49 protein-coding genes, 1 tRNA gene and 1 riboswitch are annotated in these 57,671 nt (G+C 53.8%); of the genes, 30 read left to right on the top strand and 20 right to left on the bottom strand.

The genetic code is table 11. The features are described from left to right. Nucleotides 1-107: 107 nt before the first annotated feature. The 4 genes from JE47_RS0100250 (at nt 108) to rimI (ending at nt 3,676) form a co-directional block, all read left to right on the top strand. Nucleotides 108-893 (top strand): DUF4058 family protein, encoded by a 786-nt coding sequence (locus JE47_RS0100250; protein ID WP_031457836.1) that lies wholly within the window; start codon nt 108-110, stop codon nt 891-893. 121 nt (nt 894-1,014) lie between these two features. After that, a complete protein-coding gene (locus JE47_RS0100245; RefSeq protein WP_031457835.1) occupies nt 1,015-1,800 on the top strand; it encodes a DUF4058 family protein in 786 nt (261 codons plus the stop codon). A gap of 283 nt (nt 1,801-2,083) precedes the next feature. Continuing rightward, nucleotides 2,084-2,911 carry a hypothetical protein gene (locus JE47_RS0100240; RefSeq protein ID WP_031457834.1) on the top strand — a complete coding sequence of 276 codons (828 nt, stop codon included), beginning with the start codon at nt 2,084-2,086 and terminating at the stop codon, nt 2,909-2,911. 123 nt (nt 2,912-3,034) lie between these two features. Beyond that, a complete protein-coding gene (gene rimI / locus JE47_RS0100235) occupies nt 3,035-3,676 on the top strand; it encodes a ribosomal protein S18-alanine N-acetyltransferase (RefSeq protein ID WP_031457833.1) in 642 nt (213 codons plus the stop codon). Here rimI and JE47_RS0100230 read toward each other — a convergent pair. Together JE47_RS0100230 and JE47_RS0100225 are read right to left on the bottom strand one after the other, a co-directional pair. Continuing rightward, a complete protein-coding gene (locus JE47_RS0100230; RefSeq protein ID WP_031457832.1) occupies nt 3,631-4,695 on the bottom strand; it encodes an SPL family radical SAM protein in 1,065 nt (354 codons plus the stop codon). The two genes, rimI and JE47_RS0100230, sit on opposite strands and share 46 nt — an antisense overlap. A gap of 8 nt (nt 4,696-4,703) precedes the next feature. Beyond that, nucleotides 4,704-5,495 (bottom strand): inositol monophosphatase family protein, encoded by a 792-nt coding sequence (locus tag JE47_RS0100225; protein WP_031457831.1) that lies wholly within the window; start codon nt 5,493-5,495, stop codon nt 4,704-4,706. A gap of 582 nt (nt 5,496-6,077) precedes the next feature. Between JE47_RS0100225 and JE47_RS20890 the strand changes: the two genes are divergently transcribed. From JE47_RS20890 to JE47_RS0100205, 5 genes are all read left to right on the top strand, one after another. Further along, on the top strand, nt 6,078-7,145 hold the full coding sequence (locus tag JE47_RS20890; RefSeq protein WP_051871033.1) for an STAS domain-containing protein: 1,068 nt from the start codon (nt 6,078-6,080) through the stop codon (nt 7,143-7,145). 391 nt (nt 7,146-7,536) lie between these two features. Continuing rightward, nucleotides 7,537-7,668 (top strand): hypothetical protein, encoded by a 132-nt coding sequence (locus JE47_RS22395; RefSeq protein ID WP_269077973.1) that lies wholly within the window; start codon nt 7,537-7,539, stop codon nt 7,666-7,668. 60 nt (nt 7,669-7,728) lie between these two features. After that, on the top strand, nt 7,729-8,694 hold the full coding sequence (locus JE47_RS0100215; RefSeq protein WP_031457829.1) for a glycosyltransferase family 2 protein: 966 nt from the start codon (nt 7,729-7,731) through the stop codon (nt 8,692-8,694). Between the two features lie 314 nt (nt 8,695-9,008). Beyond that, entirely contained in the window at nt 9,009-10,820 is a 1,812-nt protein-coding gene (locus tag JE47_RS0100210) for an NYN domain-containing protein (protein ID WP_031457828.1), read from the top strand. Beyond that, a complete protein-coding gene (locus tag JE47_RS0100205; RefSeq protein ID WP_031457827.1) occupies nt 10,813-11,466 on the top strand; it encodes a phosphoribosylanthranilate isomerase in 654 nt (217 codons plus the stop codon). The genes JE47_RS0100210 and JE47_RS0100205 overlap by 8 nt, the downstream gene beginning before the upstream one ends. 120 nt (nt 11,467-11,586) lie before the next feature. On the opposite strand, the gene JE47_RS0100200 is transcribed toward JE47_RS0100205, so the two are convergent. From JE47_RS0100200 to JE47_RS0100160, 9 genes are all read right to left on the bottom strand, one after another. Next, on the bottom strand, nt 11,587-11,946 hold the full coding sequence (locus tag JE47_RS0100200) for a YraN family protein (protein WP_031457826.1): 360 nt from the start codon (nt 11,944-11,946) through the stop codon (nt 11,587-11,589). Further along, nucleotides 11,933-12,439 carry an HNH endonuclease gene (locus tag JE47_RS0100195; RefSeq protein ID WP_031457825.1) on the bottom strand — a complete coding sequence of 169 codons (507 nt, stop codon included), beginning with the start codon at nt 12,437-12,439 and terminating at the stop codon, nt 11,933-11,935. The genes JE47_RS0100200 and JE47_RS0100195 overlap by 14 nt, the downstream gene beginning before the upstream one ends. Nucleotides 12,440-12,761: 322 nt before the next feature. Then, nucleotides 12,762-14,396, bottom strand: a complete 1,635-nt coding sequence (locus JE47_RS0100190; RefSeq protein ID WP_236631084.1) for a spermidine synthase — start codon at nt 14,394-14,396, stop codon at nt 12,762-12,764. 220 nt (nt 14,397-14,616) lie between these two features. After that, nucleotides 14,617-14,874 (bottom strand): YggT family protein, encoded by a 258-nt coding sequence (locus tag JE47_RS0100185; protein WP_028457079.1) that lies wholly within the window; start codon nt 14,872-14,874, stop codon nt 14,617-14,619. A 1-nt stretch (nt 14,875) separates the two neighbouring features. Continuing rightward, entirely contained in the window at nt 14,876-16,183 is a 1,308-nt protein-coding gene (gene hisD, locus JE47_RS0100180; RefSeq protein WP_031457823.1) for a histidinol dehydrogenase, read from the bottom strand. Between the two features lie 81 nt (nt 16,184-16,264). Further along, nucleotides 16,265-17,467, bottom strand: coding sequence for a S1C family serine protease (locus JE47_RS0100175; RefSeq protein ID WP_031457822.1), 1,203 nt, complete (start codon nt 17,465-17,467; stop codon nt 16,265-16,267). A 523-nt stretch (nt 17,468-17,990) separates the two neighbouring features. Then, on the bottom strand, nt 17,991-18,530 hold the full coding sequence (locus JE47_RS0100170) for a DUF2085 domain-containing protein (protein WP_031457821.1): 540 nt from the start codon (nt 18,528-18,530) through the stop codon (nt 17,991-17,993). Nucleotides 18,531-18,626: 96 nt separating this feature from the next. Further along, a complete protein-coding gene (locus JE47_RS0100165; protein WP_031457820.1) occupies nt 18,627-19,640 on the bottom strand; it encodes a phytoene/squalene synthase family protein in 1,014 nt (337 codons plus the stop codon). 127 nt (nt 19,641-19,767) lie between these two features. Further along, entirely contained in the window at nt 19,768-20,637 is an 870-nt protein-coding gene (locus tag JE47_RS0100160; protein WP_236631083.1) for a MerR family transcriptional regulator, read from the bottom strand. A 312-nt stretch (nt 20,638-20,949) separates the two neighbouring features. Here JE47_RS0100160 and JE47_RS0100155 point away from each other — a divergent pair, with 312 nt between their 5' ends. Next, a complete protein-coding gene (locus JE47_RS0100155; protein WP_031457818.1) occupies nt 20,950-21,924 on the top strand; it encodes a GDP-mannose 4,6-dehydratase in 975 nt (324 codons plus the stop codon). Nucleotides 21,925-22,041: 117 nt separating this feature from the next. After that, a complete protein-coding gene (locus JE47_RS0100150) occupies nt 22,042-23,154 on the top strand; it encodes a sugar phosphate nucleotidyltransferase (RefSeq protein WP_031457817.1) in 1,113 nt (370 codons plus the stop codon). Nucleotides 23,155-23,262: 108 nt separating this feature from the next. On the opposite strand, the gene mscL is transcribed toward JE47_RS0100150, so the two are convergent. Next, complete coding sequence (mscL, locus tag JE47_RS0100145; protein ID WP_031457816.1) at nt 23,263-23,679, bottom strand: large conductance mechanosensitive channel protein MscL; 417 nt, start codon at nt 23,677-23,679, stop codon at nt 23,263-23,265. A 496-nt stretch (nt 23,680-24,175) separates the two neighbouring features. Between mscL and JE47_RS0100140 the strand changes: the two genes are divergently transcribed. After that, nucleotides 24,176-24,505, top strand: a complete 330-nt coding sequence (locus JE47_RS0100140) for a hypothetical protein (RefSeq protein ID WP_031457815.1) — start codon at nt 24,176-24,178, stop codon at nt 24,503-24,505. 24 nt (nt 24,506-24,529) lie between these two features. Next, a complete protein-coding gene (locus JE47_RS0100135; protein WP_031457814.1) occupies nt 24,530-24,982 on the top strand; it encodes a universal stress protein in 453 nt (150 codons plus the stop codon). Nucleotides 24,983-25,137: 155 nt separating this feature from the next. Here JE47_RS0100135 and JE47_RS0100130 read toward each other — a convergent pair. From JE47_RS0100130 to JE47_RS0100120, 3 genes are all read right to left on the bottom strand, one after another. Then, nucleotides 25,138-25,212, bottom strand: a tRNA-Lys gene (locus JE47_RS0100130). Nucleotides 25,213-25,339: 127 nt separating this feature from the next. Then, nucleotides 25,340-26,077, bottom strand: a complete 738-nt coding sequence (locus JE47_RS0100125) for a PIG-L deacetylase family protein (RefSeq protein WP_031457813.1) — start codon at nt 26,075-26,077, stop codon at nt 25,340-25,342. A 95-nt stretch (nt 26,078-26,172) separates the two neighbouring features. Continuing rightward, nucleotides 26,173-26,784 carry a 2Fe-2S iron-sulfur cluster-binding protein gene (locus JE47_RS0100120; protein WP_031457812.1) on the bottom strand — a complete coding sequence of 204 codons (612 nt, stop codon included), beginning with the start codon at nt 26,782-26,784 and terminating at the stop codon, nt 26,173-26,175. A 182-nt stretch (nt 26,785-26,966) separates the two neighbouring features. Between JE47_RS0100120 and JE47_RS0100115 the strand changes: the two genes are divergently transcribed. The 3 genes from JE47_RS0100115 to ribA are packed head-to-tail and all read left to right on the top strand — an operon-like array spanning nt 26,967 to nt 29,709. Next, nucleotides 26,967-27,863, top strand: a complete 897-nt coding sequence (locus JE47_RS0100115; RefSeq protein WP_051871032.1) for a 1-acyl-sn-glycerol-3-phosphate acyltransferase — start codon at nt 26,967-26,969, stop codon at nt 27,861-27,863. A 23-nt stretch (nt 27,864-27,886) separates the two neighbouring features. After that, a complete protein-coding gene (locus tag JE47_RS0100110; RefSeq protein ID WP_035418739.1) occupies nt 27,887-29,098 on the top strand; it encodes a tetracycline resistance MFS efflux pump in 1,212 nt (403 codons plus the stop codon). 2 nt (nt 29,099-29,100) lie between these two features. Further along, nucleotides 29,101-29,709 carry a GTP cyclohydrolase II gene (gene ribA, locus JE47_RS0100105; protein ID WP_031457809.1) on the top strand — a complete coding sequence of 203 codons (609 nt, stop codon included), beginning with the start codon at nt 29,101-29,103 and terminating at the stop codon, nt 29,707-29,709. A gap of 61 nt (nt 29,710-29,770) precedes the next feature. Here the strand turns inward: ribA and JE47_RS0100100 are convergent, their stop codons facing one another. From JE47_RS0100100 to infC, 4 genes are all read right to left on the bottom strand, one after another. Then, nucleotides 29,771-30,520 (bottom strand): TrmH family RNA methyltransferase, encoded by a 750-nt coding sequence (locus JE47_RS0100100; protein ID WP_236631082.1) that lies wholly within the window; start codon nt 30,518-30,520, stop codon nt 29,771-29,773. Nucleotides 30,521-30,570: 50 nt separating this feature from the next. Next, on the bottom strand, nt 30,571-30,930 hold the full coding sequence (gene rplT / locus JE47_RS0100095) for a 50S ribosomal protein L20 (protein ID WP_031457807.1): 360 nt from the start codon (nt 30,928-30,930) through the stop codon (nt 30,571-30,573). A 123-nt stretch (nt 30,931-31,053) separates the two neighbouring features. After that, nucleotides 31,054-31,260: a large ribosomal subunit protein bL35 gene (locus JE47_RS0100090; protein ID WP_031457806.1), complete on the bottom strand. Its 207-nt coding sequence runs from the start codon at nt 31,258-31,260 to the stop codon at nt 31,054-31,056. Nucleotides 31,261-31,315: 55 nt separating this feature from the next. Next, nucleotides 31,316-32,056, bottom strand: a complete 741-nt coding sequence (gene infC / locus JE47_RS22465) for a translation initiation factor IF-3 (RefSeq protein ID WP_411278387.1) — start codon at nt 32,054-32,056, stop codon at nt 31,316-31,318. A 625-nt stretch (nt 32,057-32,681) separates the two neighbouring features. Further along, nucleotides 32,682-32,805: riboswitch (TPP riboswitch) on the top strand. 98 nt (nt 32,806-32,903) lie between these two features. On the opposite strand from infC, the gene thiM reads away from it, so the two are divergent. The 3 genes from thiM to thiD all read left to right on the top strand — a co-directional run bounded on the left by thiM (nt 32,904) and on the right by thiD (nt 35,262). Further along, nucleotides 32,904-33,713, top strand: coding sequence for a hydroxyethylthiazole kinase (thiM, locus tag JE47_RS0100075; protein WP_031457803.1), 810 nt, complete (start codon nt 32,904-32,906; stop codon nt 33,711-33,713). A 98-nt stretch (nt 33,714-33,811) separates the two neighbouring features. Then, nucleotides 33,812-34,462, top strand: a complete 651-nt coding sequence (gene thiE, locus JE47_RS0100070) for a thiamine phosphate synthase (protein WP_031457802.1) — start codon at nt 33,812-33,814, stop codon at nt 34,460-34,462. Further along, complete coding sequence (gene thiD, locus JE47_RS0100065) at nt 34,459-35,262, top strand: bifunctional hydroxymethylpyrimidine kinase/phosphomethylpyrimidine kinase (RefSeq protein ID WP_031457801.1); 804 nt, start codon at nt 34,459-34,461, stop codon at nt 35,260-35,262. Before thiE ends, thiD begins: the two co-directional genes overlap by 4 nt. A gap of 87 nt (nt 35,263-35,349) precedes the next feature. Here thiD and JE47_RS0100060 read toward each other — a convergent pair whose 3' ends face one another. After that, nucleotides 35,350-35,898, bottom strand: coding sequence for a hypothetical protein (locus tag JE47_RS0100060; protein ID WP_031457800.1), 549 nt, complete (start codon nt 35,896-35,898; stop codon nt 35,350-35,352). Nucleotides 35,899-36,152: 254 nt separating this feature from the next. Between JE47_RS0100060 and JE47_RS0100055 the strand changes: the two genes are divergently transcribed. The 11 genes from JE47_RS0100055 to JE47_RS0100005 all read left to right on the top strand — a co-directional run bounded on the left by JE47_RS0100055 (nt 36,153) and on the right by JE47_RS0100005 (nt 57,512). After that, nucleotides 36,153-37,094, top strand: coding sequence for a hydroxymethylglutaryl-CoA lyase (locus tag JE47_RS0100055; RefSeq protein ID WP_031457799.1), 942 nt, complete (start codon nt 36,153-36,155; stop codon nt 37,092-37,094). Between the two features lie 40 nt (nt 37,095-37,134). Beyond that, on the top strand, nt 37,135-37,926 hold the full coding sequence (locus JE47_RS0100050; protein ID WP_031457798.1) for an SDR family NAD(P)-dependent oxidoreductase: 792 nt from the start codon (nt 37,135-37,137) through the stop codon (nt 37,924-37,926). A gap of 21 nt (nt 37,927-37,947) precedes the next feature. Next, the gene (locus JE47_RS0100045) at nt 37,948-41,091 is read left to right on the top strand and encodes a S41 family peptidase (protein WP_031457797.1); all 3,144 of its coding nucleotides are present in this window, start codon (nt 37,948-37,950) and stop codon (nt 41,089-41,091) included. Nucleotides 41,092-41,294: 203 nt separating this feature from the next. After that, on the top strand, nt 41,295-42,065 hold the full coding sequence (locus JE47_RS0100040; protein WP_031457796.1) for a hydroxypyruvate isomerase family protein: 771 nt from the start codon (nt 41,295-41,297) through the stop codon (nt 42,063-42,065). Between the two features lie 213 nt (nt 42,066-42,278). After that, a complete protein-coding gene (gene pheS, locus JE47_RS0100035) occupies nt 42,279-43,328 on the top strand; it encodes a phenylalanine--tRNA ligase subunit alpha (RefSeq protein ID WP_031457795.1) in 1,050 nt (349 codons plus the stop codon). Nucleotides 43,329-43,331: 3 nt separating this feature from the next. Further along, nucleotides 43,332-44,204 carry a hypothetical protein gene (locus JE47_RS0100030; RefSeq protein ID WP_031457794.1) on the top strand — a complete coding sequence of 291 codons (873 nt, stop codon included), beginning with the start codon at nt 43,332-43,334 and terminating at the stop codon, nt 44,202-44,204. Beyond that, nucleotides 44,201-45,127, top strand: a complete 927-nt coding sequence (locus JE47_RS0100025) for a DMT family transporter (RefSeq protein ID WP_031457793.1) — start codon at nt 44,201-44,203, stop codon at nt 45,125-45,127. The genes JE47_RS0100030 and JE47_RS0100025 overlap by 4 nt, the downstream gene beginning before the upstream one ends. Nucleotides 45,128-46,006: 879 nt before the next feature. Further along, nucleotides 46,007-47,002, top strand: a complete 996-nt coding sequence (locus JE47_RS0100020) for a sugar phosphate isomerase/epimerase family protein (RefSeq protein WP_031457792.1) — start codon at nt 46,007-46,009, stop codon at nt 47,000-47,002. A gap of 138 nt (nt 47,003-47,140) precedes the next feature. Then, on the top strand, nt 47,141-50,890 hold the full coding sequence (locus JE47_RS0100015) for a right-handed parallel beta-helix repeat-containing protein (RefSeq protein ID WP_031457791.1): 3,750 nt from the start codon (nt 47,141-47,143) through the stop codon (nt 50,888-50,890). An 11-nt stretch (nt 50,891-50,901) separates the two neighbouring features. Continuing rightward, a complete protein-coding gene (locus JE47_RS0100010) occupies nt 50,902-56,070 on the top strand; it encodes a beta strand repeat-containing protein (protein ID WP_031457790.1) in 5,169 nt (1,722 codons plus the stop codon). A 311-nt stretch (nt 56,071-56,381) separates the two neighbouring features. Continuing rightward, nucleotides 56,382-57,512: a hypothetical protein gene (locus tag JE47_RS0100005; protein WP_031457789.1), complete on the top strand. Its 1,131-nt coding sequence runs from the start codon at nt 56,382-56,384 to the stop codon at nt 57,510-57,512. The last annotated feature ends 159 nt before the right edge of the window (nt 57,513-57,671 follow it).

The raw sequence follows: 57,671 nt of genomic DNA, 5'->3' as shown, positions 1-57,671 counted from the left end.
GATTACTGAAGAGAGGATGTTCGGAGCGGAGATACTCTCAGCGAAGGGGGCATCCTCTATCTTAATCGTATGGTATCATGCTGATAATTACTCTCTTGGAGGCCATTATGGAACTGCCTTTCCCCGGTATGGATCCCTACCTCGAACTGCCTGCACTGTGGCCTGATGTACACGCAGCATTGATTGCTGCAATGCGTGATGCCCTTCAGGAACAGCTCGGACCAAACTATGTCGCGCTCATCACCCCCTACCTCGCACTCGAAAGTATTGAAATTGCACCCATCCGCCAGGTGTTCGTGCCCGATGTCGGCGTGTTTCGCGACGAGCCTACCGATACCGGCACACCAACCGCTACCATCACCCCTGCCCCACTCACCATTCCGGTCTCGATCACCGTGCCCACACGATATGCCCGGATTGAAATCCGCTCGGTGCTCCAGCAAACCCTGATTACCGCCATTGAATTGCTCTCCCCCGCTAACAAACGCCCCGGCCCTGACGGGGCTGATGCCTACGAAAAGAAGCGGCAGGAACTCTTCACCAGTAATGTCCACCTGTTGGAAATTGACCTCTTGCGCGCCGGGGTTCGCCCTCAACTCGCCCGTCCCCTCCCCCCTGCGGCCTACTACGCCTTCCTCAGCCGTGCCTATCGCCGTCCTCTGGTCGAGGTCTGGCCGATTGCCCTTAGTGACCCATTGCCGGTCTTGCCGGTACCACTCGCTTATCCCGACTCGGATGTCGCCCTTGACCTCGGCACGATCCTGCGCCAGGTCTATCGGCGCGCCCATTACGAGCGCGTGATCGACTACCGCGCCGATCCCCCTCCGCCTCCCCTTTCACCAGACGAAATGGCCTGGCTTGACCAGCAACTTCGCACACAGGGACTGCGGTGAGGAGAGATTTACCTTCAACAACGCACAATTATGTCACATAATCAAAATCAGAGGCATAGCAAATGTCACGCAGTTTGTACGATAGGGAGACTCTCACGCTTGTACCACAACGGAGGCCATTATGGAACTGCCTTTCCCCGGTATGGATCCCTACCTCGAACTACCCGCACTATGGCCTGATGTACACGCACGCATCATCAGTGCAATGTGTGATGCTATCCAGGAACAGCTCGGACCAAACTATGTTGCACTCATCACCCCCTACATCGCCCTCGAAAGTATCGAAATTGCCCCCACCCGCCAGGTGTTCGTGCCCGATGTCGGCGTGTTTCGCGACGAGTCTACCGATACCGGCACATCGACCGCTACAATCACCCCGGCCCCACTCACCATTCCAGTCTCGATCACCGTGCCCACCCGGTATGCCCGGATTGAAATCCGCTCGGTGCTTCAGCAAACCCTGATTACCGCCATTGAATTGCTCTCCCCCGCTAACAAACGCCCCGGCCCTGACGGGGCTGATGCCTACGAAAAGAAGCGGCAGGAACTCTTCACCAGCAATGTCCACCTGTTGGAAATTGACCTCTTGCGCGCTGGGGTTCGCCCTCAGCTTGCCCGTCCCCTCCCCCCTGCCGCCTACTACGCCTTCCTCAGCCGTGCCTATCGCCGTCCTCTGGTCGAGGTCTGGCCGATTGCCCTTAGTGACCCATTGCCGGTCTTGCCGGTACCACTCGTTTACCCTGACCCGGATGTCGCCCTTGACCTCGGTACAATCCTGCGCCAGGTCTATCGGCGCGCCCATTACGAGCGCGTGATCGACTACCGCGCCGATCCTCCTCCGCCTCCCCTTTCACCGGACGAAATGGCCTGGCTTGACCAGCAACTTCGCACACAGGGACTGCGGTGAGGAGGATAGGAGTTTTTAAAATTCTTTCCCCACCCGATAATGGTGAGGTAACAGAGCCGGGAGAGCGGTGAGCGAGATGGGTAGACTCTCGATCCATCTTCACTTTGGGGAATGAAAGAGAGGTATGTCCGGCAGTACGGACACTGAAAACACTGAAAAGCCCTAGATGTTCCAGGTTGAACACCCTGCTACCATCTGCTATAATCCTGAGCAGAATTGGCAGTTGATTCAGTATGCCCTGTATGCAAAACGTTGCATCCTGCCACAAAGAGAGGATATTCGCATGTTGCGCGCATCCTGGCGAGCCACGTTGCTCCTGATGATATTAACGTTGAGCCTGCTGGTATTGGCTACTTGCACTAATCGTAGTTCCGCTTTTACGACACCGTTGTATGTTCAACAACTAACGACTTCGCCAGATGAATATGCAGGCCGCGACGTAACTGTTGACGGCGCATATGTTTGGCGACCAGGCGACCCTTCACTATCGGTATTGGCTGTTGGTGTCAGTACACTCGATAACGGCCTTGATGCTCAACCCATTGGCGAGCCAATCTGGCTGGAAGGATTTCCCGCCGAAGTAACCGAACATTTGCATCGGCCAGGTGATTCGGTGTACGGATTTGTTCGGGTACGTGGTCGATTCGAGGCAAACGGTAACTACGGTCCAGGCGGAGCCTACCGGTACCTGCTTACAGTCAGTAGTGCCGAACCTATCGAGCGAATCCGACGAGTCGAACAACGACTTACCGACCGTCCACTCGGTCCAGATAAGGTCTCGTTCTTCGAGCTGCTCCGCAATCCAGAACAGTATCAAGGACAACGCATTACAACGCAGGCCTATTACTTCTGGAACTCGGTGATTTATGTATTGGCTGAAGGTATTTCAACCGAAGAAGATGGTTCCAGCCCGCAACCGATTGGCGGCGCAATTTGGGTCGAGCAATTCCCGCCTGAGCAATCGGCGGCTTTGACCATCGGGCCTAATAACAGCTTTGTTTGGGGCCTGGTTGAAGTAACCGGTACTTTCCAGACCGGCGGCGGGTTCGGACGTGACGGTGCATACAAGAGTATTTTCTTCGTCGAATCGGCCCGCCCTGTACAGCCATAGCACTGGTGAGCGGAATTTGTGCAGGAACGTTGTTGAAACAGGCTGCGCACCGGCTTATCAAAGGGGAAACCGGTGCGTTATTCACGCAACGGGGCAAAGAAAGTGTATTATTTCATCGAGCCAATGCGTGAAGAAGATATTCCATTTGTTCAGGAGATCGAGCGGCAAAGTCAGATGACTCCCTGGTCGGCGCTGACGTATCGGCGCGAGATTCGCAATCGCCAGGCATGTCGGTATGTCGTCGCTCGTGCCGAGACTCAACCGCCTAACGGCAGATCGCCACACCCTGAATATCCGTTGCTGATCCGCATGCTCCAACGCATCGGGCTTTTCACTCCTACACCGTACCCAGCCACACCCATCGTTGGCTACGGCGGTATCTGGCTTAACGAAACCAGCGGTCACATTACCACCATTGCCGTCGCACCAGCACATCGTCGGCGTGGAGTAGGAGAACTTATTCTTAATGCACTGATTGATAGTGCTTACGAACTACAGGCGGAATATCTCTCGCTTGAAGTGCGAGTCAGCAACCTTACAGCACAGCGTCTCTACCTCAAGTATGGCTTCCGTCCGGTTGGTCAGCGCGCCAACTACTACACCGACAATCAAGAAGATGCGCTGGTGATGTGGACTGATCCTATTAATACAACGACCTACAAAGATCGCCTGCGTGAATTACGACAACAATTGTACGAGCGCTTACGCCAACAAGCGAATCAAGTCACTGCGGAAAGCCCAAGGAGTGGCCCAATCGTTGGATAGAGAGGACTCTGCCGGAGATCACTTGCTTTGAACCGGCCACGAAAGACCGCATCGGCCAGTTCACGGTGGAGGGTAGCCAGACGTTCTCGCCCCTGCACCCGATCACGAAATGCGGCATGGCGTAACAACAGAGCTGCCTCATTACGCGGCGAGAGTTTACCGGCGAAAAGGCGATGCGGAGCGCGGGGCGCTAATCCTAGCTCATCACACCGTTGCAATAACTCACGATCACGCTCTTGCCGGTAGAGAAGATTTACGGTCGCTTGATCGCGATACATATCCCGGTAGTAGCGCGGTGGATACGATCCCACCTGATTGAGCAGCACGTTGATCCGATGTCGATGCCGTTCGTTTGGGATGTGTAGATAATCCCAAACGACGAAATCCGCCCCAGCTTCCGCACAGGCATGCAACACCCGACGCAAACTGAGATTGGTGTCGTTCACATAGGGCATAATCGGAACCAACGCCACCCCTACCGGAATCCCCGATCGTTTCAGCTCAGCGATCATTTCAAGCCGCAATTGTGGTGATGGCGCCCGTCCTTCCAGGCGCGTTGCCAGATGCTGATCAAGTGTGAGGAGAGTCGTCACCACAATCGCCAGACTATGCTCATTCATTCGCTGAAGCAAGGAGCGATCCTCTACTACCAGCGGGCTTTTGGTCATAATCAGACATGGCTGACGATGATCGGCCAAGACCTGAAGAACCTGCCGGGTAATCCGATATTCCTGCTCAGCCGGTTGATACGGATCGCTCAGCGCACTTATCGCAATAAGATCACCACGATCAATCGTCGGCAATACAGCGGCCAGCCGTTGGGGCAGATCAACCGGAATCGCAATCGTCGCATTCAATGGTCGCTCACTGAACACCCAGCTATCGCAGTAAGGACAACCCAACTCACAGCCGGTATAGATGCTCATCGTATAAGCCGAGAGAAAATACTCGTTGATGAGCGGTCGGCGAGCACTCAGCGGTGGTACATCGGGTGTAAGTTCACGTTGATAGTAAGCCATAATTCCAGCTACGATTTTGCTAAACGCTGCCGACGGACGGCAGCCAGTGCTGCCAGTAATTCAGCGTGAATCAGACCATTCGTAGCAACAATGCGATCACCGTCAAGCGGATGCCAGAATCCGCCTTGCCAATCGGTAACCGTTGCGCCAGCTTCTAAGGCAATTAACCCGCCTGCAGCAACATCCCACGGCTTGAGACCTAACTCCCAGTGACCATCGGTGCGACCGGCAGCAACAGCACAGAGATCAAGCGCCGCCGAACCGGGCCGACGAATATCTTGCACCAGCATAGCCAGGTGCGTCAATTCGGCAAGATTGTTATCAGCCTGCTCAAAGCGGTCGTAGGGTAAACCACTACTCAGTAAACTGCGCGCCAGAGAAGTCGTCTGCGAAACCCGCAACCGGCGACCGTTGAGAAATGCCCCCCGACCACGCTCGGCGTAAAATAGCTCATTGCGCATCGGATCGTAGACCACTCCAAGGAATAGCTGACGATCAACGAGTAATGCAATCGAAACACAAAAGATGGGCAATCCATGCAGAAAATTGAGTGTCCCATCGAGTGGATCAATCAACCAGGTATACGACGACGACGTATTCACTCCACTCCCCTCTTCCGCAATGATTGCATGATCGGGGTAGCGCGACTGTATTGCGCCGACAATTAGTTCCTCACTGGCCCGGTCCACATCAGTAACGACATCAGCGTACTGTTTCGGTTCATAACCAATATCGCGCTCAGCCCCGGCCCGAATCAGGGCACCGGCACGATAGGCCAACTCGATGGCAAAATCAAGCATGGTTGATACTGGTTCAATCATTGTTGTATCTCTCTTCCGATGCTGAACCTATCAGCATAGCTCAGGATCGAATCGATACGACCAAATGTGACAGCGTAGCAATCCTACTTCCTCATTGTATCAGAAGACCGATATGCACGTTTGAAGCTAACGCGGTCGGGTTTTCTCTATCTCCCATCCTCTTCCTCGCCCAAATTAGTCGGAACGAGCACCAAATCTGCCCCAGTATACTTATGAGCCTATCCGGAATACCCTGTCGCAGAAGAAGATCGGTTGGGGCGCAGCGGCGCTGCGCCCGTACATCTACGTACATCTACCAGGTTTCATCCGCTGTACTGTGAGACAATTTTTCGGATAGGCTCTTATTACAAACCGCACGCTCATACCTGAGCTACCGCGATTATCTTCACGCTACCACAGCCGGATGTAGCCAGCGACCTGTATCGCCCCCAGGTGCTTACAGAAAATGTAACAAGGGCACGCAAAAGATTCTTTGGAAGCAACGTTAATACAATCTGTGAGGAAAGATTCGGTTATAATAAGGATAGCCTCTACGCCGACTCTGTTATACACAACCGACGTATGAACACACTGCAACACAACGACGTTCATGGTAGACAGCAGATTCATCAACTGCTCGTCTGGGCGATTCTAACGGCAATTCCGGCAATTCTTGGTCAAGCAGTCGTCGCTATTATTTTCTCACTCGTACCTCTCTACATTACAACAGCCGGTTCTCTTATTCTGTTAGCCCTGGAATTATGGGCAATGAGGCTCAACCATCGCGGAAACGTTATTGGTGCAGTTATCTTATTCTGTGTTACCGTTGGCTTGTATGGAATTTTGCTTGTGGTCATATTGCCAGAATCACTTCCCGCAGTAACCCTGACCTCAGTCATAACGACATCGATTGTCCTTCCCTATCTGGAACAAAAATGGCATTTGTTCTGGAATGTCAGTACCGTCATCCTGGCTACGACAATAGCAGTGCTCGGCCTTTATCTCCGAATTATCGAAACCATCAATACCGAGGCTATCAAACCCATCATTGTCCTCTTTGTTGCACTGGCAACAGCTATTGCGCTCCTACTCCTCTGGCAAAACCAGGCCCGTCTTACCAGGGCTTTACAGCAAAGTCAGCAGACCAACAAAGAACTTCAGGCGTTGCAAGCATCGCTGGAAGCACAAATTGCAGAACGTACTCGAGTCTTGCAAGAAATGCTCCAAACGGTAGAAAAACAGGCTACAGAAGAAAGACAGCTACGTGAAACCCTGTTGCAGCAGCAAGAGGTTATTTTGGGGTTAAGTGTTCCGATCATACCGGTGAAAGATCAGGTGCTGGTCATACCTCTGATCGGATTGATCGATGAGCATCGCCTGCAACAAATTCAGCAACGAGCACTTCAGGCGATCAACCAATTCAATGCTCACACGCTGATCCTTGACATCACCGGCATACCGGCCATCGATAAGCAAGTTGCAACGAAGCTCATTCAGATCGCACAAGCGATACGTCTCCTTGGCGCCAGAACCTTCCTGGTCGGGATTCATCCTGAGGTAGCCCACTCAATAGTACGAGCAGGGATTGAATTGCATCACATCCAACCGTTTGCCCGGTTGCAAGATGCTCTGGCCGGAATTGTGAAATAAAGGCATCTCCCGTGTAGAAGAAACTAGGGTGCAGGGATGATGATAAATAATCCTGCACAGGATGATCGTCAGCCAAAGACATCTGGCGAGAGCGAATGACAAACTATCTCAGAGCGTAATCAATAACTCATTGTCACTGCAACGTGACGTATCGCATTCCCAAATACAGCTCGTATGATCGATCCGATCTCGCATAGAGTGATACGATTACAGATGGATTCGACACCACTGTATCTTGACGAACGGGCCAGGGTCAACCTGATACGCTCGTCTCCCAAATCTCGTACTAGCAATATAACCACCTAAAGCACCCATTATTCCTAACATCACGCTCATCAGGTCTCATAGATACCACCCGCATGTTCTAGTATGTAGACCGAAACTGAAACCAATGAAGACGTACCTTCTGCTCACTGTCGAACCATCAACAGTGGTCTGGCCTTATTTTCTTGTCGCCATCATATACCCGGCAGTGATTATCTGGGTCTTAGGACGACGCTTCAACCAGGTAATGGTAGAATAGGCCCGGCAGAAATTCGATCATCACCTGCGCAGAAGAGGTGACCTAATCTATACTAACAGTATGAACACTATTGGCGTTGTTGTCGTTTCGTATAATACTGCCTCCCTCCTACGCCGCTGCCTAGCGTCGCTCGCTTCCTGTCGCCTACCATTGCAGATCGTTGTGGTTGATAACGGGTCACTCGATGACAGCGTCACGTTGGTTCAGCGTGAATTTCCACACGTTATGCTACGCGAACGGCCAGAAAATCCCGGTTACGCTGCCGCCTGTAATGAAGGTATCGCCTGGCTGAACAACAACTGTGATGCGATTCTGATACTCAACCCCGACACTGAAGTTCTGCCCGGTGCGATTGAGGCAATGGCCGATTTCCTGGCTATTCACCCCCGTGTCGGCTTGGTTGGTCCGCGTCTGCTCAATCCAGACGGTAGTTTACAACGAGCTGCGTTTCGCTTTCCTGACCTGATCACTACCACGCTTGATCTCTTTCCGCCAGGTGAAGTCTTACCCGGTCGTCTGTACGATTCATGGTGGCACGGTCGTTATCCACACGAACTCGGCAATGAACCATTTCCAATCGATTACCCGCTGGGCGCATGCATGCTGGTGCGCACAAGCACGATTGCCGAAGTGGGTGGAATGGACGAAGACTACTTTATGTACTGCGAAGAGATTGATTGGTGTCGCCGAATCAAACAGGCAGGATGGGCGATCTGGCACGTACCCGCTGCACGGGTTATTCACGTTGGCGGTGCGGCGACCGGTCAATTCCGCTGGCGTATGCAGGTAGCGCTCTGGCAGGCTCGCCAGCGGTATATGCGTAAGTTTGCTTCACCGTCCGTTCAGCGTCTTTTCCGTGTCCTTCTTGTCAGCGGGATGTTGCGGCTCATCGGCAAAAGCTGGTATACCTACTTGACCGGTCAGATCGACCGTGATACCCTGCGCGGCCAACTCCTGGCCTACGGCACTATTCTGCAAAAGACTCACAATTTCTCGCCAATACCGGTTGCGAAGGTAACGCGCTAATGCTATAGTACCAAACAAGAGGAGTATTGTCTGGCGGAACAATGCACCTCGATAGATAAGATTATATTTTCATTTCGCGACTCAAGCCTAATACGGTGAGGTTGGCTCGCGTGATCATACTGACGCATTGCTCCGCATCTGATGATAATTCTGACGCAACGCAGGGATGACCGATACCACGTGAACGAGATATGGTAGGTGTCGCCCGGTAGCGTTGCCAGTGTATCAACAATTTGAACGAAAGCGTGAGCTGGCGTCAATGCGTGCTCCGCGAACCTCCCTCCTGATGTACGACAGGAGCAGACAAGACAACGATGTACGACCAAAAGCGACCAGATGTCGCGGTCTTTATCGACTTCGAGAACATTTATGTCAGCGTGCGTGACAAGCTCAACGCAACGCCCAATTTTGAAGCGATTATGGACCGCTGCAATGACCTCGGCCGTGTGGTGATTTCACGCGCCTATGCCGATTGGTACCGTTACCCACGCATTACCAGTGCCCTTTACGCAAACGCTATCGAACCCATCTACGTCGCTACCTACTACTACGACAAGGATGCCGGTCGCACCGGACGCGCCATCAAGAATAGCGTCGATATGAACCTCTGTATCGACGCTATGAAAACGCTCTATACCAATCCAAACGTCTCGCGGTTTGTGCTGGTAACCGGCGACCGCGATTTCATTCCGCTCGTCCACAGTATTCGCCAGCACGGGAAAGAGGTCTTTATTATTGGGATTGGTGGCGCCGCCAGCACCCACCTGGCTCAGAGCGCCGACGAGTTCCTCTTCTACGAACAATTGATCGGTCGTCAGCCCAACGCCAGTGCCGCCGCTACGGCAATTGCGAATCGGGCAACTGAAATCAACCGTACCCTCGAACCGGTAGAAGTCAGCCCACCGCTGTCGGCAGTGGCTGCCCCTCCGCCTCCGCCCTCTGAACCTGATGTCTACGATGTGCTGGTGCAGGCTATTCATTTAGCCCGTAAGCGCGGTTATGTGACCACACTCGGCTCGCTCAAGATGCTGATGAAAGAACTCATGGGTGGCGATTTTAAAGAGAACCGCTACCGTGACCTGAATGGACGACCATTCTCGAAGTTTAAAGATTTGGTCATCGATGCCGAGCAGCGCGGGAAAGTACAAATCTTTACGAAAGGTTCGGTCAATGAGGTCTTTCTACCAGGCGAAGACCCAATGAAGCTCTCACGTTTTGCCCCATTGCTGACCGAGGAATTACCACCAGAGCCGGTGGTAATCGACCCGCCCATCGGCAGTAATGGCAGTTTGCAGATCGCTGAGATCAGCCCGATCGTCGTTGAAGAGCCAAAAGCGGCAGAACCACCAGCAACGACAACGCCAACTACTTCCAACAGTCGCCGTCGGCGCCGTCGTTCACGCCGTAGCGGAAGGAGTCGTGAAGAAACCGGTGCGCTGAACGTTGAAACAGCCGCCACGCTCGATGAGTTGCCGGAGGTTGAACCAGAATACAGCCCACCGCTCGTTGAAGAACCGGTGCAAGCAGGCGAAATGCTCAAAACATCGCTTGCCGAACTCGCTCTAGAACCACTGCCGATAGCGGTTGAACTCGAGCCGGTACCTGAACCGACTCCGATCGTCGCTGAAACTGCTCTCACAGAAGCTGCAAGCGAACCGCCAGCAAAAGCGAGTCGTAGCCGCCGACGATCCCGCAAGACGAAGAGCGAAGCAGAAGCCAACACCGCAGCACCTCAGCTTGAAGTGGTGGTCGCGCAGCCTACACCGGCGCCAGCTATCACCGACGTGGTCGGCGCCGAACCAGTTAGCGATATGCCCTCTGCTACTGCTGAAACCGGGTCTCCCTCAATCAACACAGCTCCAGATGAGGAATCCGGCCAGGTTGATCTCAACTTCGAGTTCAGTGAAGCCGAATGGGAACTCTTTCACACGACAGTACGTGAATTGGGCAAACCGGCAACGTTCCAGCAACTCTTGAGCGCGTTGCAGACTGCCCGTAAAAAGCACGGTCTGCCGCGCACGACCGAAGAGAATCGCACGATGCTCAAGCAAGCTATTCACCATGGCATGCTTGAGCGCATCACCAGGAATCGCCGCGTTTATTACACGTTGAAGACCGATGAGTAGGTTGGTCAAAATCTGTGGCCTGCGAACGGTCGATCTGGCGCTGGTAGCCGCCACTGCTGGCGCCGATATGATCGGACTGGTGTTCGCCCCTAGCCGCCGCCAGGTCAGTATTGCTGAGGCACAGTACATTGCAGCAGCGGTGCGGGCTTTGCCACCGCCGCGACCGCTGATCGTAGGGTTGTTTGTCAATGCACCGGCAGCCGACGTGGCCGAAATCACGACGGTTGCTGGTCTGGAAGCTATTCAGCTTAGCGGCGATGAACCACCAGACTACCCAATTCCGCAGGGTCTCCCCTTACTTAAGGCTATCCGTATGACCGGTACACGCGACGAAGAGGCATGGCTGGCTCGCATTGCCACCGCTCCGTCGGTTCATAGCGGGTTGCCATCGATGCTGGCCCTGGTCGATGCCCACGTTGCCGGTGCGTATGGTGGGACCGGAACTCAAGCCGACTGGAGTCGTGCGGCACGCATTGCTCGTCAGGTTCCTACCGTACTGGCCGGTGGATTAACGCCGGAAAATGTCGCAGCGGCCATTGCGCAGGTGCAGCCACTGGGTGTTGATGTCAGCAGTGGTGTCGAGCGCGATGGTCAAAAAGACCCAGCCTTGATCACCGCATTCATTGCCGCAGCACGATGTGGATAGCGGCTCAGCGGTTGGCGAAAGCCTGAGTTACTCTTACGTTTTTCCTTTCGGCAACTGCGTCAGCACAAACGACAAGAAATGAAGAGATTATGGTCAGGCAATTGTTGAAAACGGCAATCGCTATTCCCCAACGGCTGACACCACATGGTCGCAAACGACAAAGCGGCCAGCCGTTACTGTAAGCGCAACAACATCGATCCGCCAGAGTGTCGCGGGCGGAAGTTGATGATCGATCAGGTACTGATACGCTAAAGCGATCAACCGTTGCTGTTTTGGGGCGGTAATCGATTCTAGAGCATAACTATCACGACGTGTGCGTACTTCCACGAACACAAGCTGTTCGCCATCGCGGGCTACCAAATCGATCTCACCATAGCGACATCGCCAGTTGCGTGTCACGATTGTGTAACCACACTGCTCCAGATAGGCTGTAGCTGCTTGTTCGCCGCGATCACCCAACTGGCGCTTAGGTGTAGGCATACTTCCGCCAAACGTCGTTCCGCTCAAGCTCACCGAGGAGGGCAAACGCGAGATACTGCGGCTGGCGTGGTGTCGAGAGCAACACCATATTTGCCTGTTCAGGAGTACGGCCACCCTTGCGATGGTTACAATCGCGGCACGCAGTAACCACATTTTCCCAAGTCGTCTGCCCACCCTGTGAGCGGGGGATCACGTGATCCATCGTAAGATTGGCACGCCCCGGTTGTTGACCACAGTACTGACACGTCTCGCGATCACGGGCAAACACCGCACGCCGTGAACATGGAAGCCGGAGCTGGCGCGGAATCCGGATATAGCGCACCAGTCGAATCACTAACGGTACGTGATAGGTCACCGACTGTGCACGTAACTGCTGCATGGCAGCTTCAACTAGCTCAGCTTTCTCTTGTAAGAGGAGAACGAGTGCACGACGAACCGAAATTAATTGTAACGGCTCGTAACTTGCGTTGAGAACAAGGACTCGCTGCGCCAAGTGACACCCCCCTTAACAATGAACCGATGTTATCACCGTAACAAAGGCTCTTGCCCGGGGGCGTCATGGCCCCGCGCTAGAGCGGCTTCTTGCGGTTCGCGGAGGACACAGCCCTTATCGCACGTAATACCGCACTGTCGCCACTCATGCTGCGTCGATCACGTTGGCGACCAGCATGGTAGCAGGCAATGTGCCCGGTATGTCCTAGACAGTATGGGTTGCGGTACTGCAACGGCGAATATGGCATGAAATTCGACCTTTTTTGATACAGTCTGACAGGCCGATATAAAGGTAACATGAGATTCAGGTTTTTGTCAACCCATCAGCGGTCAATTTTTTCAACTTCGCTCAAGATCAGACCATCGATCAACTGTTCAACCGGAGCCAGATCGTCGGTAAACGGACGAAACTGTGCCATGTCCGGCGTAAACTCGCGCAAAGGGCCATAGCGACCTTCATACAGCGACCAGTACATCACCAATTGCAGTGCCGGGATATCGATGTTGGTTGCGTTTTCAATAAAATGAACGACCCCATCACCCACTGGTTGATTGACCCCGATCAGGATCGCATTACTGAAGCGCGTATCGATAATGTACACCTGTGGAAACACTGCGATCATGGTAGAAGCCAACGCATTGACCAGCCGATCATCACCGCTTGCCGGTCGTCCGGCATTCACCACTGCAACCCCACGAGGCGTGAGCTTCGCTTTGACTTCACGAAAAAATTCAATCGTTGTAAGGTGAAAGGGAATGTACGGCTGATGATAGGCATCCATTCCAATCACGTCATACTGGCGGTCGGTCGTCGCCAACCAGTACCGTGCATCCTCGTTGTAAGTCGTAAAGTAAGGCGCCTGTGGGGTACCATCGGCCATATCGAAGTAACGACGGCCAACGTCGCTAATTTTTGGATCGATTTCTACTGCATCAATCACTGTATCGGGTCCATAAATTGCCAGAAACTGTTGGGCAATACTACCGGCTGCCGCGCCGAGCAACGCCAGTGAACGAATATCGTCTGGCCGGGTGTTGGGATAAAGGTAGGGTGCAACGCTGAAGTAATCCCATGGGCCGCCGTCGGTGAGGAGATCAAGCGGATCACCGGTTTCGCGGTATTTAAGGCGATAAATGGAATGGAGTGCCAATCCTTCATTAAGAATGAGTACTCGTCGCCGATCAACCGCGCCGTTGTTGTAGAGCACCTCTTGTTCGGCAACTTGAATGTAGTTGTAGCCCGACTCAAATTCTGCAATCAATCGACAGTTGCGACAATCAGCAGCTTTGATCGTTCCTGTAGTGAGCTGATATGCCCCCGCCAGGAGTATAACGGTGAGCACGAACAGCAATTGGCGAGGATCACGCAAGCCAATCAGACTAAGCACGACCAGAAACGCAGCGAAGAGAAAGAGCGTACTGCTAACCCCAATGGTGGGAATCAGAACCAGTACCGTTAGAAAGGTACCGACGATAGAGCCAATCGTTGAGAGCGCTGAAATCGTACCGGCAGTACGCCCGGCGTGTTCAACATCGGTCGCCTGTCGCAATTGCAGCCGAATTGCAAACGGACCAACCATTGCCATTAAGGTCACCGGCACTGCAAAAAGCAGGATTACCCCGATCAGCGCAGCTAAAAAACCACCGGCGGCCACGCTCCGCAGCGCTCCCTGGGCAAAACTGAGGATAGGACGGGCAACAAAGGGGATTACCGCACAACTGATACCGGCCCAACCGATGAGCTGAAATAATAACCGCCAGTCTGGTCGGCGGTCGGCCAGCGTACCACCTAAACGATAGCCTATCGCCAGATAGACCAGCGTCATCCCAATCACAACTGCCCAGATCGGCTGGGAAGTGCCAAAAAAAGGTGCCAGCATGCGCGGCATCACCATTTCAATGCCAAGGGTACCGATTCCGGCCAGAAAGACCACCGTCAGTAGGAGTCGATCATTCACCCTGGTCTGTTCCCTCAACAATAGCGTTTCCTGAGCCATGCGCTATTTCCACTTATCCGCTTGCCGAACGTCTCTCCCACACCCCGCGCCTATCCCTGGCATATCAGTTTGGCTCTGACTTCACCCAACACAGTATCCGACTTCGATCCGACGGTGCCGTGCTCAGATCAGGATGCGTATACTGATGCCGTCCGAGGTGTGATGTGAGTTGGCCGACATCTCACCTGATCGCACTGATAATCAATCGTTCGAGAAGCTGCAAGAGCAGCATTGCCACAATTGGCGAGAAATCGAACATCCCTATATTAGGCATAATACTCCGAATAGGCCCCAAAATTGGCTCGGTAATTTCGTGTAAGACACGAGTCACAGGAAAGTTCCCCTGTGGATCGATCCATGAGGCAAGAACGCGCCCTAGAATCGCATAAAATAAGACTGTAAAGAGAATACTTACGAAACTGATCAAAAAACCCGACATTTTACTCCCTCCCATCGGTATCTGGCGCCTCAAAACGCGCCCGCACTGCTGCGGCATGGGCAAACAGCCCCTCGGCTTCAGCAAGCCGTATCGCTGCTGGACCGATTCGGTTTAGACCAGAGCGATTCAATCCGACCAGTGAAATCACTTTCCGAAAACTATCAACATTGACCGGCGAAGCATAACGAGCGGTTCCCTCAGTTGGCATAATGTGTGACGGGCCAGCTACATAATCACCGAGAACCTCAAACGACTCTTCACCGAGAAAGACGCCACCGGCATTGCGTACAAGACCAACATACGACCATGGATCGGCAATCAATAGGCAGAGGTGCTCAGGAGCGTAGTCGTTCGCCAATTCAAATGCCGTCACCAGATCGGGCACTACCACAATACCACCACGTCGCGTTACTGCATCACGGGCAGCCTGTGCATTCGTCGGCGGGAGTGTTGTGAGTTGTCGTTCAACTTCTTGCTGAACCTGTTGCGCCAACTGCGGATCCGGTGTCAATAAAATCGCGCTGGCCTCGACATGCTCGGCCTGAGCCAGAAGATCGGCAGCAACTGACCTGGGGTTCGCCGTGTGATCGGCAATAATAAGCGTCTCGGTTGGCCCTGGCAAACTCACGACGCCGACTGTACCGTAAACCAACCGCATCGCCTGGATAACGTAACGATTCCCTGGCCCCGCCACAGCTTCGACCCGTGGCACGCTGGCAGTACCGTATGCCAGCGCAGCAATAGCCTGTGCTCCACCGATGGCAAACAAGCGGTCAACCCCGGCCAGATGAGCAGCCGCCAACACAATCGCTGCTGGTTCACCAGTTGCTCGTTGCGGCGGTGAGCAAACGATAATCTCACGCACACCGGCAACCCTGGCCGGTACAGCCGCATGGATCAGCGACGACGGCAATGGGGCAGCACCGCCAGGTACATAAATCCCAACCCGATCAAGTGGCCGCACTAACTGGCCTAACGCTCCTTCGACGGTAAACTCGACCCAAGAGTTGCGCAGTTGCCGTTCGTGAAAGCGGCGAATTTCACCAATGGCCAGCAAGAGTGCATGACGCAGAGTTGGATCGAGATCAGCCGCTGCCGCTGCCCAACGCTCACGTGGAATCTCAAATGTCTCGCACGCTACTCCGTCAAAGCGTAACGTGTACTCGCGTAATGCCGCATCACCATGCTGTCGAACCGCTGCAATGATCTCAGCGACTACAGATGTTGTGTCCGTATCATCATCAAGCGACCTACGACAGAGAATCCCAGCACGGGCGGCATCAAGATCGTTAATGATAGGAATTGTCATCACTGATCACTCGCAAACTAAAAACCGAAACCTGGCAACCAACCTTTACGGCTGCTGTATCATTGTACCGTATTCGCATGATTACGGTCGCGCTGCCAGCGTTACCGTCACATCAAGCTGCTCACTACCACGTTGGATCTTCAGTACGACCTGATCACCAACCTGCAATAAGTCAATCATACCGACCAGTTGATCGCTTGAGAAGATCGGTGCCCCGTTACAAGCGATGATAATATCACCTCCGATTCGCACCGGCAAACCACGATAGGTTGCGGTGGTTGACCCACCCTGTAGACCGGCTGCGGCTGCCGGACTCCCTTCCTGAACTGCACCAACGAGGACGCCCCGATTGATAGCAAGACCAAACCGATTCGCAAACAGGGTGTCAACCGTCGTCATGCTGATGCCCAGCCACGGATGATCGTAACGTCCTTGCTTGATTAACGCTGGCACCACGCGAGCTACAGTTTGCGCCGGAACAGCGTAGCCAACTCCTTCAAAATTACTCCCGCCGAGACTGACGGCAATTGCGGTGTTGACCCCGATCACTTCACCTCGCAAATTGAGGAGTGGGCCGCCCGAATTACCCGGATTAATCGCGGCATCTGTCTGTATCACGTTCGGAATACTGAAGCTACCAACACGACGTTCTGGGCCACGCAATGTACGCCCCAATCCACTGATAACGCCAACGGTGAGCGTATTCCGCTGACCAAAAGGGCTGCCAATGGCAACTGCGGTTTGCCCGACCTGTAATGTTTCGCTATTCCCCAACGGTAGCGGTTTCACGCCTTCTGGCAGACTGTTTACCTTGATCACTGCCAGATCACTGTCGGGATCACTACCGATCAGATCGGCAATAACCGTTGCACCGTTCGCAAAACGTACCTGGATCTGAAATGCCCCCGCAATCACGTGGTGATTTGTCACGATATGTCCCTGATCATCATACAGAAACCCTGAACCCTGACCACTTGGGCCATCTGGAGTAATCGGGGGGTGACCAGGTGGAAGATTAGCACTCTGATCAACCACTACATCTAGACTTACAACGGCTGGATTGACACGTCGGTAAAGATCAACTAACCGTTGTTCAGACTCACTCAATTCTGTTTCCACCACAACCGAAGTATTTCCAACCTCTATCGGCAGCAGCGGAGCATCGGTTGGCCGAATCGGTGGCGACGTTGGAGTCGGCGCTTCATTACTGGTAACTACCGTTAGATTGGCACGCGCACAACCGGTGACGATAAAAAGGAGCAATATAAGGAGAACCCGGCGCATAGTGTCATCTCCGTCATGGTGAATAGCACAATGGTACGTTTGCAGGTTACACAGTTCATCATACCAGAGAAGAGAGGTGAAGGCTAAGAGAAGTCATTTCCGAACAAGGCGTTGCCGAGTTCTCAGCTTTGGGTCACCTGCGCTGATCAGACAATGCCCAAGCAGAGTGACACCGAGAACTGTACGTATCCGCTCCTGATGACTCGCGAATCGCCTGGATACGCGACTGGAAGGCATCGCCTCTGAGGGGATTGTGGGAGCACAAACCTCTAGAGCGTGAAATCTCCCCTACTGTGCACTAAAGGGCATAATCGGCGCACCAATGAGGGTCTGCGCACCACTGCGTGCGCTGCAGACGGGTGGGGAACTAATCCCGATTGCGCAGCTCTTTTGCTCTTTCCCCATTACCACTGTTGGGAGGAAAAGGACGTTACAAGCCCGCAGTCGCCCTTTACCCCGGTTCCTCTTCATCGTGAAAGAGCGGAGCCAGTGCAAGCGACTGCCCGGAAGGAACGGTATTCTACTACCCCTGGCCAACCGCTCCTTGTTGAGCAGAGGACGGCCATAACCCAGGCCAGATCGAAGCAAAGAAAAGGCCAGCGGCAAAACCGGCTTGCACACCGTTGATCAGCAAAAGCCAAAGAGGTGCAAACCACCAACCGCTATAATGTCCGATAATCTCAAGCGGCCAGAGTAAAAATGGTAGGGCTGCCAATACCAGACGCTGTGACCAGACTAACGACCGATACCAGCGTAACAACGAAGGCGCCCGCTCGCCGATCATCAGCCGGGCCAACCAGAGACCGATAGTAGCCCCCCAACAGCGAGCACACACCGCCATCGGCCAGCCCAACAACCATAACGAACGTTCTGGCGTTGGACAGATATACGTTGCCAGCAGATCACGGGCGAAGGTACCGGTCTCACTCACGAGGGGTAAACCGGTTGCGCGCAAGAGCGGTGAAGCTATCGGTCCCAAAAAGAGAATCCAGAGTATTAGATCGTACACTTGGGGTGACCAGGAACGTTGCGAGTGTGGCGTTGGTAGAGCGTATACAGTCATAGCGCTGTCCATTTCACGATAGCAATCCATCGGTGTGTCATAACCTCATTGTACCAGAGATTATTGATATGCAACACACCCGTGAAATGAGACAGTTCAACGAGAACGAGACAACATCTTCGACAGGCACCGCATATCCCACCAGATACGCGGCAGACGAGCAATCTTCTCGCGTAGCGGGAGATACGCACGTCGGGTATACGAGTCGTAACGATTTTGCTCTATTTTATCGAGAATACCGCGGTAGACACGTGCAGCAGCCGCGACCGCCAGACGTACCTCTGGCGGCAACAGTGCAATGCCGGGCCAACTTTCGTCGTACAACTGATGAGCACGTGCCACCTGGAACTTCATCAACGCAATAAACCGCTCATCATACACGCGGGCTAGAATGTCATCAGCAGTGAGACCAAAGCGTGCCAGTTCATCTTCAGGCAAATACACTCGCTGGCGATCAGCATCCTCGCCGATGTCGCGCAAAATATTGGTAAGCTGCAACGCAACACCGAGCTTGATCGCATAAGGTTGTGCACCAGGTGCTGCACCGGTAATGCCGATCACCAGCAAGCCTACCACCGACGCAACACGATAGCAATAGAGCCAGAGGTCGGCAAACGTGGCATAGCGTGAAATGGTGAGATCCATTGCGACCCCTGCCAGCAATTCGTCGATCAGACTCGGCGAAAGGTTATAACGCTGGCAGGTATCGGCCCAGGCCAATAATACTGGGTGTGAGGTATCAAACCGTGGCCGACGTGCAATCCGGATCCATTCGGCTAATGCCCGTGCCGGATCAGATTCGGCCATGTCAACAGTATCATCGGTAGTGCGACAAAAGGCGTACAATGCCCGCACAGCACGACGCTGCCCTGGTGGCAGAAATTGGGTACTGAAAAAGAAACTCTTTGAATGACGACGAATGATCTGATCGCATATCGCGTAAGCCTCGGCTAACGTTCGCGTTGGCGGTGGCGGCAACTCGTCGGTATGCGATGAGGCAGGAAGATCGCTGAGATGAAGGAGTTGGGCAAGCTGCTCATCTGCTGGCAGCGCCTGGCTCACCGGTAAGCCGTTTCCTCGCGTAAAGATCGAGAGCGAATTCAGCGACACACTGCACTCCTTTTGTCACATATCACGCTTATTTGTAATATACGCAATATTGCGTTTACCGGCAAGTACGAATCACACAGGATCGACCGCTATAAGAACGATCTCTGTGCACGGTTCACCTTCACCATTAGCGACTGCGACTCAGGAGTGACGCAACATTCTCAACGGCTTCCTGGGCATCACGACCTAAAAATGTTCCCGGCATCTTATGCGTCAAGACCGGATTAAGATTGAATGCGCGGCCACCATAGCCGAAGAGTGGCGTAGGCGGTGGCAATTGTTGAATCGCTCGACCGATTTCGAGCAACTGCGTAGCGGTTTCGGTTGTAGAAGCGGACAAACACACTAAATCAGGCTGAATATGACGCACCGCATCAAGCAGGTCCTTCACCGGCACTTCCGGCCCAAGGTAGATCACCTGCCAGCCATGACGAACAAAAAAGACTGATAACATCAGTGCGCCCAGATCGTGCTGTTCACTCGGCGCACAACCAACGAGAATTAACCCTCGCCCCTCTGTAACGTTATAGGTATTGAAGAGACTCGACAACTTACGCCGAATGAACTGGGTTGCAAAATGTTCTGCTGTCACCGAAATGCGTCCAGCGTGCCACTGCTCACCGATTTCAACCATCGTCGGCTGGATCAACTTCAAGAAGACATCTTCCAGCGGGTAGAGTGCAAATGCTTCACCCAGAATCTGCTCGGCGCGTGTCGCATCAAAATCGGTTAACGCAGTGATCAGCCGCGCCTGCATCCGCTCCCACGTATGTGGCTCGGTGTCGACCGCAGTGTTTAGCCACGAAAGACTGGTGTCGCTGCCCTCCATCATCAGGGCAATGGCTTGACTGATAGTAAGACCCTCGGCTGTACGGTCACGTAGCCAGCGAATGGTCGCAATATCACGCTCCGAGTAGAGGCGATGACCACCTTCCGTTCGCTGAGGACGGGGAACGCCATAACGACGTTCCCATGCCCGGAAGGTGTCCGCTGGCACACCCGTCTCCTGTGCGACAGCCTTCGTATTGTATCGTGGCTTGTCTGAGAATTGGGAGAGAAAATGCTGCGGTGCCATAGTTCCGCGACCCTTCACAGTGCTCACAAGGTGAGACAACAGTCTATAAGCATTGATACCTTAGTTCTGCTATACCATCGTTCACGAAAACGTTTGCGCTTATCACGGCCTTGTCACGACCAACCGTGAAGCGTGGTACAATGTCACTAATATTGTATCATGTTGCACAATCACTGTCAATAAATTGCACAATTATACTTTATCTTCGTTGCATTTAATCAAAGCTTCACTCCTATGCGGGCACTTATTACCGGAATTAACGGCTTTGTTGGTGGTCATTTGGCCGAATATCTGCTTGCCGATGGACGGTGGGAAGTTTGGGGACTGTCGCGCTCACCGCACCTGACTCTGCCCCATCTGATCGGCAAAGTAGAGCTTGTCCAAGCCGATCTGGCCGATGCCGAAGCAACCATGCGGGCGCTGGTGCGGGTACGACCAAATGTTATTTTTCACCTTGCCGGTCAACCATTTGTTCCTGAATCGTTTCGTGACCCGGCCGGAACCCTGGCTGCCAATACACTAGGGGCATTGCACATTTTCCTTACCCTGATCGAATACCGTATGGCGACGCGGGTGCTAGTGATCGGTACCAATGAGGAATATGGCAAGATCGATCCTGACGACTTGCCGATTGATGAAGATACCCCTTTACGACCAACGAGCCCGTATGGGGTCAGTAAAGCAGCTCAAAGTCTCCTTGCTTTGCAATACTACTACAGCCACGGCCTTGATCTGGTGCGTGTCCGACCCTTTACGCACATCGGCCCTCGCCAGAACGAACGATTTGTCACCGCCGCCTTCGCCCGCCAGATCGCCCGCATCGAGTTAGGGTTACAACCACCTGTCGTGCAAGTAGGGAATCTGTCTGCCCAGCGTGATTTTACCGATGTACGTGATGTGGTAGCCGCCTATGCCTTACTGGCCGAATACGGTGAAAGTGGGATGGTATACAACGTTGGCTCTGGACGTGCGGTGATGATTCGTGAAGTGCTCGATATGCTGCTGGCAGAATGTACTGTCCCGGTTGAAGTGCGCTTGAACCCAGAACTGATGCGCCCCATTGATGTTCCGCTCGTCGTCTGTGATGCGTCTCGGCTGCGTATGCGTACTGGCTGGCAGCCACACTACACGTTGGCCGAAACCCTGCACGATATTCTGACCTATTGGCGTGAACGGGTACGCACCGAAGTAACAACTACCACTGGCTAAGAAAATCGTCACCAGCGTACCATCTTTTGTAAACTGTTTGTGTTCTGTTCACGTTATACTACGCTCATCATCGACCGGTAGAGAGCTATTTGTAACCTAGCACGAGCAGAGTAGTCTATGAAAGCAGTCATTCTTGTTGGCGGTCAGGGTTCGCGATTACGTCCACTCACCTGCCGCACACCCAAACCAATGCTACCGCTGGTCAATCAACCGTTTATCGAGTGGATGTTGTTACGTCTGCGCGATTATGGAATCCGTGAGGTCATCCTCGCTGTCCAGTATCTGGCCGATCGCTTCCGAGCTGCGCTTGGCGATGGTTCACGGCTGGGTATGAATCTGCACATCGTCGAGGAACCGGAACCACGCGGTACCGCGGGCGCCGTCAAGCATGTTGAACATCTGTTAGAAGGCACAACCTTTGTTTTTAACGGCGATGTGATGACCGACCTTGATCTGCAAGCAATGCTCGATTTCCACCGCGAACGCGGCAGTAAGGTGACCATTTCGCTTACCCCTGTTGACGACCCTACCCAATTTGGGCTGGTTGAAACCGACCGCGACGGTCGTGTCCGCCGTTTTCTTGAAAAGCCACGAGCCGAAGACATTACCACGAATCTGATTAATGCCGGGACGTACCTGATCGAGCCGGAGATCTTCCGTTATGTGCCACCCAATGAATTTTATATGTTTGAGCGTGGTCTCTTCCCGGTGGTGCTACAAACCGGCGATCCGATGTATGGCTTCCCATCACGGGCTTACTGGACCGACATTGGTAAACCGCAGACCTATCTCGATGTTCACCACGACATTTTGATCGGGAAAGTGCAATATCATTTCCGTGGTCAACAAATTGGCGAACGGATCTGGGTGGAAGGCGAAGCCGAGATTCACTCCAGCGCCCACATCGTTGGACCGGTTGTGATTGGTCACGGCACGCGCATTGGACGGGGGAGTCGCATCGTCGGCCCAACCGTCATTGGTTCCCACTGCACAATTGGTCCTGAATGTCAGATCGAAGGCGTTGTTATGTGGGATGGAAATATCATCGAAGAGGGAACAATCCTGCGCAACTGTGTGCTGGGGTACAGTAATCATATCGGTGAACGTAGTCATATCAGTGATGGGGCAATTATCAGCGACGAGTGCCGGATCGGGCAGGAAAACCGCCTTGAACGCGGTATTCGCATTTGGCCAGGCACAACCCTCAATGATCGGGCGATTTCCTTCTGAATACTATTTCGCGGCCAGTAAATCACGGATTTCGATACGTAGACGCTCCGTCAGGGTGGGTTCAGTTGGCGCAGGTGATGCCTGCGCCTCAATTGATGACTTCTGATCCTATTTCGCGGCCAGTAAATCACGGATTTCGATGAGCAGACGCTCGGTGAGGGTAGTCTCAGTTGGTGCAGGTGATGCCTGCGCTTCACGTAGCCGTATCTTCCTGATAAACTGCACAATCAAGAAGAGCACAAACGCAATCAATAAAAAGTTGATAACAGCCGTCAAAAACGCGCCATACGCCAACACCGGCCCGCTCGCCCGCGCTTCAACCAGGGTTGTTGCAGTCTGTCCACCAAGCGGAATAAAATAGTCGCTAAAGTCCGCTCGCCCGCCAAAAAGCAGACCGATGATCGGATTGATAATATCGGTTACTAATGAGTTAACAATTGCCGTAAACGAAGCGCCAATTATCACTCCAATCGCCAGATCGACAACATTTCCTCGCATGATGAACTCACGAAACTCTTTGAACATACGATCCTCCTGATAGGTTGCACACTGTCTTATTGACACTATAGCCCATTCGAGGGAGAAGTGTTCAGATGAAAGCTCCTTCCCCCTGTGTAATGAACAGAGCAACACGCGCAATGAATCTCAATCCAGTCGCTCAAAATGGTTCCTGACCCACAGATTTTCTGAGAGCACAAACCGCTAGCTCACGTTCTACGCACGCTAAAAACTATCGTTCGTTACATCAGCATTGAGGTCGGGTTTGAAACTGTCTTATCGCTGTGATGAGCAGCATACTTACCGGCGATCATCACTTCTCCTCTGTTCATCTTCATTGAAACCATGATAAACGCAGAAAATTCATTTGATTTCAGAGCTAAAAGTCGAGCAATCGAAAATTGATTATTAGTCTAAAAATCTTCACACACGGTTATGAGTTACAGCACTCTACCCTGACGAGTTTGTGATACTGTGTACATAGAACTATGATCGGCAAGAAGTTGTTGGAAAAGAGTCTGCTATGGCACGCCCAAAACGACCGCCTCATCCAATGATTGCCCGTGCTCGTGCGCATCTACGAGCAATTGCACCCGACTTGCAATTTGCACCGTTGATTTTGCGCACGCTCGACGGGCCACCAGGCAGTCCACGTTACGCTGTTTCCGTAGCGCGCTGCCAGAATGTAGGGGAATGTCCTTATGAAATGGCAGACCCTTCGGTCTGTACCGTGCCAAGCTGTGATCTACGCCGTTCGCTACGCCTGTTGCTCAACGCCGATGGCAGCCTGGCGCAAGTAATTGAAGGGCACCGACGCTGGAATCCACGGCCACCTGATGACGTCACGCCCTGACCGGAAGGCAACAAGGAGGTTGCTATGTACCGCCACATTCTCGTTCCGCTCGATGGTTCGGCGCTCGCCGAGCAAGTTTTGCCTCATGTCCATGCCCTGGCCGCTAATGAAGGCACGGTCAAAATCACGCTGTTGCGTGCCGTGCCGCCAATCTTCACAACTACCGTCGATTACAGTGGTTTATTGGCTGCGACGACCGAAGCGCTAAATACGATGGAACAGGAGGCACTCGAATATCTCCAACAGATTGCGAAGCAGTTTCAAAGTGAAGGATATCAGGTACATACCGAGGTTAGTGCACTTCCGCCGGCTGAGGCAATTATTGAGTACGCCGAGAATCATGATGTTGATCTCATCGTGATTGCCACCCACGGTCGGAGTGGGATCAGTCGCTGGGTGTTCGGCAGTGTCACGCAAAAAGTTGTTCAGGTAGCGCCAACACCGGTGTTGGTGATTCGACCAAAGGAAGGGAAATAGTTCGGATCATAGGGATTCGATCAGCCCTTTCACCCCTGGCAGCAGAGCATGACAAACTGCGATAACGGCAGGACAACGCGATGAACAGAGAGTAGTGCTGGTGATTAAAAGGCGAGAGGTGGGTTATGAACCCACCTCTTGCCTCCAAGCGGTACTGGTGAGCCGGGTGGGGATCGAACCCACGACCCTCTGATTAAAAGTCAGGTGCTCTACCTCTGAGCTACCGGCCCGCCAAGGAGTAGTATAGCTGAGTCTGGCTCAGGCGTCAAATGAATGCCAGCGCATTGTGTCGAAGTGATAATGAAGTGTTTGATCATCCTCGTTAAAGAATCTGAAACACCCCAGCACGACTCGGCGCTACGCATTCTCCACGCGGTGAAATGCCTCGGCCAGAGGTAAGCCAAACTCCCGCCCACGTTCAGCCGCCCACTGGCGTACCATCTCAGCCAGTTGGGTTTGATCAATTCCTAATTGGGAAACGTGGCAACGCAGTGCCGCCAGCTTCTGCTCGATAGTCGCACTAATGTCTACCGCGAAATTCAATACTGGGGCGCCGGTAACAAAGACTTCACGAACTTTGCTCGGTGGATAACCTTCGGCCAGTAATTCGGGAAAATCCCAACTGTTCTGCGCCGCCGGGTATACCGCTGCCAGGGTTGCGTTAGCTGCTGCGAGATGATCGGGATGGAAACGTGGAATTGAATACTGCGGTGTCCATACCCGATCTGGCGACTGACAAACGACACGCTGGGCGCGAATTCGTCGAATCTGACGCACAATGTCGCGGCGCAATTCGAGTGTTGGCTGCAACATGCCGTCTGGGTAATCGAGGAAGATCACCTCTTTCAAACCGAGAACCCGAGCTGCTGCCTGCTGTTCCGCTTTACGAATGTCGCTAATCCGACGCCGTGCTGCCGGACCAACATCGGTAGCATCATCAGGCCCACCACCACTACCATCGGTACAGATCACCAGCGTAATTTCCCACCCTTCGGCAGCCCAGGCCGCAAGCGTCCCACCACAACTGAATTCAGCATCATCAGGGTGAGCAACAACGACCAATGCAGTACGCGGTTCAACGGGTGAATGTTGCATGGTTGCTCCTTAAGACGTTGTTATACTGTGAGGTAGCATACCATAATTTCATCAATATCTTTTCAGTGTTGCTGCCCACACCTGCTTGAAGCGTCCTACTCACTTGCCCGCCGTACCTCAGCCGCTGCTGCTCGTACACGCGCCAGTGCATCACTCGATGGTGGCGGCGCTGGTGAGTTTAGAGTCTGCTCAAATGTCTTGCCAAAATCGGTGAGCCATTGACTGAAACGCTCCATCGATTGCCACGGATTGATAATCCGCCCTAATCCAATGGTTGTAATCGCATTGAGCATATTCCACGGATAGCCTACTAGTTGGTCAATACTTTGCCGGGTAACATTGCCCACGAACGCACCGGCATTAGCGACGACTGTTGTTCCGGCAGGTGGATTGATCACGGCAAATGCCTGCCGTCGTAATTCTTCAGCGTTGGTGATAACGGTGATCGGATCTCTGCCACGTACCGAAGCCTGACAGCCAAGGCGCCATCCAGCCTGTAAGTTTTCATCGCTTAGCCAGATTTTTTCGCGGTCGTTAGGTGGACTAAGCGACTCGGCTCCGGCCAGCACGCGCACTTTGCAGGTCTGACAAAAGCCGGTACCATCACAAACAAAACCAATATGCGCACCATTCCGTCGCGCAACGTCCAGAATTCGCTCACCAGGACGGGCATTCATCTCGACATCGTTGATAATTACTGATGTCATAGCATTCTCCTTCATAGGGAAAGGGTGTTTATTCTTATTGTAACGCGGTTTTGGTCTAAATAGTGGTATGATTACAATAGAGAGTGAATACAAGACAACGCTTTGCCGTGTTGCACGACGACCCAGTGCTCAGCACGACCTCCACGGTTTTTCTACGCTGGGTTGTCTGCTGCTGACAGCCAATGTCATTCTACGCCGTCTTACAGCATAATACACCAGTGCTTACACCCCCAGCTACCTCGTCGGCGCTGGCCGATCTAATCTGGCTCAATACTGCCGACATGCTACGCGGTTTTGGGATCAGTCGTCCACCTTGGCTACACGGGCTGGCAACCATCCTGGCGCGCCCGGCAGCACGTCGTTTTGCCCGCCAGCTTCTGACATTCGATGCTTTGGTTGGCACCTCTGGATTACCCACCGCTAGCGCCTGGATTTGTTCACATTTCGCTCCCGGATTAGACATTCTTGGGTATCCCCCGCCAAACACAGGGCCACTCCTGGTTGTTGCTAACCATCCCGGATTGCTTGATGCTGCGGCGCTGATGACCACTCTCAATCGTAGCGATCTCAAAGTGATTGCCATTGCCCGACCACTGTTGCGCGCACTTCCCCACACGAGGGCTACCATCATTCCGGTCGGTACCACTGTGCAACACCGTATGAACGCTGTACGCCACGCTATGCGCCACTTGCAGCAGGGAGGAGCAATCCTGACCTTTCCGGCCGGACGCATCGAACCCGATCCGGCACACGATCTCACGGCGATAGCCAGCTTAACGGCATGGTCTGCAAGTCTCGATCTCTTCGGGCGCATTGCAATCGGGCTACCGGTAGTGACTGCCATCGTCAGTCATGTACAGGCCCCGGCTGCGTTACACCATCCGCTTACCCGTTTGCGTCGCAATCCAGCCGACCGCCAGTGGCTGGCTGCGATTCTGCAAGTGTTGTGGCCGCACCTGGCAACAACACCAGTGCAGGTTCGATTTAGCCCACTACTTCATGCCGATCATGATCTGCGAACAAACGTACAGTTCTGGGCAAAAATCCTTATGCAACAGGCCAACACAACGTGTTTATAGAAACGTGTTTATAGAGGAGTTTCATGGATCGCCGCCATTTCATTGTCGCTAGCTCGGTGCTGGTTGATATGATGGGTTACGGCCTGATTATGCCGTTATTACCCTTCATCGTTAAGACCTGGACGAGCGATGCTTTCATTGTCGGGATGCTCGGCTCGTTGTATGCTGCAACGCAATTGCTGGTTGCGCCCATCTTGGGTAGCCTATCTGACCGCATTGGTCGGCGTCCGGTGCTGCTGCTATGTCTCTTTGGTTCAGCGCTGGCCTATCTGAGCATAGCGCTAGCCAACTCAATCACCTTGCTCGCAGCCGCCATCGCTTTAGGCGGGGCTGCCGGTTCAAGTATGCCGGTAGCGCAGGCCTACATTGCCGACACCACCACACCACAACATCGCGCCCGTGGTTTAGGGCTACTAGGTGCAGCCTTCGGCCTGGGACTGATCGGCGGAGCAGCGATGGGGGGATTCCTGGGTCAGTACGGATTAGCGATACCACCGGCTCTGGCGGCTGCAATTGCACTAGGCAATGCACTGTACGCAACCATTGCCTTGCCCGAATCGCTCCCACCACACCATCGTCACCATTCGACATACTGGTTACAGCTTTTCGCACCTGTATATACCGCCATGCAGATACCAACAATACGGCCACTACTCTTTGCGGTTGTGCTGCTTAACATCGCATTTGCCGGTTTGCAGAGCAATGTTGCTCTCTTCACAATGACCCGCTTTGGGTGGGGGCCAACCCAAAATGCGCTGCTTTTTGTGTTCGTTGGAATATGGGCCGCGATCACGCAAGCCGGACTGCTCAAAATCTTGCATCCCCTGCTCGGTGACACGCGCCTAGCCGGTGGTGGTATGGGCTTCATGGCCCTGGCGTTTCTGCTGGTTGGTATGGTCAAACAGAGCGACTGGCTCCTCTTCCCACTGGCCGCAATGCTGGCAATTGGGATGGGGCTTGCGGTACCAACGCTGACCAGTATCATCTCACAGCGTGCCGGGAACAATCGCCAGGGAGCTGTTCTTGGCGGTATGCAGGCGCTTATTAGCCTGGCGCTCATCGTCGGGCCGCTCAGCTTTGGTTTTCTCTTTGACCGCTTTGGCCCCGACACCCCCTACCTCATCGGTGGTACGCTGCTCACCGGTGCATGGCTGGTGGTGGTATGGACGTTTCTCCAACCGATACCTGCCCTGCCACCAATTGCTTCTCGTCCTGTGGAAGACTCAGAGGCCTAACTATGACAACTCTCACTCCAATTACCCGTGCAGCGATGGCAGATTTGCCAACCAGATTTGGTCATTTTCAGATCGCAGTTTACCTCGATGCTGAACAAAAAGAACAAGTTGCCCTGTTCTGCGGCCAAATTGACAACTCAGACCCAGTCCTCACCCGTCTTCACTCTGAATGTCTTACCGGCGACATCTTTGGCTCACACCGCTGCGATTGTGGCGAGCAACTAGCTGCCGCACTGACTGCCATTCAGCAAGAAGGACGCGGCGTGTTACTGTATCTCAGACAAGAGGGACGTGGGATCGGGTTGGTGAACAAGATTCGCGCTTACGCGCTTCAGCAACAAGGACTCGATACAGTCGAGGCCAATCGTGCGCTGGGATTTCCCGATGATATGCGCGATTACAGCATCGCTGCCGCCATCCTACGTGATCTCGGCATCACCAGCGTGCGTCTGCTTACTAACAATCCTGCCAAAATGACCAGTCTCGAACAGCACGGGATTCATGTGCTTGAACGAGTACCGCTGCAAGTTCCGGCAACGACCTATAGCGCTAGCTACCTACTCACCAAGCAGCTTCGTATGGGGCATTTGCTCGACAGCCGGTTGTTGTAGGAAAGAAGGGTGACGGTAGGCAGTGTATCACCTGCGGTGTGAACAGATTGAGAAGCCGCTCCTAATGCTCAACCATACGTTGCCGAAGCGCTTCAAACAAAATGATGCTTCCGGCTACACCAGCGTTGAGCGACTCAATCGAACCAACCATTGGAATGGCAATCAAGTGCTGGGCCAGAGCACGAGCGGATGAACTCAAACCGTGAGCTTCATTGCCGATAATTAGTGCTGCGGGTTGACGCCAATCCACCGCGTAGTAAGGCTGTTTACCCGTGCTATCAGCCGCATAGACGGTCAACGAACGCAGCTCGGTACTTACCATTTCCCACGACCATATTCGCAGGGGCAACAGAAAGTGTGCACCCATTGCTGCACGAGCCACTTTTGGATTGAAGGGATCGACAGTTCCAGGAGCACAGATAACGAGACCAACTCCAGCAGCAGCAGCCGAACGGAGAAGGGTTCCCACATTGCCAGGGTCTTGGATAGCATCTAAAACAAGGCGCAGACCGGGTCGCGGTGACAATTCAGGCCAGCGCACAGCCGCCACAACTCCCTGGGGCTGTTCAGTATCGGCAGCGGCAGCAACAGCGGCAGGAGTTGCCGGATAGCAGTTTGGTAACTGACGCAGACGATTCAACAGCGCCGTACCGGCAGGAGTGGATGACAGTTGTTCAGGAGCGTACAGCGCAAGGCGCAACTCAGCTCCGGACGACAGCGCATCGCTAACGAGACGAACCCCTTCGATAACGAAACTCCGCTCGCTTCGCCGATGACGTGCCGATTCGGCGAGCAAGCGGAGCCACTTCACATGCTGGTTTGCAGAACTAGAGATCACACCGGCAGGGAACAGTGATCGGTTCACGCAACAGCAGCCGATTGCGCCTGGGCAACGATCCGAGCAAAAGCTTGCGGATCGCGTACCGCAAGATCGGCCAACATCTTGCGGTCAATCACAATGTTCGCTTTCTTCAGGCTATTCATTAGGCGGCTATAGGTTGTACCGTGAAGGCGGGCCGCTGCATTGATACGAATAATCCACAGACGGCGAAAATCACGCTTACGTCGACGTCGGTCACGATACGCATCAGCAAGTGCGTGCATCACCGCCTCGTGCGCCACCTTGTAATGGCGACTGCGCGCACCGCGATACCCTTTGGCCTGAGCTAACAGTTTCTTGTGGCGCTTACGCACCATTATGCCACGCTTGACACGAGTCATAATTTTTCTCCTTTAACGGATAGGTCAGGGGGTGGCAAACCAAACCCTGAACTTCACCCGCGATCAACTAAAGATATTCCTGCGCGAATAATAATGACCTGACACAGTACTTCCGTGCCGAGCCTACTCTAACCCGTAAGGCAGTGCTCTCTGCAACAAGCGACGGTTAGCAGGGGAAACCGGATGCCCCTTCCCCCAGGCGCGTTGCGAACGGCTGGGTCGGTTACGCTTGTTTCCACGCACACCACGCTGTTGAAGAAACTTACCCGACGCTGTTACCTTAAAGCGCTTTTTCGCGCCTTTGTGCGTCTTCATTTTCATCTTAGGCATTGAACAGCTCCTCTAGTGCCACCGGATGGCGTAACACCGACCGGTATCGCATCAGTTATCGTCGTCTTCGGCGTCCCCGTTCTGCTTCCTCTTCTTCGTCGAAATCGTCTTCCTCGTCGTCGTAATCTTCGTCGAAGAAATCTTCATCTGCTTCAGTATCCTCGATCTCCTCGACTTCTGCGCTACTATCCTCGACGAGTTCTTCTTCCGCAACGACTTCTTCTTCGGCTACCGGTGCCGCCGCAGCCGCATCAGGTTTCGTGCTGGTTGTCCCGCTCTGTGCAGCGCGCTGAGCGGCTGCCTTTTGCGCCTGTTGAGCTGCTTTCAACACTTTTGCCGTTGGCGCCAGCAACATTGACAAGACACGGCCCTCCATGAGCGGTTTCTGTTCGATGACGGCAATATCACTCAACTGCTCAGCAATCTGATCGAGCATCTGCCGCCCAATTTCGGGATGAGCCATTTCACGACCACGAAAGCGCAAGTTGAATTTCACTTTGTCGCCGGCCAATAAGAAGCGCCGCGCCTGATTCGCTTTTACTGCAACATCGTGATCGTCAGTCTTTGGCATGAGCCGAATTTGTTTGAGTTCCGACTGTTTTTGATTACGACGCGCTTCACGCTCTTTCTTGCTCTGCTCGTAGCGAAATTTGCCATAATCAAGCAAACGACATACAGGTGGGACTGCATTTGGCGCGACTTCAACGAGATCGTACCCGCGTTCTTCAGCCATCGCCAGTGCCTCGCGAAGCGGAACAATCCCTACCTGCGTGCCATTCTCGTCAATGAGACGCACTTCACGAGCACGAATACGATTATTGATGCGAAACCGGTCTCTAATGGCGCGACTCCTTCGTCTTGCAAAGGGTGACAGACGCGACAAGCAGGATAGTTATGGTTGCTTACTGTCACCACAACCTGACTTTCCAACTTTTTGACAACAAGATAACATCGCCCCAGAGCGATGCTACGTCAATGCGGCATTATACCAGTCTGTACGAGGTTCGTCAAACGTTGCGGGCAGGAAAACAGGAGTTTCAGCATGCACAGCTTCGAATTACCAGCCGCCTCGAAAGTGCAGGCATCTGGCCTGCGTGAAGTGGAGCTATGACGGGAAGGCGTTGGCTGCCGTATCTTCCTGCGAGAGGGGCAGTGGGAAACTCGCTAGGAGCGTGGGCATCCAGCCTGCGTTAGGTAGCCGTTCTTCAGAAGCGTATTTTAGGGTCTAACCCGCTACAATGACGAACTAGATCGGCGATGAAACAGGGTCTGGCCGTAGATGCTTGTTGGTACGGGAAGCTGCGCAGCGCTTCATACGCGGCGAATAGTTCGTAAATACTCCATTCCCCTCTCCCTACTGCAACCGGAGCGCTAGAGAAATGCGAATGGCTTGCAGGGAATACGTGGTCGTGGTATCATTAAATCTATGCCAGGGGAGCCTGGGTGAACCGGGCTGAGAGGGTGTCTCCAGCGTTACGCTACCGACACCGACCCTCTGAACCTGATCTGGGTTATGCCAGCGGAGGGAGGAGCAAACGGTGCAGATGTACGATCTGCGATTAGTGTATCCGTCCTGCGGTGGCAGGGCGGTTTTTTTACCCCTTCAATCGTTGCCGTCCGTCTGCTGGCGCAAGGAGGTACGCATGACACTCAATGAACGGATTGCCGTATTACGTGAGCAGGTACGCCAGCAGCGTCCCCTCATTCACCACATCACGAATTTTGTGGTGATGAACGACACCGCGAATGTGACCCTGCACATCGGCGGGTTGCCAGTGATGGCGCATGATCGGGCAGAAGTTGCCGAGATGGTAACGGCTGCTGGAGCGCTCGTGCTCAACGTGGGTACGTTGTCGCCTGATTGGATCGAAGCGATGTTGATTGCAGGGCGGCGCGCCAACGAGCTGGGCATTCCCATTGTGCTCGATCCGGTCGGCGCCGGCGCCACTACGTTGCGCACAACGAGTAATCGCCGCTTACTCGAAGAGCTACAGATTTCAATTGTGCGTGGCAATTCGGGTGAGATTGGCGCATTAGCCGGGATGGGTGGCGTGGTAAAGGGTGTTGAGACCGTTGTTGAGGTTGATAACCCACTTGCTGCCGCCCAGGCATTGGCCCGCCAGTACCAAACCGTGGTGGCGGTAACCGGTCGGCGCGACATCGTCACCGATGGGACACGAGTGTTTATGGTCGATAATGGTCACGAATGGCTTAAAACGCTCACCGGCACCGGCTGTTCAGCAACAACGGTGATTGCCGCATTTGCCGCGGTCGAACGTGATTATCCGTTGGCCGCAGCAGCCGCACTTGCCTGTTTTGGGTTGGCAGCCGAAATCGCGGCTCCAGCCGCACGTGGGCCAGCCAGTTTCAAAGTGGCGTTCTACGATGCAATATACCACCTTTCAGCCGACCAGATTCGGACAGGCGCACGAGTGACATTGGGAACAGAGTGAGAGCGTAGCGTCCTAGCCTGATTGAGAGCGTGTCTGAACAATACGCCTCTGGTCTGAAAGAGGAGTGTTTCAGACCTACCCCTGGAAAGGAAACCGTGATGAGCACGGCAAGAACAGTTGACTGGCGGCTCTACGTGATAACCGATGCTGGCCTAGCCCGTGGTCGTTCACATCGAGAGGTGATCGAGGCAGCGATCCGCGGTGGCGCGACTGTCGTGCAATATCGGGCGAAACATGTTTCCACCCGGCAGATGGTCACCGAGGCACAAGAACTGCGTGAACTGACCTATCGTACCGACGTACCCTTCATTGTCAATGATCGGGTAGATGTGGCGCTCGCAGTTGATGCTGATGGTGTACATATTGGTCAGGACGATATGCCGGTGGCGCTTGCCCGCAAATTGATCGGCGACCGGTTGTTAGGTGTTTCGGCGCACAGCCTGAGCGAAGCGGTACAGGCAGTACAAGATGGCGCCGATTACCTCGGTGTGGGACCAGTCTTTGCGACGCCGACTAAGCCCGATGCTGCCCCACCGATAGGCATCGATGGCCTGACAACCATTCGGCGGCAGATATCGATCCCGATTGTCGCCATTGGTGGCATCAACCAGACAAATGCTGCTGAAGTCATACGCACGGGTGTCAATGGTATTGCGGTGGTTTCGGCAGTGGTGGCGGCAGCAGATGTTACTGCTGCTACCCGCCAACTGATTTCGATTGTATCAGCAGTTCAGGAGCAGGTATTATGACGTTACCGCGTTGTTTGACTATTGCCGGTTCCGATTCGGGCGGTGGAGCCGGTATCCAGGCCGATCTGAAGGCGTTTGCCGCTCTGGGTGTGTACGGAATGAGCGCGTTGACAGCCGTCACTGCCCAAAATACGGTTGGTGTCCAAGGAGTGATTGAACTGCCGGCTGCGTTTGTTGGTCAGCAGATCGACTCAGTGGTAACCGACATCGGTGTTGACGCTGTGAAAACTGGGATGTTGGCCAACGCCGACATTATTGCCGTCGTCGCCGAAAAGGCTCGTACCTATCAATGGCCACATTTGGTTGTTGATCCGGTGATGATGGCAAAAAGTGGCGATCCTCTGTTGCGACCAGAGGCTCAACAGGCGTTGATCTCGCTCTTGTTTCCGCTGGCAACGATAGTAACGCCGAATATTCCAGAGGCGCGTGCCCTGACCGGACTTGCGATCACGACAGTGACGGAGATGGAACAGGCAGCACAGATGATTCATGCGATGGGGCCGCGTTGGGTACTGGTGAAAGGTGGTCATCTACAAGGTGACAGTGTTGATGTCCTCTTCGACGGCGCACAGTATCAGTACTTCACCGCGCCACGGATCGAAACCAGGCATACGCACGGTACTGGCTGTACGTTCGCTTCAGCCATCGCCGCCGGTCTGGCGAAGGGGCTAAGCGTGCCTGAAGCAGTTCAACAGGCAAAGGACTATATTACCACTGCGCTGCGCCATGCTCCTGGTTTAGGAAACGGACACGGCCCGGTACACCACTTTGCGGCCTGGTACGGCGTTAGTGAGGCGTAAAAGGATCGCGTTCCAGGTATACTCACCAGAAGGTAAACACCTGGAACGCGAGCGGAGAATACATAGGGCGCGTTAAGAAGCACACCCTTACTTCTTTTCAACCGTGCTGTTGACCACACCCATCAACACCTTGCCGAGTTCAGCCTGGGCCTCGATCACTCGCTGCATCGCCTCTTGCCAGCTCTGCATAACCTTCTGCATCTGAGCCGTATCCCAACCACGAGCGATGGTCGTCGGATCCGACTTCTTAAGCATCTCGAACCATCCCTCAATAAACCGGCTTTGGCTCTCGGTAAAGTTGCGCGTCATCTCCAGCACTTGTCGGCTCCATTCCACCAGCGAGGTTGGTGTCATCGGATTGAGACCGGGGATGGTCGGTACACCTGGCACAGAGGGCATCGTCGGCATATTGACACTATTCGCCGCCACTGCCTCGGCCCACATCCGGGTTAGCTCAACCTGCGCCTCAAGGGTCTGCTTCACCGTTCCGCGCCAGCTATCAACCGTCTTCTGCCATGCCTCCGGACTCTGCGGAGATGCCATGTATTGCATTGAGGCCATCCAGCTTTCCCACACCTTCTGCTGCGTGCCCGTCCACATTTTGATCATGTCGTTTACTTGCTTCGACCAGTCCATCGGATCCTCCATTCAGCGTTATGCGCTGTCTTCCCATTTTTTGCACCGCATATCTCATGCGGGTCTGCTGTCAGGGTAGAATAGTAGGTTACAGTGGAGTTACTAATGCGTTTCATTGCAACCATTTGACAGAAGGAACGCAAATCTCTACCATACTGTCAAATAGTACCGTTGCATCCCAAGAGTTCATGCTGCCGTTTTGGATTCCCGGTAGCGCGCCGACCATTCATCATGAGATACCAGGGAGGTCAATGATGACCACAATGGAGATTGCCACACTTCCCAACTTCGTGCATATTCGTGAAGTGGGGCCGCGTGATGGGTTGCAGAATGAGCCGGTCATTCTCAGCACAACTCAGAAGATAAAACTAATCGATCTGCTCGCTGCCACCGGGCTACGGGCAATTGAAGTGGGAGCTTTTGTGCGGCCTCAGAATGTTCCCCAGATGGCCGATACCGAAGCTGTATTTGCCGGTATCGAACGACGACCGGGGGTCGTATACAGTGCAATCGCACCAAATGTTGTCGGGGCGCGACGGGCAATTGCCGCTGGTGCAGATGTTGTTCAGGTATTTCTTAGCGCCAGCGAGAGCCATAATCGAAGCAATGTGAATATGAGTATCGAACAGTCGCTGATACAGGTGGCCGAGATGGCAACACTCGTCCACGCTGCGGGTAAGCCGTTCGATGCCGTTCTGTCGGTAGCGTTTGGCTGTCCATTTGAAGGCGATGTACCAATTGAGCGGGTCATGGATCTGTGCCAGCGGTTGCTCGATCTGGGAGCCGAGCAGTTAACGTTGGGCGACACCACCGGAATGGCACATCCACTCCTGGTACAAGCAGTGGTGCGCGCCTTTCGCGAACGCTTTCCACGCCAGCCGTTACGTCTGCATCTGCACAGTGCGCGTGGCGCCGGACTGGCTAATCTACTGGCCGCATTACAACTGGGTGTAGATATGTTCGATTCGAGCATCGGCGGCATTGGGGGTTGTCCGTTTGCCCCTGGCGCGCCCGGCAATCTTTGTACGGAAGATGTGACCCATCTGCTCCACGAGATGGGGATTGCAACTGGGCTGAATTTGCCGGCCCTGATGGCAACCGCCCGTGAACTTGAGCGCATGTTAGGGCATGAGGTGCCGGGTCAGACCATCAAAGCCGGTATCTGCAAGCACTTGCGAGATCGGGGAGAAGGATAGGCAGCGGAGGAGATGTTGCTGCAATACAGAGGTGAACAACGTGGATCCGCGTGATCGAGTAGTCATTATTACCGGCGCTTCAAGTGGGATTGGTGCGGCGACGGCGCGTTGTTTTGCAGAGGCCGGTGCCCATCTGGTGCTGGCGGCTCGTTCGCACGAGGCGTTAGAGCAGGTAGCAGCCGGCTTGCCACGAGCAATAGCTGTGCCAACTGATGTCACCGATCCGGTAGCTTGTGCCCATCTGGTTGAACGTGCTGTTGAAGCGTTTGGACGAGTTGACATCTTGATCAATAACGCCGGAATCGGATTGACCGGCCCAATCACTCATCTGGCTCGCGCCGATCTCGAGCGGGTATTGGCGGTTGATCTGCTGGGGCCGATCTGGTTAATTCAGGCCACAGTACCACTGATGCGTACTGCCGGTCGCGGTCAGATTATTAACGTTTCTTCAGTACTAGCAGCACAGCCATTACCTTTTCTGGGTGGTTATGCAGCGGCCAAAGCTGCACTTGAACAGATCAGTAACGCGCTCCGGATCGAGCTATACGGAAGCGGTATCACCGTTACGGTAGTACGTCCTGGTACTACCCGCACTGCGTTTAATCAGCGCAGGCTGGGACGTGGTCATGAACGACGACGAATTGCACCGCCTGGAGTACCGCCAGAGGCAGTGGCCCGCACTATCCTCCGTGCTGCTCGCACCGAGCCACGAATGGCCTATGTGAGTTGGAGTGATCGCCTGGCGTTGTGGATTAGTCGGATGGTTCCGGGATTGATCGATTCCGTGCTAGCCCGTGCGTTTGTTTGGGAAGAGCATTCGGTTCAGCATTGAGGGTATTTCGAGGAAATAATCGTGAATACACCGTCTGCGTTGTTGCGCCAACCGGCTCTCGATCCTGATGGTCAACAGCTCGCCTTCATCACCGCTGGAGATGTCTGGCTGGTCTCAATCGAAGGTGGAATTGCCGAACGTCTGACCGCTCATCCAGCACGCCATTACCAGCCGCGCTTCAGTCCCGATGGACAGCATCTGCTGTTTGGGGCCGGACGTGATGGTGCCGGTGATCTTTACGTCCTTGATCTGGCGGGTGGCGCACCGCAACAACTTACCTTCCAGGATGAACCGTGCTACCCGCAGGACTGGGCAAGTGACGGTGAAGCAGTCTATTTCACCAGTGATATTGAACAGATGGGGTATGGCATCTATCGTGTTGGTATATCTGGTGGGACACCGGCACCAATCTATCTTGAACCATACGAACAGCTCGATCAGGTCGCTGTCGCGCCAGATGGGCAGCAACTGGCATTTGTAAACGTGCGTGAACGCTGGTGGCGACGTGGTCCCCATCCCTTTTCGCCGAATGAAGTCTGGTTAGGCCCAGCCTATCCCGACTATCGAGCGCTCTGTCAATATGCGGGTCCTTACGGTCAGAGGTTTCGCTATGCCGGCAAACTGGGGTGGCCGCTGTGGGCGCCCGATGGACAGGGATTGTATATTGTCTGCGATTATGACGGGCACGAGAATCTCTGGTATCTTCCGTTTGGCGAAGGTGAGCCACGTCAGATTACCTGCTTTCGTGATGGCAGATTGTTTTTTCCAACAATCGCCCGCCGGAACGGCGCCATTGTCTGTGAACGAGGTGATGGGCAATTGTGGCGCATTGATCCACTAAGCGGTGAAGCTGCGCCTATTCCTATTCGGGTCCGAATCGACAGCAAATACACCCCGGTGCGAATCGAACGCTGGACGAGTGGCTACAGCGAAGTCCATCTCAGCCCTGATGGTAAGAAGCTGGCCTTTGTCGCCCGTGGTGATGTCTTTGCCGATTTTGCCGATAAGGAGACGGATCGCGATCTACGGCAGGGACCGGCTTTTCGCATTACCAACACGCCAGCCCGCGAGCGGAGCGTTGCCTGGACACCCGACTCACAGCGCTTAATTTACCTTTCTGACCGTCACGGTGAAGTTGAACTGTTTCGCTACGACTTCAGCAGCGGTCAGGAATGGCAACTTACCCACGATGGCCGACCGAAAATGTTACCGCGAATTGCGCCTGACGGGAAGGCCATTGCGTACATCCGCGATCAGATGGTCATTGAGGTCATCGATATTGAGGGCAAGTCACCACGTGAGGTATGTCGAGCAAGGTTTGCCGTGGCCGCCGATCTCTGTTGGTCACCTGATTCACAATATCTAGCCTTCGTCGCGCAAGATAGCCGCCTCTTCAGCAATGTCTATGTAGTGCCGGCAAGCGGTGGCGAGCCACGTCAGATCACCTTTCTCAGTAACCTGGAAGGCGGGAATCTGTGTTGGGCGCCAGATGGTAGCTTCATCATCTTCACTACCGAACAGTATCGTTTAGAAGCTCAGATCGCTCGTGTCGATCTCCGTCCTCCACAACCAGTTTTTCGCGAAACGGCTTTTGAACAGTTGTTTGTGAAAAAGGAGGAGCAACCGGCCAAAACCGATGATCAATCTGCCACCAATACCAGAGCACCCGAACCGCCAAACACGTCTATCGTCTTTGAAGGGATTGATCGTCGGCTGCGCCTGCTCACACCACCACAAATGAACGCAATGGCGGGAGCCATCAGTCCCGATGGGAAAGACCTGCTATTTCTGGCGTCAGTAGCCGGCAAGGTTGATGTCTGGACACTCCCCCTCGATGAGCCACGAGCCAATCAGCCGCCACGCCAGTTGACCGCCAGCGACACGCGCAAGGGATTTCTACAATTTGCCCCTGATGGTCGTAGCTTCTACTATCTTGAAGACGGGCAGGTAGTGGTGCGTCGCTTCCCCGGCGGGAATGAACCAAACCGGCTCTCATTACGGGCTGAAGTAGAGGTTGATTTTCATCGCGAAAAAGAACAAATCTTTATCGAAGCCTGGCGCGAACTCCGCGACAGCTTCTACGATCCGACATTCCGCGGTCAAGACTGGTATGCGGTCCGTGAGCGCTTTGCCCCCCTGATCAGCGCGGTACAAACGACCGGAGAGCTTCATACGCTGATTAACCTGATGGTGGGCGAACTACGGACCTCACACCTGGGTAGTGGCTTCTACGGTGGCGAGAGTGATGACGGCTTTATCGGTATTCTCTTCGCCGCCGAGCCACTGCTGCGTGAAGGTAGGCTTATCGTTGAGCGTATCTTACCCGACGGCCCGGCAGCCCTGGCGTCTGCACCACCGCAACCCGGTGAAGAGCTAATTGCGATTGATGGCACACACCTGAATGGTTCCATTTCTATCCATAAGCTCCTCTTGCGCAGTGCCGGTCGGCGGGTACGAATCAGATTGCGTGCAAATGACGGCAACGAACGTGAAATCGTTGTTCGTGCGATCGGTCAAACTGCATACCAGGAATTGCGTTACCGCGATTGGGTGTTAACCAACGAGCAGTACGTCCATCGGCTCAGTAAAGGACAGATCGGCTACGTCCATATTGCTGAGATGAGCTATCGCGCCTATCAGCAATTTTTGGTCGATCTCGACGCTGAAACGCACAGCAAGGCTGGTGTCATCATTGACGTGCGGTACAATACAGGTGGGCATACAGCGACGTTCATTCTCGATGTGCTGATGCGACGTTCGGCACTGCGTAGCGGTTTTCGCGATCTTGGCACGACTGACGCCAGTCATCTGGCAGGTAATCGCGTGCTTGACCGACCAACTGTACTAGTGACGAACGAACGTTCGACAAGCAACACCGAGATGTTGAGCGAGAGTTACCGACGGCTGAAGCTCGGTAAAGTAGTAGGCCGCCCAACTGCTGGTGCAGTCATCTGGACGTATGAGATTCAGTTGCTCGATGGCGCATGGCTAAGCCTGCCTCGATTATATGTGGTTACGCCGGAGGGTGAAGACTTAGAGGGACGAGGACGACCGGTTGATGTTGATGTTGCTCGGCCACTGGGTGAATGGGCCACAGGACGCGATAGTCAGCTCGAAGCAGCAATCACCACCTTGCTCAAAATCGTTCGGCGAAGACGCTCGTGAAGTGGCGCTTGAACGGTAATGAGCGCCGGGCTAAAAATGACCGTATGTCGTACATCGTTATACGCCGACAACAGTATAATAAGAGCTGTGCATTGCAGAGAAACCTGACCGGCCAACCGCTTACAAGCGCTGTGCGTCTTCACGTCGCTATCGCGGGTCGGGTTACGCGATAGCGATACTTGTGCAGAAAAGTGAGGTTGAAGATGTCGACCCTCGCACCGCTCCGCTTCTCAGTCTGTCTCGATATGATCTTCACCGATCGCCCGTTTGAGCAGCGCCTCGAACATATTGCCGATCTGGGCTTCCGCGCCTACGAATTCTGGACGCGGCGGGGCAAGGATATGAATATCACGATTGCCCTGCAAACGGCATTACGCTTGCACTGTGTAGCCATCTTTGGTAGTGAAGCCTCACCGAATGATCCCGATCAGCGCGCCCTCTTTCGTGAAGAAGTGACGCGCAGCGCTGCCCTGGCAGTTGATCTCGCCTGCGATAATCTCATCGTACACGGTGGCATCAGTCGTGCAGACCTGGATTATGCCAGCCAACGGGCATGTCTGATCGATGCGCTACACGAGGCTGCCGAAACAGCGGCTGATGCCGGTTTAAACTTGCTGCTCGAACCGCGTAACCCACTCGACCATCCGAGGAGTTTTCTCTGGTCATCTGATGAGGGGTTCGCGATTATTCGTGAGCTTGGGAAACCGCACGTTAAGTTGTTATTCGACTGCTACCATCAGCAGATCAGTGAAGGCAATCTGACCCGTCGCATTCTCGCAAACCTCGATCTTATCGGTCACATCCATGTGGCCGATGTTCCAGGACGGCACGAGCCTGGTACTGGCGAGATCAACTACGAGCACATTTTCGGGATTCTCCGTGAACACGCTTACAGTGGCTATGTTGGCCTTGAATATACGCCACGAATCGATTCCGCTGCCAGTTTACGTGCAGTACGGATGTTGAGCCAGTGAAGAACGGTGATGATCGATTGCGTTGGGTAAGAATGGGGCGAAGACCAAATCTACGCACCACGGCGCAAGTTTTGTCTGTCCTTGCACATCACCACGAAAGGGGCAGCAGCCAATTGCACGCCAACCGGCAATCGCAACAATAACAACACGCCGACAATCCAATGTATAATAGCAGTGCACATACCACTCGTGATTGAAATGCTATGGTGTTCCATGACCACGTTGCTCGATGAATTAACTGCGCTCGAACAAGAAGCCCTTACCGCACTTGAAGCCGTTAGCGATGTCACTGCGCTCACCGAATGGAAGAGCCGTTTTATCGGAAAGCAGGGTCGTCTTTCCCGCCTGAGTCGCGGCCTCGGTGCCCTACCGGCAGACGAACGACCACTGGTAGGACAGCGGGTAAATGCCTTACGTGAACAGCTCGAAACCGCATTTGCGGCTGCCAAAGAGCGGCTGGAGGCCCAGGCCATTGCCGCCGAGCTGGCCGCAGAGCGGATTGACGTGACAATGCCCGGTCGTCGTCCTGCGGTTGGCTATGTTCATCTCACCAACCAGATTCTGCGTCAGGTTCAGCACATCTTTGCCGAGATGGGTTTTCAAGTCTGGGAAAGCCCTGAAGTTGAATATGACGCTTTCAATTTTAGCCTGCTCAATTTCCCCGACGATCATCCCGCACGCGACATGCAAGACACCTTTTACATTGAAATGCCAGCAGGCGCGCCTTCAGTGCTCTTACGAACCCATACCTCGCCCGGACAAATCCACGCGATGCGGCGCAATGCCCCTCACCCGTTACGGGTCCTGATTCCCGGTAAGGTCTACCGTAACGAACAGGTAACGGTGCGGAGTGAGATGATGTTCCATCAATTTGAGTTCTTAGCGGTTGGTCGCAACGTCACGATGGCTGATCTGAAGGGGACACTGAGCTTTTTCGCCGAGCGTATGTTCGGGCCAGGCACCCAGGTGCGCCTGCGTCCCAGCTTCTTCCCCTTCACCGAACCCAGTGCCGAGATGGATGTTACCTGCTTCCTCTGCGGCGGAAAGGGTTGTCGCATCTGCAAGTACGCTGGCTGGCTTGAAATCGGTGGTTGTGGAATGGTCCATCCGAATGTGTTACGCAATGGCGGTTATGATCCGGCAGAATTTAGCGGTTTCGCTGGCGGATTTGGTCCTGAACGGGTCGCAATGCTCAAATACGGTATCGATGACATTCGCTGGTTCTACAGCGGTGACCAACGCTTTGTCGAGCAGTTTGGATAATCTATGCGCCGTGATGAATTGAATCGAGCAATTCACGATCTCTACCGTGCCGAACACGAGGCACTCGGTGAACGTGGTGGCTATGAACTGCTTGACGAAGCGCGCCGGTGGGATTTGACTTCCGTCTTAACCAGTGGCGGAGTTATTGTTTTTCCCCATGCTGGTGTTGCCGATTGCGGTCATCAGATAGCAGCGGCCGTCCATGCCTGCCTCGATAGTGGCGCCGATCGCGTACTTGTGATCAGTGTGCTACACGCCTGGAATGATGAAATGGAGCAGGCACGCCGTCGAGTCGCGGCTAGTGGCTCACCTTCAGCCGAGCGCTATTGGGGCATTCAGGGGCTGGGTCTCGACCGGGGGAATGAATGGCAGCTTGATCACGCGCTCTACAGTTTTCGCTTCTTTTGGCAGCTTGAAACACGCCGTCGCGGCATCCGTGGCCCGCAAGTGATAGAGCGCTACCCCTACCTGGCCGGCGGTCATCCTGAGTCGCTACCCGGCATCGAAGAGCTGGTAGAACTGGCTCGCGATGCAGTCATCGTTTCAACTGCCGATCCGTTTCATCACGGCATCGGCTACGGCGATCCGCCTGAACAGTCACTGGCTCCAGATGAAGGTGGCCTCGAACTGGCGCGACGCACTATTGAAGAGGGGATTTCCCTTTTAGCAGCCGGTGATTATTGGGGCTACAATCAACATTGTGTGCGGGCTAAAAGTGATGCACGAGATGCAGGTCAAGTGTTCCGTTTCTTACGAGGGCCGCTTCAGGGTGAAATTCTCGATCTGGTCGCGAGCGACGCGACAACACTGTACCAAACCCCACCACCGACATGGGTAGCTGCACCACTTGTGTGCTGGACGAGAGTAATTCCATGAATCGACATCGCTTGTGGCTGTACACTGTCCTCTTTGCCGGTGTACTGATCGCCTCAACTGCATCAATCCTGATCCGCTATGCCCAGGGTGCCGGTATGTCGTCATTGAGTATCGCTGCCGGAAGACTGGGTTTAGCGGCGCTGATCCTGACTCCGCTGGCGCTCAGCCGATCCAGCAACGAAATACGTCGACTCGCCCGTCGCGATGTTCTCTTCGGCATGGGAGCCGGCGTGTTTCTTGCCCTTCACTTCGCCAGTTGGATTAGCTCACTTGAGTATACCTCGGTTGCCAGCAGTGCGGCGCTTGTTTCTACGAACCCGCTCTGGGTCGGGTTGGCTTCATTCTTCCTCTTCCGTGAACGATTACACTGGACGACTCTGATCGGCATTGCGCTGACCTTAGTAGGAACGATCGTGATTAGTATCAGTGATAGCACCAACACCACGCAGAGCAATCCGTTGCTTGGCAACACGCTGGCCTTGATCGGCGCGGTTACCGCCAGCGGCTATCTGCTTATCGGTCGTAACTTGCGCCAACGACTCTCGGTATTAGCGTACATCTGGCTCGTCTACACCAGCGCAGCAGTGGTACTGGTGGTATGGGCTATCGTCAGTGGTCAGCAATTCTTTGGTTTTGCACCTTACGTGTACCTGATTGTCCTCGGTCTGGCGGTTGGCCCCCAACTCCTTGGTCATACCGCCTTCAACTATGCGCTCAGCGGCTTATCGGCCACTTACGTAGCAGTGGCAATTCTCGGTGAGCCAATCGGCTCATCCCTGCTCGCCTTCATCCTCTTCCGTGAAACTGTCGCACTGTTGCAGCTCGTTGGGATTATTCTCTTGCTCACCGGTATTGCCGTGGCCTCAATTGCTGAACAACAACCAACCAGCGAGGGGCAACCCGCCCGGCAGTCTGCCGACTGATCACGGTGTGAGGACGCGCCGCTGTGCACGACTGTACTCCGTCGCACCGCCCGCAATGCGATTACAACAGCACGTTCGGATTGATGACGCACCGCTACCTGTGCACGACTGTACTCTGTCGCACCCTTATCCTAGAGCATGATCAAAAACTCGCATTTCTCACAGGGCTCGTACTGTGACCATGCAACCATTGTGTGGAAGGTTACCACTATTCTTTCGCTCCTGGTTGCACCCTCCCCCTTCCTCTCCCGCAGTGCGGGAGAGGAAGGGGGCCAGGGGGAAGGTGAGGGCCGCCAGGCGTGCTCCGCAGCACCGGCGCTGAACCCGGCGCCGCCCGTTTCCATCGCTTCGAGACAACGCCTGCGGTGTCTGCAAACGTCCACTGTACCATATCTGGAGATGCCATATCGAGCCTCATCACAAGCCCAGGTCTTTGACAAGGCTCGTAGTTGCTCGCCACTTCAGCCGACGCCCCTACCGAGCATCTGATCAAAACCACGAGTTTCTGATCATGCGCTTAGCCCTGGTCAGCATAACACCAACGAACTTCATGCACGTGCCAACGGCGATTCCGATCCGTGTAGTTTCCCCGAAAGTGCAGGACGCTGACGCGCACCCTGCGGAATCGGTGACGGAAAGCGTGCTCACATCAGAAGTACGTTATAAAGAATGGAGGGGCTGCCATAGCCATTCGCCAGAACGGGAGGTAGTGCGTTTCTGTACGAGCTACGAGTAGATTCGGAAACCCTCTATTCTGCACTCCTCACGACTGCCAGGTCGGATGAGAACCTGAAAAAACTCTGACGAGCCATTGTTAAGTTCAGCGTAAAATGTTTATTGTGGTATAATATTTGTCCTGAAAGTGTATGAGGTTTGGCCGTGTTGATCGGTCTTTCTGTCTTAAGTTTTAGTTATCGCTGCGGATTGCTTGGACAAGGAACATCTCGTGCAGTCAGTCGGCCACTCGATGTTGAAGATATGGTGGCCCTGGCCACACGAGCTGGCTTGCAGAGCATTGAAATACCTCTGCGTCTGCTCCCCGACCTATCTCCTAATCGATTGCATGCGCTCCGCGAGCGTCTGAGCCTGTGTGGACTAACACCGGTAGCGGATAGCGACGTCGTTGATGTTGAGGTACTGCGAGCGCACATTCCTGCCGCAGCGATGCTCGGTGCACGTGTACTGCGAGTGCTGATCAGTCCGGTGTTGGAAGGATATCGTCGTTCTTTCACCGATAACTGGTCAGCTCATTTGGCCGAGATTACTGATCGATTGCGCGCCGTGATCGATCTGGCAGCCGAACATAACGTTATCCTGGCCGTTGAGAACCATCAAGATGCCACCAGTGCTGATCTGTCTGCCATCTGTACTGCTGTTGACAGTCCGTACATCGGTGTCTGCTTCGATGCTGTGAATTGCCTGATTGTCGGTGAAACACCATACACTGCCTTTGAACGACTGGGGCCTTTGATTCGGAATGTGCATCTCGCCGATTACGAAACGTATCCAACACCCCATGGCTGGCGGCTCGTTCGTTGCGCATTAGGTGAAGGTGATCTCGACATTCGCCATATCTTTAACCTGATCGAGCAGTATACCCCAGAAGTAACCTGTCAGATTGAGCTGGTCAGTCATAGTGCACGTCACGTGCGGATTCTCGATGATGACTGGTGGCAGGGATACCCACCATGCGATGTGCGCGAGGTTCTACCAGCTTTGCGCCTCTTCGCCCAAACGATGCGCTTACGCGATGACGACTGGCGTACACCCTGGGAACGCGGTGCTGGCGAAGAGCAGATCTGTCTGTACGAAGATCAGCAGTACGCCGCTTCGATTGCGTATTTACGGGCAATTGGTGTGCTACCCCGTCTATAAAAATCAGTACTAAATTCCTGTATCATCGCCTGTTCTCGCCACCAGATGAGCGTGCTACAATCTACATCAAGTGGAACGTTACCGATCGTCACTGCTTCGTAGTATGCCGGGCGCTATATGTTGGCGCAAGGAGAGAGCATGTCTGCACGCAAAATCTGGTGGCTTGTTGTTGGTCTGTTCTTGATCGGAAACACCTTCCTCTGGCCACGACAGAGTTTCAGTCAAGCAAGTCTTACACTGTACGTCGATACGTTGGCTGATAACGCCGTAACCGATCTCAACGTGCATTGCACCGACCAGCTCCCCAACAACAATTGTAGTCTGCGCCAGGCAATTGCAAAGGCAAATGCTAACAGCGGCATAGACCGGATAACGATCAGTTTTGAGTTGATCACTGAAGGGTCGGTGGGATCGGCACCGTATGTTATCACCACCACGCAACGGTTACCACCAATTACCCGACCAAATGTGACGATCAGTGCTGATCTCCTGAGCGGTGCACCGCAGGTTGCAATAAATGCCAACGCCAGCGATGCAGGTCTGGTGCTCAGCGGTGGTGGAGCAATCATTGAAGGGCTGGTCATCTATGGTGCCAGCAACGACGCCGGTAGCTATCGCGGGAGTGGCATCTATATCAGCAGCGCTGATAATGTTGTCCGCAATTGTACTATTGGCTTACTGCTCGACAACACTATACCACCCGACAACTTACGGAACCGCAACGGAATTGTGATCAGTGGCAGTGCTGCTCGCAATAACCAAATCGGCACGGCTAATGCACCGAACACAATTGCCGGGAACACCGTTAATGGTATCGTGATCAGTAATGCGTCGCAAAATCGCATTCAGGGTAATCGGATCGGCGTTCTCTTTACCAGCACAACTGCTGCTCGGCCTAACGGCGGGTTCGGTATTCAGATTCTCAGTGACACGACTATTGACCCGAATGGAAGGGCGGAGCTGAATCTGGTCGGTGGCTCGACCAACGCTGAACGGAACATTATCGGCGCCAATGGATTGAGTGGCATTCTGATCGGTGGTTCACAAACGTATACGACGACTGTTGCCAGTAATCTGATCGGAGTTAATCTAGAGAGCGAAAGTGCATTTGCCAACGGCGGTGATGGCCTCCGCATTGAAGATGGCGCCCAAGCCACGCAGATCGGGAGCATGAGTGCAACCCAACCATTGGTCATTAGCGGTAATAACGGGGTTGGGATTAGAATCCACGCGAATGGAGGTGCCTCGCCAGCCAACACGAACCTCAATGGCTATGCGTTGATTGGTTTAAGTCGGGGTGGCAGTAGTGCCCGCCCAAATGCGCAAGGTGGCATCTACGTAAGTGAGAGCGCCGGAGTGACAACCATTGGCAGTGCCAGTACATTGCTACGTATCGGTGGCAATGGTGGACCGGGTATTTGGATTGGCCCTAACGCCAGCAATATCGCAGTGGTAAACGCATTCGTTGGTGCACTCCCCGGTAATGTGGCCATTGCTAATGAACAAGGTCTGGTCATCAATGGTGCCAGTGGCATTACTGTCACTGCTTCCACGATAGCCGCCAATACCACCGCTGATGTACAGATACAAAATGCCAGCAATGTGACCTTTGATAACAATGTGATCGGGTTACACGCTAGTCGCCGTAGTGTCGCAGGGAGTGCTGCTGCCGGCATTACTGTGAACAACAGCACCAATCTGACAATCGGTCTGACAACTGGAAATGTGATCGCTGGTGCGAATGGCCCAGGGATCGACATCAGTGGTAGCAATAGTGTGAGCATTACGGTGCGTACCAACGTTCTTGGTCTCCGCCGTGACACAACCGGCGACGCCTACAGTGTTGCCGCAGCCAATACCGGCCCTGCTATTCGCGTTAACGGCGCATCGCAGGTAACAATTGTCAGCAATGTGATCGGCGGTAATGGCAATACTGCCGGTATTGATCTGACAGATGTCCAGACGGCAACCATCACCCAAAACCAGATCGGCTGGATTGCCGATCCAGCCGGTGGCTCCACGCTGCTGCCCCGCTCGGCCAGCGTTGGGATTGCGTTAACGAGCGTTACAACCGCTACCTTGAGCGGGAATCGGTTGCGGCTGAATACAGATGATGGCATTCGCCTGACCGACTCGAATGCGGTCACGATTGACAATCTGAATGAGATTGAGGAGAACGGTGGTGATGGGATACAGATTGGTGGCACTAGCCGTAGTGTAGTGATAACCGGCAATCACATACGAGCCAACGCCGGTTATGGGGTACTGGTAACCGATAGCGCCCAGCGAGTTCGTATCACACAAAATCAGATGTCAGCGAATGGATTGGGGGGTATTCACCTCGATAACACAACGCTGTATAACGGGACCGGCCTTGATCCTGATCAGACCCTCAACCGGCCTAATCACAGTATTGATCCACCCTTCGACCTGCAACTCTCACAAGACGGTTTGATAACCGGTCGAATCTTTACCAGTGCGGCTGAGCGTGAAGAAGACCTCATTCCAATCTCAGCATGCGCTGGCTGCACAATCCAAGTCTATGCGCCGAAACCCGATCTGGCTGTCCCTGACGGACAAGGCTGGCAACAGCTTGAGATGTTAGTCAACGGTGTTATCCGCTCTGAGATCGATCAGGTCGACGCCAGTGGTGTATTTAATGCACAAATGATCGATCTTCCTGCCACCTATCCTCAACTCATCTTTGCTGCGACAGACCGGTTTGGAAATACATCGTCATTTCACATCTTCACCCCGACCGTTGATCTACGGCTGACCCCGCTTGATCCAGTCAATCAAAGTGCAGCACCTGGCAGTACTGTTCGTTATCGACTACAGGTAGAGAATCACGGAACGTTGCAGATTAACCGTCTCCGCCTTACTACCACAGGCACCCTAAGCGGTTGGACACCAAGCGTCGAGCCGACTGATCGTGATCGCTTTGCACTTGCTCCTGGCGCCAGTCGCGTGCTTACAGTGACGCTCACGTTACCAACCGGTAGCCACCCGTCGATCCAGGTACCGATCACCGATACCACAACGCTATCATTGACTGCACCCGGTCTGAACCCGATCACACAGACATTGCGCACAGCAGTACAGGCATTGCCGATGTTAAGCGCCAATCCGGCAAATGGTTCAGCTACTGTGCTCCCTGCCGATACATACATCTATCGTCATCAAATTACGAACAATGGCAACGTGACTGTGCCTATCGATGTGAGTGCAACCACTGCCGACCTGATTGGGCTTGACACCTACAATACGACAGTGTTAACACCAACGGTAACCTTGGCGCCGGGGGCGAGTGCAGAGATTGCCGTTCGGATCACAGTTCCTACCGGTGCACAAACGACTACGCCAGACGGTAATCCGGTTCGTGCAACAACGATTATCACCGCTACCCCACGCGGATTTGGTGCACAGGCCATCACCATAACCGACACCACCACCGTTGGTCTGCGCTATAGCGCTGAATTGCGCAGCAGTTACGAACAAGATGTGCAGGCTGGCCGTGAGGTTGTCTTCTTGCACACATTACGTAACACCAGCAACGGACGGGCAACGTTCCAGCTCAATTTTGCCGCCAGTCGTGGTAGCACGCTGATCGCTTTTGAGTCGGCAACTGCTGGCGTCACCATCAGTGATAATCGGGTCACACTCGACAATGTGGCCGGTAGTGGCAAGGTTAATCAGATGGTACTACGGGTACGGGTACGGATTAGTGAATTGATCTTGCCCGGCACCCGTGAAACGTTGCGCATCTGGGCATCGATACCTGGTACCACTGAGCCACTCAGCGGCGCTGAAGTGCAGGATACAGCAGTTGTTCGTGATTCGTCGGGGATTCTGGTACCGGCAGTCTGGATACCGTTGGTCGTAAATTAAGGAGTGACCCTATGGATCGTCGCTTTCGGATTGCACTCCTTACGTTTCTCCTGGTCAGCCTGTTTCCGATCGCCGAACCGGTACAGGCAGCATCACTGATTGTCAATTCGCTTGCCGATACCAACGATGGCGCCTGCACCACCGATCCAGGGGGCTGTACATTGCGCGAGGCCATCACTGTTGCCAACAGTAATGGCGTACCCGACACAATTACCTTCAGTGTGAGTGGTACCATTTATATCCGCGATAGCGGTCTACCACCTCTAATCGAAGGAAACACGACCATCGATGCTGGCACAAACCATACCGTCGTTCTCAGTGGAGAACAGCTCCGCGACAGTAGTAACAACATTATCCCGGCCCACGGTATTGTTATCGCTTCAAATAACAATGTCATCCGCGGGTTGGTGATCATTCGTTTTAGCAAGGGCATCGGTTTCACGAGCGGAGGCTCCGGTATCTATCTACGTAACAATGCTCAGAACAATCTGATTGTGAATAACTGGATTGGGCATTTGAACGGCTTACCGGAGCCAAATACTGGCTACGGCATTCTGATCGACGGTGGGGCCAGTGATAACCGGATCGGTACCGGTAATCCCGCCGACCGGAACGTAATTAGTGGCAATACGGTTGCCGACATCGGGTTGAGCAACAACCTGAATACAACCCCACTCAATGGCAACCAGATCGTTGGTAACTTTATCGGTACCACAGTAAACGGGGATGCCGATCTTGATACGAGCAACGCTGCGGATAATCTCGGCGGTATTTCAGTAGAGAATTACGCCTACAATACACTCATCAGTGATAATGTTATCGGTGGCTACACCGGCACGAATGCCGCTGGAATTGTCTTGTTTAGCAATGCTGCGAGCAGCAACGCCCCCTCTATTCCTCGTAACACCCGCATTACCGGTAACTGGATTGGTGTTAACCCGACCGGTACCGTCATTGCCAACCGCATTGGTATCCTGGTTAGCGGCGGTGGTGCGTATGGCGCAATCAATACCGAGATCGGCGATCCGCTGAATCCCTTTACCGGACGAAACTACATCGGCGGGAATACTAACGGTGGGATTATTATCGGAGATACCACGTTCGCCACTGGACCTACGACGATTGCCGGGAATTACATCGGTGTGGCCCTTGATGCTAGTGGTAACCCCTTCCCAGTTGGAAACGGCACGATCAATCAGGTCAGTGGTGGTGAAGGGATTTTTGTTGGTCGTAATGCTATTTCGACCACTATTGGGCCAGGTAATGTGATCGCCGGTGCACGCACAAACGGTATCCGCATTCGTTCTGGGAATACAGTGGTACGGGGGAATTACATCGGAGTTCATCCAAACGGCACCCAAACGACAACGACAACCATTAGCAGTTCGCCTGTAGGCTACGGTACCGGCGACGCTAGCGTCTGGATCGAGAACGGCAGCAATTCGATTATTGGTGGAGCGAACCCAGCGGATCGCAATGTAATTGCCGCCGGGCACTTTGCCGTTACTGGTTCCGGGGCTGCTGTGTTAATCGAGCCTTGTACGACAAGCTGTACAGCTAATAACAATACTGTCTGGGGCAACTACCTCGGCATTCGAGCTGATGGGAGTGGTCTCCTGGTGGACGGCACTAGCAACATAGTCGCCGACAGTGAAGGTCTTCGGATCAGCAATGCAAGTAACAATACCGTCCGTGATAACCTGATTGGCGGCGTTGACCGCGGCATAAATCTTCGTAATAACGCGAATAACAACCTTATTACCGGGAACCGAATAGGTGTACGGGCATCAAGCAGCGATACCCCTGGCAGTGGTACAACGACGCGCAAAGACGGTATTCAACTTAATAGCGGTAGTAACAATCGGATCGAGTTTAATCTCATTGCATTCACCGGCCAGAGTAATACCACTTTGTTCAATGCGACTCACGGCATTACTGTCAGGAGTAGTAACAATCAACTGTTCGGCAACCGGCTGGTACGCAACGGTCGTCTCGGCGTGGGTCATGGCATTTTCATAGCCGATAACGTAACCGGTGTCTTGATCTCACGGAATACAACTCAGGATAACGCACAGGATGGAATTGGCCTCGGCAGTGGCGCGAACGGCGAGCTTGCCGCTCCGACATTCAATCCGATCACGGCCGGTTCGCCAATTGTTAGCGGCACAACTGGCTGCGGTGCAAATTGTGTCGTCGAAATCTTCACCAGTAGTGCCAGTGTGACTGACCGCAATCGTGAGGGGCCGGTCTTTTTAACTAGCACCACAACCGGTAGTGGTGGAACGTTCAGTGCGAATATTACCGGATGTCTGGGATTTATTACGGCAACTGTCCACAACCCCACAACCGGCAACAGTTCACCTTTCTCAAATGCACTCGACGTGAATGCAACCGATGCGTGCAGTACGCCAACCGCCACTCTAACGGTTATCGGCGGTAGCAGCCGCGCAGTGAGTATTGGCAGTACATCAACCTATACACTCACCCTGAGTCACACTGCTTCGGTGACTCGTACCTATACGCTGATCCTTGATAGCAACCGCGGGTGGACGAGTGGGCCAGCACTTGTAGAAGTACCACCGAACGGTAGTGTGCAGGTACTCTTCAGCGTGCTCGTTCCCTTGACCGCTACTGCTGGTGATACCGATACCACAACCGTTACTGCTCGTAGTGACCAGACCGTCTCGAACCAGGTGACACTGACGACAACTGCTCAGGCAGTCACGATTATTCCGGCGCGCCCTGAAGTTTCACCCGGCCAGATTGTAGAACGGACAGGGAACACCATCACGTTTGTTCATACTATCACCAATACCGGTCAGCTCAGCGGCCTTTTTAGTGTTATTCGGCCAGATGGTAGCAGCGGTCTGCCTATCTTTAGCGGTACCCCACCCACCGGCTGGAATATTCAGTCTGCAACCCTTGCCAGCACAACCCTGAATCCTGGTGCGACAACAACGCTGACTATCGTTGTGAATACACCAGCTAGTACGACCCTCCTCGCGGGAGACTACCCCTTCTCATTCCGAGTACGTGCGGTGAGCCAGCAGGGAAGCCAGACCTTTACCGAGCAGAGCGATCCCCCGACGGTTGATACAATCCGCGTCCCGGTTGTGCGCACCTTTTCATTCGTCGCCCAACCACCGACCAGTCAACAACTGACACCCGCAGCAACGGTGAACTTCAGCTATACTATCACCAACACCGGTAACTTCACCGATACGTTTAGCATAACGCCACCTACCACGACCAGTCCTGCCTCTGGTCTTAGCTTCAACGTGACACCAGCAGGCCCATTCACACTGGCTGCCGGTCAATCTCGTCCGATTACGCTCACCGTTACTGCAAGCGCCAGTGAGCCGGTGGGAACGTACAATTTCACCGTTCAGGCCGGTGTAACAGGGGGGAGCAACCCACCGGCTATCCAAACGGCAAGTGGAACGGTACAGGTCATCGGTGGTGGTACCCCAGTGTTCGTCGGGACGCCGTTGGTAACGCCTGCCTCAGTTTTGCCGGGTGACACCGCAACGATCACGGTGACCGTGCGCAACGGTGGTAATGCAGCCGCTCCCTTTGATTTTGTCCAGACGTTGCCGACCGGCTGGAACTTGATCGGTAGCAGCAGTACATGTCCTTCACCAGTACCCGCCGATAACACAACCTGCACGTACACCTTACAGGTAAGCATACCCACAACTGCTGACGGCGGGAATGCTATTGTAGAAGTACGAGCGATTGCGCGTAACGGCGGTCAAATACCTCCTGCACCTGATAGTACTGCCAGTACGAACGTTACTGTCACAGTCGCGACGATTCGCGATCTAAACTTCGCTCCAACACCACTTACCGCTAACGGCGATCCTGGCGAGGTGATCACCTTCACCCACACACTGACGAACACCGGAAATGCGGCTGATGCCTTTACACTCACCCTGAGCGGATTACCGGTTGGTTGGAACGCAACGGTTGTTCCGACAACCACGACCACTCTGGCGCGTAATGCCAGCACAACTGTCACCGTACAGATTACTATCCCTACCGGTATCAACGCCGGTACCACGGTAACGGCCATCGTGCGAGCGACCTCTCAGGGAAACCCAACCGTCAGTGCTGACGTGCTTGATAGTGTCACCGTCAACAGTGTTGATCGGGCTGAGCTGTCAGCAGGGACAACCGTTAACAGTTTGCCAGGTGCCACAGTGATCTTGACACACACATTGCGCAATAGTGGATCATCAACCATTGCCTACGATCTCAGTGTACAAAGCAGCGATGCAAACTGGACGGGTCTCAGTGTTAATCCTGCCACCAGTCCGGTTTTAGTACCTGGTAGTAGTACGGTGATCACCGTGACGATACCCATCCCAACCAGTGCACTACCCGGCACCAGCAATACGATCACGGTTGAGGCACGGGCCAATGGCGGTACGACCCTGCTCGCCGCGGCTGAAAACATTATTCAGGTCGGTGCCTTGCGCGATGTTGAGATTACACCATCACGAACCGTTACTGCGCTGCCTGATTCCACCACCGTCATCACGCACACCGTGCGTAACCTCGGCTTTACCGCCGATTCGTACACTATCACCGCACTACAAGGTGACGGCCACAGCGTGATTGCAACGCCCAATCAGGTCGATCTGGGGCCGGGGGAAAGCCGTGACATCGCCGTTTTACTCACTCTGCCGGCTGGTCTCGCTGCCAACACCGCACTGAGCAGCATCCGTGTCACAGCCACGTCGCGGAGCGACACAACGATTACCGCAAGTGTCTTCGATAGCGTCCGCGTTGGGCTGGTAACCGGCGTTGCGCTTAGTAGTGACCGTCTTCAGGGTATCCCCGACGGTCGTAACCGAATTACGTTTAGTGGCATTATGCTGGAAAACCTGGGTAATGACACTGACACCTTCGATCTCTCAGTTAGCGGGCTGAGCAACAAATTCAGAGTAGAGGTAGTGCCGGAGAGTGTAACCCTCAACGGCGGCGCAATTGATGTTGGGATTATCGTCAACGTTGATTTACCATTGATCCAACCGGCACCATTACGCCATGATCTGATCCTGACGGCAACATCTCGCCGTGACCCAAATCAACGCAGTAGCATTCGGCTATCGATGATCTATCTCACTCGTCAGGCGATCTTTGGCGAACCGGTGTTTATTCCGATTGTAGCTCGCTAGCGCAGAAGAGATCAACCTAGACATACAGACCATTGCCCCACCGCTTCAGGTGGGGCATCAATCTATCTCAACCTCAGATTGCGGCTTGATACGAACCATGCGCTCAGTTCCACTCACCCATCGCAGAACGTGGGTCAAAGGCCATGCCTGCCTTTCTGGTACGAGATATAATAAAGCATCCATCTGACCAACTCATAGCGAACAAAGGCATACGCGACGAGGCCGAACAATGACCGGTCACATGCGGGCACAGAACACCTCATCAGGGAGAACTATCATAGCTAACGAGTATTCACCTCTCGGAACAGGGTATGGTACACATCGAACGAGTGGATTTTGCTAACAAACAACAGATTAAACGCTTCGTTCAACTACCGCACCGGCTATACAAAAGCTGCCCGCAGTGGGTGCCACCACTCAACATCGATGCCTATGCTCAACTCAACCCACGAAAACACCCTTTCTACGAGCATTCAGATGTTGAGTGTTTCCTGGCTGTACGCAAAGGACGCGATGTTGGGCGCATTGCCGCCATCGAAAATCGGCCATACAATAAGTACCACGGTGTCAGAGAAGCCAATTTTTACTTTTTCGACTGCGAAAACGACCCGGAAGCTGCCTCCGCTCTGTTCGATGCCGTCTTCGACTGGGCCAACAAACGTGGACTGAACCGCGTTGTTGGTCCGAAGGGAATGGGACCGCTTGACGGCTACGGTTTGCTTACCTGCGGATTTGAACATCGCCAGACAATGACTATGTTGACGTACAACTATCCCTATTATGTTAATCTGGTTGAAGGTCTGGGCTTTCAAAAAGAAGTTGATTTTATATCCTGCTACCTGCCTTCTGACAGCTTCAAGATTCCGGAACGTATCGAACGGGTTGCCCAGCGCGTGATGGAGCGCCATCGTTTACAGGTAAAACATTTTTCTAGTAAGCGTGAACTGCTGCAATGGGTGGATCGGATTGGAGCGGCTTATAACAAAGCGTTCATCCATAATTGGGAGTATTACCCGCTCACCGAACGAGAAACTGACTTTGTGGTGCAGAGCATTATCACAGTTGCCGATCATCGTCTCATTAAGGTCATTACGCACGCCGGTGAAGTTGTCGGCTTCCTCTTCGCCTTTCCCGATGTCTCGGCTGCCTTACAGCGTGCCAGAGGACATCTCAATCCGCTTACGCTGGCCGATCTGTTGATAACGATGCGTCGCACCAGCGCAGTGGTGATCAACGGCATGGGTATCTTGCCCGAATTTCAGGGTCAGGGTGGCAATGCACTGCTCTACTACGAAATGGGAAAGACACTGCTGGCATTCAGACGATTCACGCACGTTGAAATGACCCAGGTAGCCGAAACCGCACGCCAGATGCGTGCCGACTTGAAGAACCTAAACGGAGTAGAATACAAAAACAATCGCGTGTATTTTAGGGATTTGTAGATGTTCATTCCCCCCATTGCCTGCAAAACGCCGATGATGCCTGTCTCGGCGTTTGTGGGGTTAGAATCCCCTCACCTTCCCCGATCCCTCTTCCTTTCCTGCACGGAGCAAGGGAGGGAGAGGATAAGGCACGTTCGCCAGTGAACAAACCATTTTTTT

The sequence above is a fragment of the Chloroflexus sp. MS-G genome, from assembly GCF_000735195.1.
Lineage (GTDB): Bacteria > Chloroflexota > Chloroflexia > Chloroflexales > Chloroflexaceae > Chloroflexus.
This window is presented reverse-complemented; position numbering and strand designations above follow the sequence as displayed.

Bases quoted from the DNA above. Each gene is read 5' to 3' on its own strand.
- JE47_RS0100090 (WP_031457806.1), bottom strand. From the start codon at position 31,260: ATGCCTAAGATGAAAATGAAGACGCACAAAGGCGCGAAAAAGCGCTTT.
- JE47_RS0100150 (WP_031457817.1), top strand. From the start codon at position 22,042: ATGAAAGCAGTCATTCTTGTTGGCGGTCAGGGTTCGCGATTACGTCCA.
- JE47_RS0100210 (WP_031457828.1), top strand. From the start codon at position 9,009: ATGTACGACCAAAAGCGACCAGATGTCGCGGTCTTTATCGACTTCGAG.
- JE47_RS0100040 (WP_031457796.1), top strand. From the start codon at position 41,295: ATGTCGACCCTCGCACCGCTCCGCTTCTCAGTCTGTCTCGATATGATC.
- JE47_RS0100110 (WP_035418739.1), top strand. From the start codon at position 27,887: ATGGATCGCCGCCATTTCATTGTCGCTAGCTCGGTGCTGGTTGATATG.
- JE47_RS0100170 (WP_031457821.1), bottom strand. From the start codon at position 18,530: ATGACTGTATACGCTCTACCAACGCCACACTCGCAACGTTCCTGGTCA.
- JE47_RS0100240 (WP_031457834.1), top strand. From the start codon at position 2,084: ATGTTGCGCGCATCCTGGCGAGCCACGTTGCTCCTGATGATATTAACG.
- thiM (WP_031457803.1), top strand. From the start codon at position 32,904: ATGACACTCAATGAACGGATTGCCGTATTACGTGAGCAGGTACGCCAG.
- thiD (WP_031457801.1), top strand. From the start codon at position 34,459: ATGACGTTACCGCGTTGTTTGACTATTGCCGGTTCCGATTCGGGCGGT.
- JE47_RS0100010 (WP_031457790.1), top strand. From the start codon at position 50,902: ATGGATCGTCGCTTTCGGATTGCACTCCTTACGTTTCTCCTGGTCAGC.
- thiE (WP_031457802.1), top strand. From the start codon at position 33,812: ATGAGCACGGCAAGAACAGTTGACTGGCGGCTCTACGTGATAACCGAT.
- JE47_RS0100155 (WP_031457818.1), top strand. From the start codon at position 20,950: ATGCGGGCACTTATTACCGGAATTAACGGCTTTGTTGGTGGTCATTTG.
- JE47_RS0100005 (WP_031457789.1), top strand. From the start codon at position 56,382: ATGGTACACATCGAACGAGTGGATTTTGCTAACAAACAACAGATTAAA.
- ribA (WP_031457809.1), top strand. From the start codon at position 29,101: ATGACAACTCTCACTCCAATTACCCGTGCAGCGATGGCAGATTTGCCA.
- hisD (WP_031457823.1), bottom strand. From the start codon at position 16,183: ATGACAATTCCTATCATTAACGATCTTGATGCCGCCCGTGCTGGGATT.
- JE47_RS0100225 (WP_031457831.1), bottom strand. From the start codon at position 5,495: ATGCTTGATTTTGCCATCGAGTTGGCCTATCGTGCCGGTGCCCTGATT.
- JE47_RS0100205 (WP_031457827.1), top strand. From the start codon at position 10,813: ATGAGTAGGTTGGTCAAAATCTGTGGCCTGCGAACGGTCGATCTGGCG.
- rimI (WP_031457833.1), top strand. From the start codon at position 3,035: ATGCGTGAAGAAGATATTCCATTTGTTCAGGAGATCGAGCGGCAAAGT.
- JE47_RS0100120 (WP_031457812.1), bottom strand. From the start codon at position 26,784: ATGACATCAGTAATTATCAACGATGTCGAGATGAATGCCCGTCCTGGT.
- pheS (WP_031457795.1), top strand. From the start codon at position 42,279: ATGACCACGTTGCTCGATGAATTAACTGCGCTCGAACAAGAAGCCCTT.
- JE47_RS0100140 (WP_031457815.1), top strand. From the start codon at position 24,176: ATGGCACGCCCAAAACGACCGCCTCATCCAATGATTGCCCGTGCTCGT.
- JE47_RS0100215 (WP_031457829.1), top strand. From the start codon at position 7,729: ATGAACACTATTGGCGTTGTTGTCGTTTCGTATAATACTGCCTCCCTC.
- JE47_RS0100015 (WP_031457791.1), top strand. From the start codon at position 47,141: ATGTCTGCACGCAAAATCTGGTGGCTTGTTGTTGGTCTGTTCTTGATC.
- JE47_RS0100230 (WP_031457832.1), bottom strand. From the start codon at position 4,695: ATGGCTTACTATCAACGTGAACTTACACCCGATGTACCACCGCTGAGT.
- JE47_RS0100250 (WP_031457836.1), top strand. From the start codon at position 108: ATGGAACTGCCTTTCCCCGGTATGGATCCCTACCTCGAACTGCCTGCA.
- JE47_RS0100135 (WP_031457814.1), top strand. From the start codon at position 24,530: ATGTACCGCCACATTCTCGTTCCGCTCGATGGTTCGGCGCTCGCCGAG.
- JE47_RS20890 (WP_051871033.1), top strand. From the start codon at position 6,078: ATGAACACACTGCAACACAACGACGTTCATGGTAGACAGCAGATTCAT.
- JE47_RS0100060 (WP_031457800.1), bottom strand. From the start codon at position 35,898: ATGGACTGGTCGAAGCAAGTAAACGACATGATCAAAATGTGGACGGGC.
- JE47_RS0100200 (WP_031457826.1), bottom strand. From the start codon at position 11,946: ATGCCTACACCTAAGCGCCAGTTGGGTGATCGCGGCGAACAAGCAGCT.
- JE47_RS0100245 (WP_031457835.1), top strand. From the start codon at position 1,015: ATGGAACTGCCTTTCCCCGGTATGGATCCCTACCTCGAACTACCCGCA.
- JE47_RS0100025 (WP_031457793.1), top strand. From the start codon at position 44,201: ATGAATCGACATCGCTTGTGGCTGTACACTGTCCTCTTTGCCGGTGTA.
- JE47_RS22395 (WP_269077973.1), top strand. From the start codon at position 7,537: ATGAAGACGTACCTTCTGCTCACTGTCGAACCATCAACAGTGGTCTGG.
- JE47_RS0100115 (WP_051871032.1), top strand. From the start codon at position 26,967: ATGTCATTCTACGCCGTCTTACAGCATAATACACCAGTGCTTACACCC.
- mscL (WP_031457816.1), bottom strand. From the start codon at position 23,679: ATGTTCAAAGAGTTTCGTGAGTTCATCATGCGAGGAAATGTTGTCGAT.
- rplT (WP_031457807.1), bottom strand. From the start codon at position 30,930: ATGACTCGTGTCAAGCGTGGCATAATGGTGCGTAAGCGCCACAAGAAA.
- JE47_RS0100125 (WP_031457813.1), bottom strand. From the start codon at position 26,077: ATGCAACATTCACCCGTTGAACCGCGTACTGCATTGGTCGTTGTTGCT.
- JE47_RS0100030 (WP_031457794.1), top strand. From the start codon at position 43,332: ATGCGCCGTGATGAATTGAATCGAGCAATTCACGATCTCTACCGTGCC.
- JE47_RS0100185 (WP_028457079.1), bottom strand. From the start codon at position 14,874: ATGTCGGGTTTTTTGATCAGTTTCGTAAGTATTCTCTTTACAGTCTTA.
- JE47_RS0100175 (WP_031457822.1), bottom strand. From the start codon at position 17,467: ATGCGCCGGGTTCTCCTTATATTGCTCCTTTTTATCGTCACCGGTTGT.
- JE47_RS0100055 (WP_031457799.1), top strand. From the start codon at position 36,153: ATGACCACAATGGAGATTGCCACACTTCCCAACTTCGTGCATATTCGT.